51 protein-coding genes and 1 pseudogene (1 of these 52 only partly in view) are annotated in these 55,446 nt (G+C 65.7%); 16 read left to right on the top strand and 36 right to left on the bottom strand.

Annotated features, from left to right (window positions below; genetic code table 11):
* Window positions 1-108: 108 nt before the first annotated feature.
* Together NX784_RS23610 and NX784_RS23605 are read right to left on the bottom strand one after the other, a co-directional pair.
* Window positions 109-510 (bottom strand): hypothetical protein, encoded by a 402-nt coding sequence (locus NX784_RS23610; RefSeq protein ID WP_258819125.1) that lies wholly within the window; start codon window positions 508-510, stop codon window positions 109-111.
* A gap of 1 nt (window position 511) precedes the next feature.
* Window positions 512-1,348 (bottom strand): alpha/beta hydrolase family protein, encoded by an 837-nt coding sequence (locus NX784_RS23605; protein ID WP_258819124.1) that lies wholly within the window; start codon window positions 1,346-1,348, stop codon window positions 512-514.
* Between the two features lie 227 nt (window positions 1,349-1,575).
* On the opposite strand from NX784_RS23605, the gene NX784_RS23600 reads away from it, so the two are divergent.
* Window positions 1,576-1,821, top strand: a complete 246-nt coding sequence (locus NX784_RS23600; protein ID WP_258819123.1) for a hypothetical protein — start codon at window positions 1,576-1,578, stop codon at window positions 1,819-1,821.
* 81 nt (window positions 1,822-1,902) lie between these two features.
* Here the strand turns inward: NX784_RS23600 and NX784_RS23595 are convergent, their stop codons facing one another.
* Window positions 1,903-2,892, bottom strand: coding sequence for a DMT family transporter (locus tag NX784_RS23595; RefSeq protein WP_370662966.1), 990 nt, complete (start codon window positions 2,890-2,892; stop codon window positions 1,903-1,905).
* Window positions 2,893-3,099: 207 nt separating this feature from the next.
* Between NX784_RS23595 and NX784_RS23590 the strand changes: the two genes are divergently transcribed.
* Window positions 3,100-3,417 carry a hypothetical protein gene (locus NX784_RS23590; protein WP_258819121.1) on the top strand — a complete coding sequence of 106 codons (318 nt, stop codon included), beginning with the start codon at window positions 3,100-3,102 and terminating at the stop codon, window positions 3,415-3,417.
* Here NX784_RS23590 and NX784_RS23585 read toward each other — a convergent pair.
* The 4 genes from NX784_RS23585 to ompR all read right to left on the bottom strand — a co-directional run bounded on the left by NX784_RS23585 (window position 3,414) and on the right by ompR (window position 7,091).
* Window positions 3,414-4,172, bottom strand: coding sequence for a helix-turn-helix transcriptional regulator (locus NX784_RS23585; protein ID WP_258819120.1), 759 nt, complete (start codon window positions 4,170-4,172; stop codon window positions 3,414-3,416). The genes NX784_RS23590 and NX784_RS23585 overlap by 4 nt on opposite strands.
* A gap of 309 nt (window positions 4,173-4,481) precedes the next feature.
* Entirely contained in the window at window positions 4,482-4,841 is a 360-nt protein-coding gene (locus NX784_RS23580; RefSeq protein WP_258819119.1) for a YXWGXW repeat-containing protein, read from the bottom strand.
* Window positions 4,842-4,947: 106 nt separating this feature from the next.
* Window positions 4,948-6,273 carry an ATP-binding protein gene (locus NX784_RS23575; protein WP_258819135.1) on the bottom strand — a complete coding sequence of 442 codons (1,326 nt, stop codon included), beginning with the start codon at window positions 6,271-6,273 and terminating at the stop codon, window positions 4,948-4,950.
* A 50-nt stretch (window positions 6,274-6,323) separates the two neighbouring features.
* Window positions 6,324-7,091, bottom strand: a complete 768-nt coding sequence (gene ompR, locus NX784_RS23570) for an osmolarity response regulator transcription factor OmpR (RefSeq protein ID WP_307736113.1) — start codon at window positions 7,089-7,091, stop codon at window positions 6,324-6,326.
* A gap of 206 nt (window positions 7,092-7,297) precedes the next feature.
* On the opposite strand from ompR, the gene NX784_RS23565 reads away from it, so the two are divergent.
* The 3 genes from NX784_RS23565 to NX784_RS23555 all read left to right on the top strand — a co-directional run bounded on the left by NX784_RS23565 (window position 7,298) and on the right by NX784_RS23555 (window position 11,696).
* Window positions 7,298-7,675: a hypothetical protein gene (locus NX784_RS23565; protein ID WP_258819118.1), complete on the top strand. Its 378-nt coding sequence runs from the start codon at window positions 7,298-7,300 to the stop codon at window positions 7,673-7,675.
* A 128-nt stretch (window positions 7,676-7,803) separates the two neighbouring features.
* Window positions 7,804-9,729 carry a flagellar assembly protein A gene (locus NX784_RS23560; RefSeq protein ID WP_258819117.1) on the top strand — a complete coding sequence of 642 codons (1,926 nt, stop codon included), beginning with the start codon at window positions 7,804-7,806 and terminating at the stop codon, window positions 9,727-9,729.
* A gap of 98 nt (window positions 9,730-9,827) precedes the next feature.
* Window positions 9,828-11,696 carry a M2 family metallopeptidase gene (locus NX784_RS23555; RefSeq protein WP_258819133.1) on the top strand — a complete coding sequence of 623 codons (1,869 nt, stop codon included), beginning with the start codon at window positions 9,828-9,830 and terminating at the stop codon, window positions 11,694-11,696.
* A gap of 219 nt (window positions 11,697-11,915) precedes the next feature.
* Here the strand turns inward: NX784_RS23555 and NX784_RS23550 are convergent, their stop codons facing one another.
* Window positions 11,916-13,037, bottom strand: a complete 1,122-nt coding sequence (locus tag NX784_RS23550) for an HDOD domain-containing protein (protein WP_258819116.1) — start codon at window positions 13,035-13,037, stop codon at window positions 11,916-11,918.
* Window positions 13,038-13,175: 138 nt separating this feature from the next.
* Here NX784_RS23550 and NX784_RS23545 point away from each other — a divergent pair, with 138 nt between their 5' ends.
* Window positions 13,176-13,655 (top strand): chemotaxis protein CheW, encoded by a 480-nt coding sequence (locus tag NX784_RS23545; protein WP_258819115.1) that lies wholly within the window; start codon window positions 13,176-13,178, stop codon window positions 13,653-13,655.
* A 3-nt stretch (window positions 13,656-13,658) separates the two neighbouring features.
* Here the strand turns inward: NX784_RS23545 and NX784_RS23540 are convergent, their stop codons facing one another.
* The 4 genes from NX784_RS23540 to NX784_RS23525 all read right to left on the bottom strand — a co-directional run bounded on the left by NX784_RS23540 (window position 13,659) and on the right by NX784_RS23525 (window position 18,141).
* The gene (locus tag NX784_RS23540) at window positions 13,659-15,629 is read right to left on the bottom strand and encodes an ATP-binding cassette domain-containing protein (RefSeq protein ID WP_258819114.1); all 1,971 of its coding nucleotides are present in this window, start codon (window positions 15,627-15,629) and stop codon (window positions 13,659-13,661) included.
* A 98-nt stretch (window positions 15,630-15,727) separates the two neighbouring features.
* Window positions 15,728-16,615: a 50S ribosomal protein L3 N(5)-glutamine methyltransferase gene (gene prmB, locus NX784_RS23535; protein WP_258819113.1), complete on the bottom strand. Its 888-nt coding sequence runs from the start codon at window positions 16,613-16,615 to the stop codon at window positions 15,728-15,730.
* A gap of 15 nt (window positions 16,616-16,630) precedes the next feature.
* A complete protein-coding gene (gene dapE, locus NX784_RS23530; protein ID WP_258819112.1) occupies window positions 16,631-17,782 on the bottom strand; it encodes a succinyl-diaminopimelate desuccinylase in 1,152 nt (383 codons plus the stop codon).
* The gene (locus NX784_RS23525) at window positions 17,779-18,141 is read right to left on the bottom strand and encodes an ArsC family reductase (protein ID WP_258819111.1); all 363 of its coding nucleotides are present in this window, start codon (window positions 18,139-18,141) and stop codon (window positions 17,779-17,781) included. The genes dapE and NX784_RS23525 overlap by 4 nt, the downstream gene beginning before the upstream one ends.
* Before the next feature lie 325 nt (window positions 18,142-18,466).
* Here NX784_RS23525 and NX784_RS23520 point away from each other — a divergent pair, with 325 nt between their 5' ends.
* Window positions 18,467-18,739: a hypothetical protein gene (locus NX784_RS23520; RefSeq protein WP_258819110.1), complete on the top strand. Its 273-nt coding sequence runs from the start codon at window positions 18,467-18,469 to the stop codon at window positions 18,737-18,739.
* Between the two features lie 197 nt (window positions 18,740-18,936).
* Here the strand turns inward: NX784_RS23520 and NX784_RS23515 are convergent, their stop codons facing one another.
* The 3 genes from NX784_RS23515 to dapC form a co-directional block, all read right to left on the bottom strand.
* Window positions 18,937-20,076 (bottom strand): PilT/PilU family type 4a pilus ATPase, encoded by a 1,140-nt coding sequence (locus NX784_RS23515; protein ID WP_258819109.1) that lies wholly within the window; start codon window positions 20,074-20,076, stop codon window positions 18,937-18,939.
* Window positions 20,077-20,366: 290 nt separating this feature from the next.
* Window positions 20,367-21,191 (bottom strand): 2,3,4,5-tetrahydropyridine-2,6-dicarboxylate N-succinyltransferase, encoded by an 825-nt coding sequence (gene dapD / locus NX784_RS23510; RefSeq protein ID WP_258819108.1) that lies wholly within the window; start codon window positions 21,189-21,191, stop codon window positions 20,367-20,369.
* A gap of 23 nt (window positions 21,192-21,214) precedes the next feature.
* Window positions 21,215-22,435 carry a succinyldiaminopimelate transaminase gene (gene dapC, locus NX784_RS23505; protein WP_258819107.1) on the bottom strand — a complete coding sequence of 407 codons (1,221 nt, stop codon included), beginning with the start codon at window positions 22,433-22,435 and terminating at the stop codon, window positions 21,215-21,217.
* 106 nt (window positions 22,436-22,541) lie between these two features.
* Here dapC and NX784_RS23500 point away from each other — a divergent pair, with 106 nt between their 5' ends.
* The gene (locus tag NX784_RS23500) at window positions 22,542-23,303 is read left to right on the top strand and encodes a YoaK family protein (protein ID WP_258819106.1); all 762 of its coding nucleotides are present in this window, start codon (window positions 22,542-22,544) and stop codon (window positions 23,301-23,303) included.
* Between the two features lie 7 nt (window positions 23,304-23,310).
* Here NX784_RS23500 and NX784_RS23495 read toward each other — a convergent pair whose 3' ends face one another.
* Entirely contained in the window at window positions 23,311-25,554 is a 2,244-nt protein-coding gene (locus NX784_RS23495; protein ID WP_258819105.1) for a glycoside hydrolase family 31 protein, read from the bottom strand.
* 137 nt (window positions 25,555-25,691) lie between these two features.
* A complete protein-coding gene (locus NX784_RS23490; RefSeq protein WP_258819104.1) occupies window positions 25,692-26,720 on the bottom strand; it encodes an AraC family transcriptional regulator in 1,029 nt (342 codons plus the stop codon).
* A gap of 104 nt (window positions 26,721-26,824) precedes the next feature.
* Here NX784_RS23490 and NX784_RS23485 point away from each other — a divergent pair, with 104 nt between their 5' ends.
* Genes NX784_RS23485 through NX784_RS23475 form a run of 3 tightly spaced genes read left to right on the top strand, consistent with a single transcriptional unit; the run spans window position 26,825 to window position 31,588 of the window.
* The gene (locus tag NX784_RS23485; RefSeq protein WP_258819103.1) at window positions 26,825-28,417 is read left to right on the top strand and encodes an FAD-binding oxidoreductase; all 1,593 of its coding nucleotides are present in this window, start codon (window positions 26,825-26,827) and stop codon (window positions 28,415-28,417) included.
* Window positions 28,414-30,036 carry a glycerol-3-phosphate dehydrogenase/oxidase gene (locus NX784_RS23480; RefSeq protein ID WP_258819102.1) on the top strand — a complete coding sequence of 541 codons (1,623 nt, stop codon included), beginning with the start codon at window positions 28,414-28,416 and terminating at the stop codon, window positions 30,034-30,036. The genes NX784_RS23485 and NX784_RS23480 overlap by 4 nt, the downstream gene beginning before the upstream one ends.
* Entirely contained in the window at window positions 30,020-31,588 is a 1,569-nt protein-coding gene (locus NX784_RS23475; RefSeq protein ID WP_258819101.1) for an FGGY-family carbohydrate kinase, read from the top strand. Before NX784_RS23480 ends, NX784_RS23475 begins: the two co-directional genes overlap by 17 nt.
* A 5-nt stretch (window positions 31,589-31,593) precedes the next feature.
* On the opposite strand, the gene NX784_RS23470 is transcribed toward NX784_RS23475, so the two are convergent.
* Complete coding sequence (locus tag NX784_RS23470; RefSeq protein ID WP_258819100.1) at window positions 31,594-31,986, bottom strand: RidA family protein; 393 nt, start codon at window positions 31,984-31,986, stop codon at window positions 31,594-31,596.
* 124 nt (window positions 31,987-32,110) lie between these two features.
* Here NX784_RS23470 and NX784_RS23465 point away from each other — a divergent pair, with 124 nt between their 5' ends.
* Window positions 32,111-33,088 carry a LysR family transcriptional regulator gene (locus tag NX784_RS23465; protein ID WP_258819099.1) on the top strand — a complete coding sequence of 326 codons (978 nt, stop codon included), beginning with the start codon at window positions 32,111-32,113 and terminating at the stop codon, window positions 33,086-33,088.
* Here the strand turns inward: NX784_RS23465 and NX784_RS23460 are convergent.
* From NX784_RS23460 to NX784_RS23445, 4 genes are all read right to left on the bottom strand, one after another.
* The gene (locus NX784_RS23460; protein WP_258819098.1) at window positions 33,039-34,370 is read right to left on the bottom strand and encodes a diguanylate cyclase; all 1,332 of its coding nucleotides are present in this window, start codon (window positions 34,368-34,370) and stop codon (window positions 33,039-33,041) included. The two genes, NX784_RS23465 and NX784_RS23460, sit on opposite strands and share 50 nt — an antisense overlap.
* 189 nt (window positions 34,371-34,559) lie before the next feature.
* Entirely contained in the window at window positions 34,560-35,753 is a 1,194-nt protein-coding gene (locus tag NX784_RS23455) for an aminotransferase-like domain-containing protein (protein ID WP_258819097.1), read from the bottom strand.
* A 139-nt stretch (window positions 35,754-35,892) separates the two neighbouring features.
* Window positions 35,893-36,354 (bottom strand): RidA family protein, encoded by a 462-nt coding sequence (locus NX784_RS23450; protein WP_258819096.1) that lies wholly within the window; start codon window positions 36,352-36,354, stop codon window positions 35,893-35,895.
* A gap of 81 nt (window positions 36,355-36,435) precedes the next feature.
* A complete protein-coding gene (locus NX784_RS23445) occupies window positions 36,436-37,356 on the bottom strand; it encodes a DMT family transporter (RefSeq protein ID WP_258819095.1) in 921 nt (306 codons plus the stop codon).
* A gap of 111 nt (window positions 37,357-37,467) precedes the next feature.
* Here NX784_RS23445 and NX784_RS23440 point away from each other — a divergent pair, with 111 nt between their 5' ends.
* The gene (locus NX784_RS23440) at window positions 37,468-38,898 is read left to right on the top strand and encodes an aminotransferase-like domain-containing protein (RefSeq protein WP_258819094.1); all 1,431 of its coding nucleotides are present in this window, start codon (window positions 37,468-37,470) and stop codon (window positions 38,896-38,898) included.
* A gap of 247 nt (window positions 38,899-39,145) precedes the next feature.
* Window positions 39,146-39,694: pseudogene (locus tag NX784_RS23435) on the top strand (DUF1349 domain-containing protein); the annotation flags it as partial.
* Window positions 39,695-39,702: 8 nt separating this feature from the next.
* On the opposite strand, the gene NX784_RS23430 reads toward NX784_RS23435, so the two are convergent.
* On the bottom strand, window positions 39,703-40,035 hold the full coding sequence (locus NX784_RS23430; protein ID WP_258819093.1) for a DMT family transporter: 333 nt from the start codon (window positions 40,033-40,035) through the stop codon (window positions 39,703-39,705).
* Window positions 40,035-40,649: a glutathione S-transferase family protein gene (locus NX784_RS23425; RefSeq protein WP_258819092.1), complete on the bottom strand. Its 615-nt coding sequence runs from the start codon at window positions 40,647-40,649 to the stop codon at window positions 40,035-40,037. Before NX784_RS23425 ends, NX784_RS23430 begins: the two co-directional genes overlap by 1 nt.
* 104 nt (window positions 40,650-40,753) lie before the next feature.
* Between NX784_RS23425 and NX784_RS23420 the strand changes: the two genes are divergently transcribed.
* Window positions 40,754-41,665: a LysR family transcriptional regulator gene (locus NX784_RS23420; RefSeq protein ID WP_258819091.1), complete on the top strand. Its 912-nt coding sequence runs from the start codon at window positions 40,754-40,756 to the stop codon at window positions 41,663-41,665.
* Here the strand turns inward: NX784_RS23420 and NX784_RS23415 are convergent.
* The 6 genes from NX784_RS23415 to NX784_RS23390 form a co-directional block, all read right to left on the bottom strand.
* A complete protein-coding gene (locus NX784_RS23415; RefSeq protein ID WP_258819090.1) occupies window positions 41,643-42,263 on the bottom strand; it encodes a GyrI-like domain-containing protein in 621 nt (206 codons plus the stop codon). The genes NX784_RS23420 and NX784_RS23415 overlap by 23 nt on opposite strands.
* Window positions 42,260-42,628 carry a hypothetical protein gene (locus NX784_RS23410; protein ID WP_258819089.1) on the bottom strand — a complete coding sequence of 123 codons (369 nt, stop codon included), beginning with the start codon at window positions 42,626-42,628 and terminating at the stop codon, window positions 42,260-42,262. Before NX784_RS23410 ends, NX784_RS23415 begins: the two co-directional genes overlap by 4 nt.
* Complete coding sequence (locus NX784_RS23405) at window positions 42,625-43,875, bottom strand: RNA polymerase sigma factor (protein ID WP_258819132.1); 1,251 nt, start codon at window positions 43,873-43,875, stop codon at window positions 42,625-42,627. The genes NX784_RS23410 and NX784_RS23405 overlap by 4 nt, the downstream gene beginning before the upstream one ends.
* A 238-nt stretch (window positions 43,876-44,113) precedes the next feature.
* On the bottom strand, window positions 44,114-45,016 hold the full coding sequence (locus tag NX784_RS23400) for a YciI family protein (RefSeq protein WP_258819088.1): 903 nt from the start codon (window positions 45,014-45,016) through the stop codon (window positions 44,114-44,116).
* Between the two features lie 11 nt (window positions 45,017-45,027).
* Complete coding sequence (locus tag NX784_RS23395; RefSeq protein WP_258819087.1) at window positions 45,028-45,453, bottom strand: YciI family protein; 426 nt, start codon at window positions 45,451-45,453, stop codon at window positions 45,028-45,030.
* Window positions 45,450-45,938, bottom strand: coding sequence for a VOC family protein (locus NX784_RS23390; protein ID WP_258819086.1), 489 nt, complete (start codon window positions 45,936-45,938; stop codon window positions 45,450-45,452). The genes NX784_RS23395 and NX784_RS23390 overlap by 4 nt, the downstream gene beginning before the upstream one ends.
* A gap of 247 nt (window positions 45,939-46,185) precedes the next feature.
* Here NX784_RS23390 and htpG point away from each other — a divergent pair, with 247 nt between their 5' ends.
* Window positions 46,186-48,108, top strand: a complete 1,923-nt coding sequence (gene htpG, locus NX784_RS23385; protein ID WP_258819085.1) for a molecular chaperone HtpG — start codon at window positions 46,186-46,188, stop codon at window positions 48,106-48,108.
* 102 nt (window positions 48,109-48,210) lie between these two features.
* On the opposite strand, the gene NX784_RS23380 is transcribed toward htpG, so the two are convergent.
* The 6 genes from NX784_RS23380 to NX784_RS23355 all read right to left on the bottom strand — a co-directional run.
* Window positions 48,211-48,465: a PAAR domain-containing protein gene (locus NX784_RS23380; protein WP_258819084.1), complete on the bottom strand. Its 255-nt coding sequence runs from the start codon at window positions 48,463-48,465 to the stop codon at window positions 48,211-48,213.
* On the bottom strand, window positions 48,462-49,487 hold the full coding sequence (locus NX784_RS23375; protein WP_258819083.1) for a T6SS immunity protein Tli4 family protein: 1,026 nt from the start codon (window positions 49,485-49,487) through the stop codon (window positions 48,462-48,464). The genes NX784_RS23380 and NX784_RS23375 overlap by 4 nt, the downstream gene beginning before the upstream one ends.
* A gap of 142 nt (window positions 49,488-49,629) precedes the next feature.
* The gene (locus NX784_RS23370) at window positions 49,630-51,453 is read right to left on the bottom strand and encodes an esterase/lipase family protein (RefSeq protein ID WP_258819082.1); all 1,824 of its coding nucleotides are present in this window, start codon (window positions 51,451-51,453) and stop codon (window positions 49,630-49,632) included.
* Window positions 51,450-54,074, bottom strand: a complete 2,625-nt coding sequence (locus NX784_RS23365; RefSeq protein WP_258819081.1) for a type VI secretion system Vgr family protein — start codon at window positions 54,072-54,074, stop codon at window positions 51,450-51,452. Before NX784_RS23365 ends, NX784_RS23370 begins: the two co-directional genes overlap by 4 nt.
* A 175-nt stretch (window positions 54,075-54,249) precedes the next feature.
* Window positions 54,250-55,365: an acyltransferase family protein gene (locus NX784_RS23360; protein ID WP_258819080.1), complete on the bottom strand. Its 1,116-nt coding sequence runs from the start codon at window positions 55,363-55,365 to the stop codon at window positions 54,250-54,252.
* 16 nt (window positions 55,366-55,381) lie between these two features.
* Window positions 55,382-55,446: the 3' portion of an RBBP9/YdeN family alpha/beta hydrolase gene (locus NX784_RS23355; protein WP_258819079.1), read on the bottom strand. The gene runs 481 nt beyond the window's last position; only the last 65 of its 546 coding nucleotides appear in the window; the start codon falls outside the window, past its right edge; it ends in the stop codon at window positions 55,382-55,384.

The raw sequence follows: 55,446 nt of genomic DNA, 5'->3' as shown, positions 1-55,446 counted from the left end.
GGTCGGTTCTTCCATCGTAATTCATTCCAATGACACGGTCATCCGATCTGGACAACCGGAGGTTTGCTGGCGGCCGATTTCAAAGAGGACACGGCATGCAAAAGATGCTCAGGCGACTAAGTAACCAATGGCCGTGACTGAGTACTGTTGCCCCTCAGACTGGATCTTCACCACCACAGTTACTTGGTCGGCGCATCGGTAAGCGAACCTACCACCGAGAGGATAACTTTCAAGCACATTGCTATAAACGAAATTGCGACGGGAAAGACAGGCTAGGTAGTCGAGCAACTCGGTTCTATTTTCTGCCGTGACTCCGCAAATTTTATGTTCAGCCGAAATAACAAGCGGCTGCTTGCCTTTAACGCATTCACGAAAGGTTTTGAGTGCTAGTTGAGTCTGCTCAACAGAAGGTGGGGCGACGCGCGGAAGCTCAGCCTGACTGCCGATAGCAACAGTGAGCAGGAGCACGCTTAGAACGGACCGCTTAACGGTGGAACTGTTGATCAGCATGTCAGTGCGGCAAGCCTGCTAGCCATTGATTGATTTCTCCAAGCACTTTGTCTTCGATTCCAAGAAAGCCGTGTGGTGAGTGCCCGCTGCATTCGGCCTGCCTGTCACCGCCGCCGTCGGTCGATTCGACGGCGATGAAATTGAAACGATTTTTGTCGGCCAACTGCTTCGCACCGTAGAACATGGCTGCCGGGCAAGCGTCATTGCGGTTTGATAAAACAAGTACGCGAAGCTTCGTTCCATCTGCCGTCAGGCCGGAGACACCCGCTCGGTCCTTGCGGGCAATCGACACAGGCGATGTCAGCACAAATGCGTCCGCAAGACCCGGATTGCGTTCAAGCACGTTTCCAACGGAACTCGTTCCACGGCTGGTCCCGACCAGCGCGATTCTTGACGAAGGGAAGCGCTTCCGAAGCGCCTCGACCGCTGCTTCAACGTCGCGCAGCGAATCCTTGGTATGACGAAATCTGTCCTCGATGCCGTTCGCGTAATCGGAAGGCGTGTCGATCATCACGGCGGCGTTACCCTGCTGGACCCAATATGAAGCGGTTCTGATCAGGAAATTCCCGCCAAGGGTGGTCGGCCCGTCGGCTTTCAGATGCAAGGCGCCGTCATCACCGGCGAATAGAACGATGACCCATGGCGGCGTCGCGCCCGGCGCTTGAACGTAGAGACTTTCGGTGACCCCATCACGGGTCGGCACGGTCAACAATTCACCAGCTGGCACCGCCGCATTACCCGTCGGCGCTTGCGGTTCGCCTGCCCATGCTGTGGCCGCGAATAAGATCACCAAGCCAGCGACAATACGCTTCATTTGCTTTGTTCGAATATTCTGCATAGATAATCTCGCCGCTTTAGAGCGCCATAAGGCTCGTTGACCAGCATAACAGGTTGCAAATGGGGAAAACTCACGGACGATCACGATTGGTCATCTTCGCCGCAGGATGACAGTCATATCGGCGGTGACAATCCGCGTATTTTCGACCTGGTCCGATCGTTATGATGTCAGGCGTGGGAGCATTATTCCTAATGCACTCATTCGCTAATACCTGAGTTGGAGAACACATGCACTGGAACGATTGGCCTATTGTCTGCTGGATACTCGCGACGCTCTTGTGCCTTCTGAAACGAAGATGGATCGATGCCTTTTCGTCTGCGTGCTTCGCTGCCTTCACGCTGTTCGACAGAATGTCGCCGACTGCGGTCCCCGCCCAACTGAAGTGGATTTTCTTTCTTGTTGGCGCGATCGTCATCGCCTCCCAGGTCGGGAGAGAGTATCGGAAATACAAGGAATCTTTGGTCGCCAAGTAGAGCTCCGCTTAATCCACGCGCGGCTATTGTCGTCCAGTGCTTGATACTCGTAACGTCACCTCAACCGCAGCAGTGATCGCTTCAGCGCGCCCGTGTTTCAAGAATTTTCTCGCCATTGCGTTTCCTCGTCGGTGGGTTGCGCGAACCTGCGCGCGGGCGCACCTCCCCCCGATGCGCCCGCGCGCACATGATAACGCCGGCGATCAGCAGGGCGAGCGCGGGCCCCTCCAGCGGCGTCGGCCAGCGACCCTCCCACAGGTAGCCGTACAGCGACGCGAAGATCGTCTCGAACACGATCATCTGCCCCGTCAGCGCAAGCGGCAGCGCGCGGCTCGCGATGTTCCACAAGCCATTGCCCAGCACGGAACAGAACAGCGCCATCGCCCCCGCGAGGCCGGCGAAGCGCAGCCAGTCGCCGCCCGCATGGACGAGCGTGTCGCCGTAAAACGCGGGCACGGCCAGCACGATCGCTTCAATCCCCGTGACGACGCCCGTCAGCAGGCTCCAGTCCTGCGCCGACACGTGCGCGAGCCGGTCCAGCCAGCGGCTGTTGCTGACGGCATAGGTCGTCCACGAGACGAGGGCGCCGCCCGCGCAGAGCAAGCCCGTCAGCGAGCCCCAACCGGACGACGCCAGCGTCTGCCAGCTGATGCAGACGAGCCCGGCTGCGCTGCAGGCCAGCGACGGCAGCAGTGCGCGCAGCGACGGCGCGTGCTGCGCGCGGCTGCCGACGAGGGTGACGGCAAGCGGCAGCAGGCCGATCACGAAGGCCGTCATCGCGACGCCGCCCGTCTGCACGGCCTGCGCCAGCAGAATGTAATAGAGGATATTGCCGATGAAGCTGAGCCAGGCGAGGGCGCGCCACTCGGTCCAGCCCAGCGCGCCCTGCAACCGGCGCCAGGACGGCGCCACGAGCACGGCGGCGACGAGGCCATATGCGAGGTAGCGCCCGGCCGCCAATTGCAGCGGCGGGAAATTGGCAGCCAGCTTCGGCGCCAGGAAGACGAGGCCCCAGAACGCGCCGGCGACGATGCCGGCCGCGACGCCTAGGAAGGTGTTGTGGGTGCTCACGGGTGGTGCTCCAATGCGGAAAGCCGCCATTGTCCGCGCGGCGGGGCGGCTCGTCTTGGCATGGGCTGCTGGATTCTTGACCCGGTCTCGCTCACCGTTGTTGTCAAATTGGTCTAGGTAATTTCCTCACGGAAATGTTAAGATTATGCATCGCGCATCGGCGCCATCGTGCGGCGCATACCGCGCGCACAGCATCCCAGAACGATCATGTCAGTCAAAAAAGCCGAGCCCAAACCACCATTCGATTACCTCGTGTGCCTGGACGTCATCGTCGTCGCCTGCATCCTCGTGATCGCGGGGCGGCCCGACGGGCTGGCGATCACGGTCAGTGCGATCGTCGTGGCGGCGTGCGCGCTCGTCTACCGCTGCACGGCCGGTGCGGCGTCGTACGTGGCCGGTAAATCGCGTGTGCCGGCAGCGCCGCCAGAGGTCGATCGGGCGTTCGCGCCAACGACGTACGAGGCGCCGCAGGAGACCATGACGGTCGACGCAAAAAAATCGTCCTGGCTGCGCGAAGACGATTAACGATCGGACGCATCGCCCGGACACATCCCGACGGCGTTCGCGCGGCGGTACACCCCCGGCGTCATCCCCGTCGCGTCGCGCAATGCCCGCGTCAGCGCGGTCTGGTCGGAAAATCCGGCCGCCAGCGCGATCTCCGCGATGGGCCGTGACGTGTCGGCCAGCCACGCGCGGGCGCGCGCGAGGCGCACGTCGCGCAGCCATGCGTGCGGGCTCGTGTCGAGCTCCGCGCGGAACAGCGCGTGCAGCCGGCTGACGGAGAGGCCGGCGCTCCTGGCCATCGCGTCCGTCGTCCATGCGAGGCCGGGCTCCGCCTCGACGCGGGCCAGCAGGGCAGCGAGCCGCGAGGCGGGGCGGGGCGCGTCCAGCGCGAGCGTGTCGAGCAGCAGCGGCACCCAGCCCTGCAGCAGCGCGGGCCGTGGCGCGGCCTGCGCACGCATCACGCCCATGAATTCGACGAGCTTGCGCGCCCCGGGGCCCAGCGTCATGAACGGGCGTTCCAGCAGGCGGTCCCAGGCCGGGTGGGACAGGGCGGCCGCGTCGATGTCGAGAATCAGCGATTCGTTCGGGCCGTGTGCGCACTGCGCGTGCCAGGCGCCCGGCGCGACGCAGGCGCCGCGCAGCGGGTCGAGGCGGTCCTGCCGGCCTTCGACGTCGAGCAGCACGGCGCCGCCGAGAGGCAGCACGAGCTGGGCGTAGGCGTGGCGGTCGGAACCGGTGTCGGCGCCGTAGCTGCGCACGTGCAGGGAAGTTTCCATAACCCGCGAGTCTAGCATCGATGGGTCGGTGCTGATTGTCCGACCAAGCCTACACGTCGACGAGAAAAAATAAAGGCCGCTGCCCCTTGCAGGCCAGGCCATCGTCCCAATTTGCCATCCTGTTACGGCGGTCCGGCGCTCCGGCGCTCTTCCGCCGGTCTCCTCTGTCTCCTCCAAGTGCAAACTTGGATTTACCGCCCGGCGCAGCGATGCGCGGGCGGTTTCTTTTATGTGGACGTGAAAAGGGCGGCATCCTCGCGGACACCGCCCCCGTCGTGGACCCGGTCAGCGTGACCTGGGCTCGTCCGCTCAGCCGCGGTTCGGATTGTTCGGGTGCGCATCCTCGCGGTTCGGGATGCCGTCGCCGTCGCGGTCGCCGCGACGCCAGCCGCCGCGCTCCATCACCCAGTGGCCGTCGCGTTCAGTCCACGTCGGCACATGGTAGACATAGCCGCGGCGCTCGCGCAGCCATTTGCCGGGAACCCAGACGTGGTGGCGGTGGCGCCATTCCCAGTGACCCGGTGCCCAGACGTAACCATGACGCGGCGCAGGTACCGCTTCCTCGCGCGGCGGCGGCGGTGCGGTGCGGATGACGATGTCGGCGCTCGCGGGCAGCGCGACGCCGCCGAACGAGCCGGCGATCAGTGCGGCAATCAACAGTTTTTTCATCTTGGCCTCCTCGAAAGTGGTTGTACGCCGACTGTACTGCCGCGTTGCGGGCCGGACCGTGCGGCGGCGCGCATAACCGTGCAAGTCGAGGTGCCGGGAAGTAAGATCAGGTGGCGAGCGGTAGCGCGAACTGCAGCACGAGGCCGCCGCCGTCGCGGTTGCGTACCGTGAGCTCGGCATTGTGGCGCGTAATGACGCGCTCGACGATCGCCAGGCCCAGGCCCGCGCCGTTGGCCTGGCCGCGGGCGCTGTCCAGGCGGGTGAACGGGCGCAGCAATTGCTCGATCTGGTCGTCCGGCACGCCCGTGCCGTGGTCGTTGATCTCGACGACGGCGCGGCGGCCGTGGCCCGTCATTTTCACGTGCAGGGCGATGTCGATTTCCGTCACATCCGCGCCCGGCGTCTTGCCGTAGCGGCGCGCGTTCTCGATGACGTTGTTGATCACGCGGCGCAGGTCCGTCGCGTTGCCCATCACGTGGACGTCCGGCTCGACGTCCGTCGTCGTGCGCACGTCGGCGATGCGGCCCGCCGCGTGCGCGCAGTCTTCCAGCAACTCCGACAGGTTGACGGCCACGAACGTCGCGCTTTCCGTGGGGCGCGCGAAGTCGAGGAACTGGCCGATGATGGCGTCCATCTGGGCGATGTCCGATTGCATGCCGGTGCGGGCCTCGTCCGACAGCGGCGCCATTTCCACTTCCAGTTGCATGCGCGCGAGCGGCGTGCGCAGGTCGTGCGAGATGCCGGCCAGGATGATCGCACGGTCCTTCTCGAGCTGCTGCAGGTCGTCGACCATCTGGTTGAAGCTGCGGTTCGCCTCGGTGATCTCCTGCGGTCCTTTTTCCGGCAGCGGGGCGGGGCGCTTGCCCTGCGCGATCGCGCGCGCGGCCGCGGTCAGGCGCGCGAGCGGCAGGTTCACGAGGCTCGAGATCAGCGCGGCGCCCAGCAGCGACAGCACGCCGACGACGGTGGCCCAGCCGAGCCATTGCACGCGCGTGAGGCCCGGGAGCTTGTCGCGCTCCAGCATGAGCCAGTACTTGTCGCCGTCGATGTCGAAGCTGACCCAGAAGCCGGGAATGTCGTTGACCATGCGCGAGAAGCGCGTGTCCGGCCCCAGCTTGTCGCGCACGATCGCGGCCACCTCTGGCATGAGCGAATTCGGCGGCGGCGGTTCGACGCTGTCGGTCGGCTTCACGTCGTAGATGCGGATGCCTTCGTTCGACACGAGTTCGAACAGCAGCTCGCGCCGCAGGTCGGGCGCGGAGTGCGTCAGCGCGGCCTTCGTGATGGTGACGACGGAGACGAGCAGCTCGGCCGTCTGCTCCACCTGCGGTCCGCGCTGGAACACGTTGAGCATGCCGATCCACGAGGCCATCGACAGCCCCGTGAGCATGGACAGCAGGAAGAAGGTGCGCCAGAACAGGCCGCTTTTCATCCTGCCGATCAGGCGCGGCACGGGCTGTTCCTTCGGGGTTGATGCGAACACTAGCGCGGCTGGCCTTCAGGGATGAACACGTAGCCCAGGCCCCATACGGTCTGGATGTACAGCGGGCTCGATGGATCGGGCTCGATCAGCTTGCGCAGGCGCGAGATCTGCACGTCCAGCGAGCGGTCGAACACTTCGTATTCGCGGCCGCGCGCCAGTTCCATCAGCTTCTCGCGCGACAGCGGCTGGCGCGCGTGGCGGGCGAAGACCTTCAGCACGGAGAATTCGCCCGTCGTCAAAGGCACGGTTTCGCCGTTCTTCTTCAGCGTGCGCGTGCCGAGGTCGAGCACGAAGTCGCCGAACTCGAACGTCTGCGGCGTCTCGCTCGGTGCGCCGGGGATCTCGTCCGGGCCCTTGCGGCGCAGGACCGCGTTGATGCGCGCCACCAGCTCGCGTGGGTTGAAGGGCTTCGGCAGATAGTCGTCCGCGCCCATTTCCAGGCCGACGATGCGGTCGACGTCCTCGCCTTTTGCCGTCAGCATGATGATCGGCGTCTGGTCGCCGGCACCGCGCAGGCGGCGGCAGATCGACAGGCCGTCCTCGCCGGGCAGCATCAGGTCCAGCACGAGCAGGTCGTAGCGCTCGCGCAGCCACAGCTTGTTCATCGCCGGCGCGCTTTCCGCCGTCACGACCTGAAAGCCCTGTTCGGTCAGGTAGCGGCGCAGCAGGTCGCGCAGGCGCACGTCGTCGTCGACGACCATGATTCGGGCCGAATGGCCGCCGTTTGCGCCGGCCGTGCCCGCGTTCGAGTTCGTTGCATTCATCATTCTGTAATTTGTCAGATTAATGTCGCTATGGTAACGTCTTATGGCTCGACGCCAAGAGGGTATCGCTGAGCCATTACATTGTGTTACAAACTTTACCCAATTCGCCTTATGCCTGGAGCGGAATCCTCATACACTGGCCTCATCGGATCGCAGTATGAGAGTACAGCTTATCTCCTAACAGAGCATCGCGGAAGAGGAACACCACCATGAACAGCGCGTTCACCCACCACCACGCAGAGACGAAAGCAGGCCGGCTGGCCCGCGGCGTGCGTCTCGCCGCGCTGGCGTGCGCCCTGGCATTGGGGGCTGGCAGTGCATGGGCCCAGCAGCACGGCGACCGCCGCGACGACCAGGGCATGCAGCAATCCTCCCGCTTCCGCCTGCCGCCGCAGGACCGCGACCAGCGCGACGACCAGCGCCCGTTCGACGAACCGCGCTTCGAACAGCGTCGCGCGCCGCGGGAACAGCGCGAGCCGCAGCACGATGCGCGCCGCAGCAGTGGTCGCATGACGCCGGACGAGCGGCGCGACCTGCGCCGCCAGATCAACGAAGCGGGCATGGACCTGTACCCGCAGCGCCGCTGATCGGTTCGATCGAGTTACCTCTCATCAACTTTGTTGCTTGTAGTTTATTTTCAAGTGACAACATGATACGCTAGCCGGATTCGCCCCGGCCCAGCCTTCGCCGGGGCACCAACCGCACGGAGCGTATCGTGACCACTGATCTTTCCGCCGCCTCGCAATCTCCAGCGCCGGCGCCGGCGACCCGGATCGCCACGACCGGCCCGGAACATTGCATCGCCAAGCGCGACGATGGGGTGTACGCCGATCCCTCCGTGCTCGGCACGACGCTCGTCGCCGCCGTCGACAACGTCTACCGCGCCGGTAATTACTTCGTCGGCGTCGACTATCCCGTATTGATGAAGGCCTTGTTCGGCCACGGTCCCGAACTGCCGCGCGGGCCGGACGGCGGGACGATGGTGCGCATCGCCGCCGACATCCAGACGTTCGACCCGACCCGGCGCGCGCTGTACCGCGCCGCCAAGATCGGCGGCGGCCGCGCCGAATACTATTTCGAACCCGTGTGGCTGCCGAACCCGGACGACCTCGATGGCGAGGGCTTTCCCACCCGTCTCGACGTCGACGAATTCATCGCCGACATGTGGAGCAAGGGCATCCGCTTCGGTCTCGACCTGCCGGCCATCCGCGCCGCGATCGCCTCGAACAAGGCCGACCGCATCACGGTCGCGCGCCAGTGCGATCCGGTGCAGGGCGAGGATGCGCGCATCGTCGAAGTGTCCGACGACATCCACCGCAACGACGCACCGCTCGAACTGGCCAACGGCCGCCTCGACCTGAACAGCTTCCAGAACCGCTTCCCGCAGATCCAGCCGGGTGTCCGCCTGCTGAAGAAACAACCCGCGACGGCCGGTACGCCGGGCTTCGAGATGTCGGGCATGCCGCTGCCGGCCGCGCCGGGCCGCGATGCCGACCTCCTGCCGTACGCGGGGCCCGGCACGAAGGTCGAGCGCATGGCCGACGGCGAATTCCTCGTGTCGAGTCAGGCCGGCTTCCTGATGGTCGACTCGAAGACGAGCCGGATCTCGATCGGAGACAAGGTCGTCAGCCGCGACGGCGTCAGCGCCAAGACGACGGGCAATCTGTGCCTGACGGGCGACTACGAGGAATTCGGAGAAGTCCAGGAAAAGCGTGTGATCGAGGCCGACAGCATCACCGTGCATGCCGACGTGTTCGGCCTGCTCGTGTCGCGCGGCGGCACCATCGTCATGAATGCGAACCTCGTCGGCGGCAGCGCCCGTAACGCGCGCGGCGACATCCGCGTGCGCGGCGTCGCGTCGGCCGCCGTGCTGAGCGCGGACGAGGGCACGATCTTCATCGAGCGCGCCGAGAGCTGCGTCATCGCCGGCACGCGGGTCGAGGTGGCGCATGCCGTCAATTGCGAGATCGTCGGCGACGAGGTCGTCGTCGGCATCGCCGAGGGCTGCGCACTGGCGGGCCGGCGCGTGGCGGTCGAATGCACGGTGCCGCGCAAGCAGAGCGAGATGCTGGTGGCCGTGCTGCGCCCGGAAGGACGGCAGATCGACGAGGTGATCGCCGCTGTCACGCAGCGCGTCGCACAGTTCGCCGGGCTGGCCGTGCAACTGAAGACCGCGATGGACACGTTGACGTCCAGCCCCGACGTGCGCCGTTACCTGATGCTGGCCACGCGCGTGCGCAAGGGCGAGGTCGTGCTGACGCCCGACCAGACGCGCCAGTTCCAGAAGATGGCGCAGGACGTGGGGCCTGCGCTGAAGACGATCGGCGACGTGTCGGCGAAGCTCAAGGCCGCGGAGGCCGAGCAGCAGGCCGGCACGCAGATGCTCGCGAACCTGGAGGCGCAGCGCAGCGACGCCGCCAGCATCGCCGCCGTGACGATCCAGTCGGTGCAGGGCGACACGCAGGTGCGCATCCTCGCCTACAGCCCGGCGGACGGGCAACCGCACCGCTGGACACCGCGCGACATCCGCACGCGCCTGCGCGGCCCGCAGGCGGGCGAGCAGCTGTTCATGGGCGGCGCCGGCGCGTTCGCGTGGAGCAGCGACGCGGTGCCGGCCCCCGTCGAACCGACCGCCGCATAAACCGCCTCTTCGCGCTCGCGAGCGCATATACTTGTGGGCGGCCGCGAGGCCGCATTCGAACGAATCCACACAAGAGAAGAGGGGAAACCTTGAACAACATGCGTCCCATCCACCAGCGCAGCCCGATCGGCGCGCTGGTCGCCGCGCTGTGCGCCGGCGCGCTGCTCGCCAACCCGGCAAGCGCTGCAACCAAAACCGCGAGCGCCAAAGGCAAGCCGACCGTCGTCGAGGCCGAGCGCTTCGTCGCCGACGCCGAGAAAAAGCTCGACCTGCTGGGCCTCGACGCCGGCCGCGCCGAGTGGGTGGCCGAGAACTTCATCACGCTCGACACCGAAACGATCACCGCGCAAGCCAACGAACAATACCTGACCGCGAGCGGCGACTACGCCCTCAAGGCGCGCCGCTACAACGGCCTGAAGGTCCCGGAAGCGACCGCCCGCAAGCTGATGCTGTTGCAGCAGTCGCTGATGCTGGACAACGCCGACGACCGCGCCGCGTACGCGCGCCTGGCCGCCAGCATGACGGCCGCATACGGCAAGGCCAAGTACTGTCCGGCCGCTGCCGCGGGCGCCGCGAAGCCCGATTGCATGCCGCTGGGCGAACTGGAAAAAGTACTGGCGACGAGCCATGACCCGGCGCGCCTGAAGGACGTCTGGCTCGGCTGGCACGCCCAGTCGCCCGCGTACAAGCAGGACTACGCGAAATACGTCGAGCTGTCGAACAAGGGCGCCCGCGCGATGGGCTATGCCGATACCGGCGCGTTGTGGCGCTCGCGTTACGACATGGCGCCGGATGCGTTCTCCGCGGAGATGGAACGCCTGTGGCAGCAAGTGAAACCGCTGTACGAGTCGCTGCACACCTACACGCGCTACAAGTTGCGCCAGGCGTACGGCCCCGACGCCGTGCCGGCCGACGGTCCGATCCCCGCCCACCTGCTGGGCAATATGTGGGCGCAGAGCTGGGACAACCTGTACCCGATGCTGAAACCGGCCGGCCTGGAGAAGGGCGAGGACCTGACGGCGCTGCTGGAAGAACGCAAGACGAGCGCCGTCGAGATGACGCGCTACGCCGAAGGGTTCTACACGTCGCTGGGCATGCAGAAGCTGCCGGAGACGTTCTGGGAACGCTCGCTGCTGACGAAACCGCGCGACCGCGACGTCGTGTGCCACGCGTCCGCCTGGGACCTGGACGGCAAGGACGACGTGCGCGTGAAGATGTGCATCACGCCGACGTTCGAGGACTTCCGCACGATCCACCACGAGTTGGGCCACCTGTATTACGACCTCGCGTACAGCAACCAGTCGCCGATGTTCAAGAATGGCGCCAACGACGGCTTCCACGAAGCCATCGGCGACACGATCGCGCTGTCGATCACCCCCGCATACCTCAAGCAGATCGGCCTGATGAAGACGGACCCCGACCCGAAGCAGGAGATCGGCCCGCTGCTGTACACGGCGCTGCAGAAGATCGCGTTCATGCCGTTCGCGTACAAGGTCGACAAGTGGCGCTGGCAGGTGTATGCCGGCCAGGTCAAGCCGGCCGACTACGACAAGGCCTGGTGGGCGCTGACGGAGCAGTACCAGGGCGTGGCGCGTCCGGCACCGATGGTCGATGGCGGCTTCGACGCCGGCGCCAAGTACCACGTGGCGAGCGACACGCCGTACGCCCGCTACTTCCTCGCGCACGTGCTGCAGTTCCAGTTCCACCGCGCGCTGTGCAAGGAAGCGGGCGACACGGGGCCGCTGTACCGCTGCTCGATCTACGGCAACCGCAAGGCGGGCGCGAAATTCCAGCAGATGCTGGCGATGGGTACGAGCAAGCCGTGGCCGGAAGCGCTGAAGGTCGTCACCGGGTCGGACAAGATGGATGCGTCGGCGATGCTGGAATACTTCGCGCCGCTCAAGACCTGGCTGGATGAGCAGAACAAGATCCTGGCTGTCGAGGATGCGAAACTGACGAAGCGGTAGGGCGGACGGCGCGCTGGACATGCCGTGCCTGCGCCGGGCCGGTTGAACGCGTGGACGGCGGTTACGTCACGTCGACGGATGCGTTGCCGGTGTAGCCGTCCACCCTACGCTGACGGCGCGGAATCTCCATTCATCGTAGGGTGGACGGCTCTGCCGTCCACGCGTTCAGCCATCAGGCGAGACGCCGCCTCATTTCATGAGTGTGCCGAACGCGCGCGTTCACGCGGCCGGCGCGGCGTCTCCGTTTGTGACGAGCGCCGCGTAACACGGCGCCGCTTCCGGCGGCAGCCCCGCGAACACGGACGCATCCGCCTCGTCGACCAGCCCCTGCTCGACGAGCATCCGCACCTTCCCCAGATAATCCGTCAGCTTGAGCAGGCGCCCCAGCGGCGACACGGCCGTGCCCCGCCGCAGCGTGCCCTGTTCGAGCAGCGCCTGCGCCACCGTGTCGGGGAAATTCCATTCGCGCGCGATGCTCGCGCACAGCCGGCGCGTGTCGCGTGCGAGCTGCGCGAGGAACACGTCGGAGCCGAGGCGTTCGCCTTCCTGCACCGCCTGGTCCATGACGCGCAGGCTGACGATCAGCCCCACGTTCTGCAGCAGCGCCGCGAGGAACGCGTCGAACGGTGCGATGCCGCTGTCCGGGCCGAGCGTGGCCACCACCTGGCGCGCGGCCATCGCGCAGCGTTCCGAATGGGCCCACAGGTGCGGCGCCAGCCGGCGCGTGTAGAAGCCCGAGTTGATGTCGATGATGGGCCGGAACGCGACCGTCGTGATCAGCTGGCGCAAGCCTTCCTGGCCGATCAGGATCACCGCGTGTTCGACGCTCGTGATCGAATTCCCCGTGCCCTGGTAGCAGTTGTTGGCGAGGCGGACGACGGCAGCGACGAGCACCGGGTCGGACGCGATCGTGCGCGACAAGGCGCTACCGGAAAAAGTCTCGCTGCGCAGGCTTTGCAGCAGTTGCGGAATGAGCCCCGGCATGCGTCGCACGAGCGCCGCGCCGGACTGCTGCGACGCGATGATCGCGGCCAGCGCATCCAGCACGCGGGTCTCCGCATCGGACAGTTCCAGGCCGCCGTCCGCGCGGTCGAACAGCCACGCGTTCCACGCGCCGTTGATGCGCTCCAGCTGCTCGAACGACACGACGGGCGCCGATGCCGACGGTGGCGCCGCGGCAGGTGACGCCGCGGGCGCCGGCCCGGGCGCGGCCGGCGGCAGGTCGGGCGTATCGGGCACCTCGGGCACGGGCGCCGCGTCGGCGGCAAAAGCGGTGCCCGGCTGCGTTTGCACGGCGGCCGGGCCGGAAATCAGGCGTTGCAGCCACCGGAACATCGTCATCCCCTTTAGGTCACTCCGAGCATTGTACGGGCGCAGGCGCCGAACGCAAGGTAGGAAATGTCTCATAGATTGTTGACTGTACTCAACAATTTTCAAGCGTCACCGACTTAGCATGTCGATCTTGAGAAAGGAACCGCCATGCACACGACCACGACCGCCGCCACGCCAACGACGCAATTCCTGAGCTTCACCCTCGGCGGGCTCGAATACGGGCTCGACGTCGCCAAGGTGCAGGAATTGCGCGTGCTGAAGGCCCTCGAACGCTTCGCGTCGGACGGCGAGATCATCGGCGGCGTGGCCGTGTCGCGCGGCGTCGTCATGCCGCTCGTCGACATGCGCGCCGCCTGCGGCACCGCGGCGCGCGCGCCCGATCCGATGACGGACGTGATCATCCTGCGTCTGTCGACGTGCGTGATGGGGATGGTGGTCGATGGCGTGACGGGCGTCGTGTCGCTGGCGCCCGAGCAGGTGTCGCCCGTGCCCGGCGCGGACGACGCGCAGGTCGATTACCTGATCGGGCTGGGGCAGACGGGGACGCGACGGCTGATCCTCGTGGACATCGACCGCCTGATGTCCGTGCGCCGCCCCAAGCAGGACGGCGCGCGCCAGGTGGCATGATCGTCAGGCGACGAGGCTTTCCAGCTGCTCCTGCAACTCCAGCCACTCGTTTTCGAGATTGCCCAGGTCGCGCGTGAGGAACGCCTGGTCGGCCACGAGGTTCTTCAGCTCTTCCTTCTTGTCCGCCTCGTAGATGCCCGGCTCCAGCAGCCGGGCGTCGACGTCGGCCTTCTTCGCGTTCAGCTTCGCCATCTGCTCCTCGAGCCGCTTGATGCGGTTCTCGATGGGCTTCTTCAGCGCGGCCAGACGCTGGCGCTCTTCCGCTTCCTGGCGCTTCTGTTCCTTGCGGTCGACGGTGGACACGGGTGCGGGCGCGGCTGCGGACGAGGGCAGCGGGGCGCTCGCGGCGCCGTCGGCCTTCAGCTTGGTCTGGAACAGCCAGTCCTTGTAGTCGTCCAGGTCGCCGTCGAACGGCTGCAGGCGGCCGTCCGCGACGATGATGAACTGGTCGGTCGTCGCGCGCAGCAGGTGGCGGTCGTGCGAGACGACGACGAGCGTGCCTTCGAACTGCGCCAGCGCCAAGGTGAGCGCCTCGCGCGTTTCCAGGTCCAGGTGGTTCGTCGGTTCGTCCAGCAGCAGCAGGTTGGGGCGCTGCCACACGATCAGCGCGAGCGCGAGGCGCGCCTTTTCGCCGCCGGAGAACGGCTTGATCGAACTCGTCACCATATCGCCGGGGAAGTTGAAGCCGCCCAGGAAGTTGCGCAGCTCCTGCTCGCGCGTGGTCGGCGCGATCTTCTGCAGATGCCACAGCGGCGATTCGTCGTGCCGCAGCATCTCGACCTGGTGCTGGGCGAAGTAGCCGATGACGAGGCCCTTGCCCAACGTGGCCGTGCCCGCGAGCGGCGCGAGCTCGCCCGCGACGGTCTTGATCAACGTCGATTTACCGGCGCCGTTCACGCCCAGCAGGCCGATGCGCTGGCCCGTCTGCAGCGAGAAATTCACCTTGTGGACGATGGTCTTGCCGCCGACCTTGTCGCCGTGCGCATCGAGCAGCGGGTAGCCGGCATCGACGTCTTCCATCACGAGCAGCGGATTCGGCGCCGACAGCGGGTCGCGGAACTCGAACGAGAATTCGGCGGCCGCGCGCAGCGGCGCCAGTTCTTCCATCTTCGCCAGCGCCTTCATGCGGCTTTGCGCCTGGCGCGCTTTCGTCGCCTTGGCCTTGAAGCGGTCGACGAACGATTGCAGGTGGGCGCGCGTGCGCTGCTGCTTTTCGTACGCGGCGGCGGCCAGCACGAGGTGCGCCGCGCGCTGGCGCTCGAACGCGGAGTAGTTGCCCGAGTAGCGCTTCAACTTGCGCTCGTCGATGTGCACGATGACGTTCACGATTTCGTCGAGGAAGTCGCGGTCGTGCGAGATGATGATCAGGGTGCCGGCATAGCGCTTGAGCCAGTCCTCGAGCCAGATGATGGCGTCCAGGTCCAGGTGGTTCGTCGGTTCGTCCAGCAGCAGCAGGTCGGAAGGGCACATCAGCGCCTGCGCGAGGTTCAGGCGCATGCGCCAGCCGCCCGAGAAGCTGGCGACGGGCTGGCGCATCTGTTCCAGCGAAAAGCCCAGGCCCAGCAGCAGCTGTTCCGCGCGCGACTGCACCGTGTACGCGTCGGCGTCGGCCAGGCCCGAGTGGACGTGGCCGATGGCGATGCCGTTTTCCGTCGTGTGGGGCAGGGCCTCCAGCCGATCCAGCTCGGCCTGCAGTTCGCGCAGGTGGGCATCGCCGTCGATCGCGTACTCGATGGCGGGACGGTCCAGCGCCGGCGTCTCCTGCGCCACGTACGCCATGCGCCAGCGCGCGGGGAAGTCGATCTCGCCCTGGTCCGGATGGAGTTCGTTGCGCAGCATCGCGAACAGGCTGGATTTGCCGGCGCCGTTCGCGCCGATCAAGCCGATCTTGTCGCCGGGGTTGAGGGTGAGGTCGGCGTCTTCCAGCAGCGGCTTGGTGCCGCGCATGAGACTCACGTTGGAAAATCGGATCATATTTCTAGCTCGGGAGGGGAGGACCGTAGGGTGGGCACCCCGTGCCCACGCGGACGCTGGCTTGACGCAGGCTTCCGCGTGGGCGGAGGCCGCCCACCCTACAGGGATAACTGTTCGGCCGTCAGCAGGAACACGGCGTCGTCGCCCTGGCTGGTCGTCAGCCAGGTGAGACCCAGGTGGCCGAACGCCGCTTCCGCGTACTCGCGCTCGTTGCCGATCTCGACGATCAGCACGCCTTCGGGGCTCAGGCGCTCGGCGGCGCCGTCGATGATCTTGCGCACGAGGTCCATGCCATCTTCGCCGCCCGCGAGGGCGATCTGCGGCTCGCGCAGGTATTCCGGCGGCAGCTTGCCCATCGAATCGCTGTTCACGTACGGCGGGTTCGTCACGATCAGGTCGTACTTCTTGAACGGCACGTGCTGGTACAGGTCGGACTCGATCGGGTTCACGCGGCCTTCCAGCTTGTAGTCGCGGATGTTGCGCTCGGCGACGGCCAGCGCATCCTTCGAGATGTCGACGGCGTCGACGACGGCGTTCTGGAACGCATCCGCCAGCATGATGGCGAGGCAACCGGAGCCCGTGCACAGTTCGAGCACGTTTTCGACACTGTCCGGATCCGCGACCCACGGGCTGAAGAAATTCGGAATCAGCTCGGCGATGAACGAGCGCGGCACGAGCACTCTTTCGTCGACGTAGAAGTTGTAGCTGCCCAGCCACGCCTCATTCGTGATATAGGCCGCCGGCACGCGCTCGTTGACGCGGCGCTCGATGACGGCCATCACCTGCAGGATCTCTTCCGGCAGCAGGCGCGCGTCGAGGAACGGCTCCAGTTTGTCCAGCGGCAGCTTCAGCGTGTGCAGGATCAGGTAGGCCGCTTCGTCGAACGCTTCGGCGCTGCCGTGGCCGAAGAACAGCTTCGCGCCGTTGAAGCGGGTGACGGCGTAGCGCAGCAGGTCGCGCGGCGTGCAGAATTGGGTCGTGGTCATGGCCAGGTTTCGTCGTTATGCCGCGGACGGCGGGATGGTCAGCAAGCGCTCCAGCGTGCGCCGGTAGATGTTCTTGAGCGGATCGATGTACCGCACTTCGATGTGCTCGTCGATCTTGTGGATGCTGTCGTTGGGTGGCCCGAATTCTATCACCTGGGGGCAGATGCGGGCGATGAAGCGGCCGTCCGACGTTCCTCCGGTCGTCGACAATTCCGTCGTCACGCCCAGTTCCTGCTTGATCGCGCCGCAGATCGCGTCCGACAACGTGCCCTTCGGCGTGAGGAACGGGTGGCCGGACAACGTCCATTTCAGGTCGTAGTCGAGGCCGTGGCGGTCGAGGATCGCGTGCACGCGCGCCTGCAGGCTCTCGGCCGTGCTCGCGGTGGAGAAGCGGAAATTGAAGTCGATCTTGATCTCGCCCGGGATCACGTTCGTCGCCCCCGTGCCGGCCGCGACGTTGGACACTTGCCAGCTCGTCGGCGGGAAGTATTCGTTGCCGTCATCCCATTTCTCGGCTGCGAGTTCGGCCAGCGCCGGTGCCGCCAGGTGGATCGGGTTGCGCGCCAGGTGCGGGTAGGCGATATGGCCTTGCACGCCCTTCACGATGAGGCAGCCGGACAGCGAACCGCGGCGGCCGTTCTTGATCATGTCGCCCAGCACGTGGCTGGATGTGGGCTCGCCGACGAGGCAGTAGTCGATCGCCTCGCCCCGTTCTTCCAGCAGCTCGCAGACGATGACGGTGCCGTCCGTGGCCGGGCCCTCCTCGTCGGACGTCAGCAGGAAGGCGATCGAACCCATGTGGTCCGGATGCGCGGCCACGAATTCCTCGACGGCGACGACCATGGCGGCGATCGACGTCTTCATGTCCGACGCGCCGCGGCCGTACAGCTTGCCGTCGCGCCGCGTAGGCTCGAACGGCGCCGATGCCCACTGGTTCGCGGGGCCCGTCGGCACGACGTCCGTGTGGCCGGCGAACACGAATACGGGTGCCGCGTCGCCACGCCGCGCCCACAGGTTCGTCACGCCGTTCGACTCGATCGTCTCGCAGCGGAAGCCGAGCGGCGCGAGCAGCGCCTGCAGCTTCTGCTGGCAGCCTTTATCGTGCGGTGTGACGGAATCGAGCGCGATCAGCTCTTCCGTGAGCAGTTGCGTGCGCGACGGCTTCATGCGGGCCAGTCTCCGAACAGGTGTTCGTACTGCTCGGCCGAGAAGCCGACGGACAATTTATCGGCGCCTTCCAGCACGGGCCGCTTGATGACGGACGGGTTTTCCAGCATCAGGTCGAGGGCGCTGGCCTTGTCGACGACCTGCGCGCGGCGCTCGTCGGACAGCTTGCGCCACGTGGTGCCCTTGCGGTTCACGAGCGTTTCCCAGTCGACCTGATCGAGCCAGTGCGCGGCGGTGGCGCGGTCCAGGCCTTGCTTCTTGAAATCGTGGAACTCGAATTCCTGGCCGTTGTCGGCCAGCCAGGTGCGGGCTTTCTTGACGGTGTCGCAGTTCGGAATACCGTAGAGGGTCTTTTTCATGGCGGGTGGGTATTGCAATTCCGGAAGGCGCGAAGGATAGCACAGGGTGGCTGTCCACCGACTAGTTTAGCAATGTCGAGGCCGGGGAGGAGCCGGCATCGCGGCGCGGCCGTGCCGGCAGCGACGCTTACGCCGGGATCGCGCCTGTTAAGGGAGAGTGGGTAAGTGTAATTTTAACAACAGATTGATGGAGCCCTCACGAATCCTGCATAAATGTTTGATAGACTGTGTCTAGCTGGAAATCGCATCGAGTCGGTGTGTGACAGTGGCGTGATTTCCGTTTTGATAGCAGCGGGAGAGCACCTGACGACAGGAGGGCTGCATTATGCTACGGTGGCTGGCAAACTTAATTTCTCATCACGCTCCTACACCTGAGAAACATGCAAAACGGTCGCTCAACGACCTGCGCATGGAGCTGTATCAATCCGAGCAACATTTGCTGGAAATGCAGTTACGTACGGATTACTACCGGGCTCGTATCGCTTTTCTGGAAGAGGTGACAACGAAGGGCATCGAGCAGGTATCCGATCAGCGCAAACGTCAACAGGAAGCTTCTCAGGCACTGCGGTCCGGACTCAAACTCACGGCAGCGCAATAGCGCCGAGTCCGCAGCAAGAAGACGCCGCGCGGCGGATCGACATCGACGAGTACCTGCTGCCGGTGCCCGGATCTTCTTGTTGCGGCTGATTGGCATCTGAGCGCAACACCTGCCGACAACACTGTTCACGCGCTGGCGTCCCGCGTCAAGGCGCCACGGCCCCTATCTTGTACTGTGGATTCTTGAGTGCAGTCAACTCAACTATCCAGCGTAAATTCCGTAAACGACGGCCCATCCGGCTCCGCCGGCTTCGCCTGTTCCTGCTCGGCCTTGCTGTCCGGCCCGTTGTTGATCAGCCAGAGCAGATTGGTGGCCGAATCGGCGTTGGCAAGCGCCTCTTCCTGCGTGATGAGGTCGGCCTGCACGAGTTCCAGCAATGCCTTTTCGAACGATTGCGAACCGGGTGACAGGCTCTTGTCCATCGCTTCTTTGATCTCGCCGATGTCGCCTTTTTCGATCAGGTCTGCGACGTAGCGCGTGTTGACCATGATCTCGACGGCCGCGTGGCGCTGCCCGCCGGTCTTCGCGCGCACGAGGCGCTGCGACACGATCGCCTTCACTGCGGACGACAAGTCCTGCAGCAGGGCGGGGCGGTTCTCGATCGGGTAGAAGCTGATGATGCGGTTCAGTGCGTTGTAGCTGTTGTTGGCGTGCAAGGTCGCCAGCACGAGGTGGCCGGATTGCGCGTAGGCGAGGGCGGCGGCCATCGTGTCCTTGTCGCGGATCTCGCCGATCAGGATGCAGTCCGGCGCCTGGCGCATCGAGTTGCGCAGGGCGACGTCGAAATCCTTCGCGTCGCTGCCGATCTCGCGCTGGTTGACGATCGACCTCTTGTTCTTGAACAGGTACTCGATCGGGTCTTCCAGCGTGAGGATATGGCCGTGGCGCTGCTCGTTGCGGTGGTCGAGCATCGAGGCGATCGTCGTCGACTTGCCGGAGCCCGTCGCGCCCACGATCAGCATCAGGCCGCGCTTTTCCATGATCAGTTCCGACAGCACGGGCGGCAGGCCCAGGTCGGACAGCGGCGGGATCGTGGCGGGGACGAAACGGAACACGGCGGAGATGCTGCCGCGCTGGCGGAACGCGGACAGGCGGAAGCGGCCCAGGTTCGGTACCGAGATGCCCATATTGAGCTCGTTCTCGCGCTCCAGCTCTTCCATCTGCTCCGGGCTCGCGATTTCCGCCAGAAGCACGCGGATGTTTTCCGGTTCGAGCTTGTTCTGGTTGATCGGGATGAGGTTCCCGTTGATCTTGATGTGGACTGGGGAATTGACCGCGAAGAACATGTCGGACGCGTTCTTTTCCTTCATCAACTGGAACAGACGTTCCATCATCATGGTGTTCTCCCTTGCTTCGCGGTAATTTTCTGCGTTTAAGGGATTCTAACCTGACGGCGCGGACGTGCAAACGAAACGTGGGCACGGGGTGCCCACCCTACGACTGATCGCGTGGTCGTGCAAACGTAGGGTGGACGGCTGTACCGCGCGGTGTGCTCAGACGCGGCGGCGCCGTCCACGCGTTCAGCCGGCGTAAGAAACGTCGCGATACATCACGCGGTGGTTGAACGCGTGGACGGCGAGCCGTCCACCTACGACTTGCGGTTACGTTTGAAACGCCGGATTAAGGATTACACGCCGCGCAGCAACTCGTTGATGCCCGTCTTCGCACGGGTCTTCGCATCGACCTGCTTGACGATCACGGCGCAATACAGGCTGTACTTGCCATCGGCGGACGGCAGGCTGCCCGACACGACGACGGAACCGGCCGGGATGCGGCCATACGTCACTTCGCCCGTCTCGCGGTTGTAGATCTTGGTCGACTGGCCGATGTACACGCCCATCGAGATCACCGAGTTCTCTTCGACGATCACGCCTTCGACGATTTCCGAACGGGCGCCGATGAAGCAGTTGTCTTCGATGATGGTCGGATTGGCCTGCATGGGTTCCAGCACGCCGCCGATGCCAACGCCGCCCGACAGGTGGACGTTCTTGCCGATCTGGGCGCACGAGCCGACGGTGGCCCACGTGTCGACCATCGCGCCTTCGTCGACGTAGGCGCCGATGTTCACGTACGACGGCATCAGCACGACGTTCTTGCCGATGAACGAGCCGCGGCGGGCGACGGCCGGCGGCACGACGCGGAAGCCGCCTTTCGCGAAGTCTTCCGCGGTGTAGTTCGCGAACTTCGTCGGGACCTTGTCGTAGAACTGCATGTCGCCGCCTTCCACGGGCACGTTGTTTTCGAGGCGGAACGACAGCAGCACGGCCTTCTTGATCCACTGGTTCACGACCCAGCTGCCGGTGTCCTTCTGGGCGACGCGCAGGCTGCCGTCGTCAAGGCCGGCCAGGACGTGGGCGACGGCGTCGCGCACTTCGGCGCTGGCGGAGGCCGGGCTGATCTCTGCGCGCTGTTCCCACGCGGTGTCGATGATGGTCTGGAGTTGTTGGGTCATGATTTGTCTATTCAGGTGGTGTGTCAGGAAGACTTGAGGTCGTTGCAGAACTGGACGATGCGGTGCGCCGCTTCCAATCCTTCGTCCACTTCGGCGACGAGCGCCATGCGGATGCGGTTGCGTCCCGGATTGCTGTCGTGCGCGTCGCGCGCGAGATAGCTGCCGGGTAAAACCGTCACATTATATTCGGCGTACAGGCCGCGTGCGAACTCCGTGTCCGACAGGCCCGTGCGGCGCACGTCGGCCCACAGGTAGAAGCCGGCGTCCGGCAGCTCGACGTCCATCACCTGCTTCAGGAGCGGCGTGATGAGCGTGAATTTTTCCTTGTACAGGTTGCGGTTCTCCTGCACGTGCGCTTCGTCGTTCCACGCGGCGATCGACGCCGCCTGCACGGGCGGCGACATCGCGCCGCCGCAGTAGGTGCGGTACAGCAGGAATTTCTTCATCAGTTCCGGATCGCCGGCGACGAAGCCCGAGCGCATGCCCGGCACGTTCGAGCGCTTCGAGAGGCTCGAGAACACGATCAGGTTCGCGTACGGCCGCGCGCCGCCGCTCCGGCCCAGCTGATGCGCGGCTTCCAGCGCGCCCAGCGGCGGCGTGGCGCCGAAATAGATCTCGGAATAGCACTCGTCCGCGGCGATCACGAAGCCGTGGCGGTCGGACAGCGCGAACAGCTCGCGCCAGTCGTCCAGCGACAGCACGGCGCCCGTCGGATTGCCGGGGGAGCACAGGTACAGCAGTTGCACGCGCGCCCACACGTCGTCCGGCACGCTCGTGTAATCGCAGCCGAAGTTGCGGCCGGGCTGCGAGTTCACGAAATAGGGCTCGGCGCCCGCGAGATAGGCCGCGCCTTCGTAGATCTGGTAGAACGGGTTCGGGCTGACGACGAGCGCGCCCGGCTTGCGCGGATCGATGACCGTCTGCGCGATCGCGAACAGCGCCTCGCGCGATCCGTTCACGGGCAACACCATCGTGGCCGCATCGATAGTCGGGATGCCGTAGCGGCGTTCCAGCCAGCCGGCGATCGCGGCGCGCAGCGGCTCGCCGCCGTGCGTCGTCGGATACGAGGCCAGGCCGGCCATGGCGTGCGTCAGCGCTTTCTGGATGAACGCTGGTGTCGCGTGCTTCGGCTCACCGATGCCCAGGCTGATGTGGGCAAGGTCGGGATTCGGCGTGACGCCGGCGAACAGCTGGCGCAGCTTTTCGAACGGATAAGGGTGCAGGCGGTCGAGATGTGGGTTCACGGCGATGAGTTTTTCTTGGCGATGTTCGTGTGAGAAGGACAATTATAGCGAGAACCGGCGTCACGCCGGGCTTTCCGGGGCGGTCGGGCTGGGTTAGTATTGACGCATGCAGCGCTCCGTCGACTACGTCCGCACCCTCACCGCCCAGGCGCGCAGCGCGCGTGCCAACCGTCACCTCGGCTTTGCGCTGGCTGGCGTGGCCGGCGCGATGAACGCCGGCGGCTTCCTCGCCGTGCACCAGTACACGTCGCACATGACGGGCATCGTCTCGTCGGCCGCCGACAACCTCGCGCTGGGCGCCGCCGACCTCGTGCTCGACGCGCTGGGCGCCATCGTGTCGTTCCTGCTGGGCGCGGCCAGCACGGCGCTGCTCGTCAACTACGGGCGCCGCCGCGCCCTCGCGAGCGAATACGCGCTGCCGCTGCTGTTCGAAGCCATGCTGCTGCTGGCGTTCGGCGTGCTCGGCGCGCGCCTGTCCAGCATCGCGGGCCTGTTCGTGCCCGTCACCGTGATGCTGCTGTGTTACACGATGGGCCTGCAGAACGCGCTGGTCACGAAGCTGTCGCACGCCGAGATCCGCACGACGCACATGACGGGCATCGTCACCGACATCGGCATCGAGCTGGGCAAGATGTTGTACTGGAATGCCGACACGGCGGCCCGTCCTTACGTCGCAGCCAACCATGGACGGCTGGCCGTGCTGTGCGGCCTGCTGGGCAGCTTCTTCTTCGGTGGCGTGGCCGGCGCGGTCGGGTTCAAGATGCTCGGCTACGTGGCGACGGTGCCGCTGGCGCTGCTGCTGTCCGGCCTTGCCATCGTGCCGGCACTGGACGACTTGCGCGCACGCGCCCAGAGGCGCGCGCGCTGAAGGCCCGTCAGCCGCCGCACTGCGGCAACGTGACGGACGTGGCCTTGCCGTCGTAGACGACCGTCCGCACGTCGCCCGTCTTCGTACCGCAGCGCACAGAGAAGGACTGGCGTGCCGGCATGCCGTCGTAGCGGCCCTGGCGCGGTGCGAGGTCGAGGCGTTTCGCGCCGTCGGTCCACGTCATGCGCACGAGGGCGTACGCCCCTTTCTGGTAGGCGTAGCCGTCGCCGCCGTCGTCGTACAGCTCATACGAACCGTCCTTGCCCGGATAGACGACGAGGTCCACCGGCGCATCCGACTTCTGGTCCGCGAACTGCTTCACAGGACCCAGCGGCACGATGCTGCCGGCCCGCGCATAGACGGGGATCGTCGCGATGTCGGCCTGCGCCGTCACCACCTGGCCCGGGGCCAGCTTCGCGCCGGTCCAGAAGTCGTACCACGCGTCCTTGCCCGGCAGGTAGACCTCGCGCGCCTGCGACTTCGGCTGCACGACCGGTGCCACGAGCAGGGCCTTGCCGAACATGTACTCGTCGGCGACATGCAGCGCGTGCTCGTCGTCGCGGAAGTCGAAGGCGAGGGCGCGCATCATCGTGCCGTCGTTGTGCGTGACGTCCCACGAGGCCGAATAGATGTATGGCAGGAGGCGGTAGCGCACGTCGATGTAGTCGCGCATGATCTTCTGCGTCGCGTCGTCGAACTGCCAGATCTCCTTGCCGTCGCCCGTGCCGTGCACGCGGAACATCGGGTTGAAGACGCCGAACTGGAACCAGCGCGTGAACAGTTCCGCGTAGGCCGGGTCGGTCGGCTTGCCGCCGAAGAAGCCGCCGATGTCGGCCGACCAGTACGGGATGCCGGACAGCGTGAAGTTCAGCGCGGCAGGGATCTGGCGGCGGAACACGTCCCAGTTGCCCATCGTGTCGCCCGACCACGTGATGGCCGCGTTGCGCTGCTGGCCTGCGTAGGCGGAACGGGTCAGGATGAACGCGCGCTTGCCGGCCTGGTCGCGCACCATGCCGTCATGCACGGCCGTCGTGTGCAGCAGCGGATACGCGTTGTAGACGGCGCTGCCCGGACCGGCGGCCGTCTGGAGTTCACGCATCTGACCCCACCAGCCGCCCAGTTCCGCTTCCGACGCGTCCAGCCACCAGCCGTCGAAGCCGAGCGTGCCGAGGCCGCGCATCACCTGGCGCCAGTACAGGTCGCGGGCGCGCGGGTTGTACGCGTCGTACCAGCGGCCCTTGCCGGCCGGGTAGACGTTCGGGTACGTGGCCGGATACAGGCCGCCGATGGCGTCCAGCGCCTTCGTGTTCGCGGTGTCCGTGTCGAGGCGGGCCCACACGGAGATGATCGCGTGGACGTTCTCGTCATGCAGCTTCTTGACCATGCCGGCCGGGTCGGGGTAGCGCGCCTTATCGAATTCATGGCTGCCCCACTGGCCCGGCAGCCAGTACTGCCAGTCCTGGATGACGGCGTCGAGCGGCACTTTCATCTGGCGGTATTTCGAAGCGATGCCGAGCAGTTCGTCCTGCGTCGCATAGTGTTCCTTCGACTGCCACAGGCCCCACGTCCAGCGCGCCATCAGCGGCGCGGTGCCCGTCAGGCGGCGGTAGCCCTTGATCACGTCGTCGAGTTCGGGGCCGTACATGAAGTGGTAATCGACGCCGCCCGCTTCGGAGCGGATCATGATCGGCGGCCCGGACGGCAGGTCGACGTCGACGTTCGTGACGGCCGCGTTATTCCACAGGATGCCGTAGCCCTGCGGCGAGACGAGCATCGGCACCGCGACGTCACGGTTCGCCTGCTGCAGGCGTACAGTGGTGCCGCCGTAGTCGAGCAGGCCGTTCTGATGCTGGCCGAGGCCATACACGATGTTCCCGTGCTCGCCCGTATAGAAGCGCTGCGAGACGCCGTGCGCGAGGTCACGGCCGCCTTCCTTGATGATCTCCTTGCCGTCCGGCGTCTGGAAGACGACGTTGCCGTCCTCGCGTCCCACGCGGACCTTCAGGTCGGCCGTGGACAAGGTCCATGCGTCGGCTGCTTCGGCGATCTGGAACGCGATCTTTTCCGGTTTGGCGATGACGGCCGGGTTGTAGTTGCCGGCAAAGCCGGCCGGGCCGAAGCGGACGTGGATGACGCGCGGCGCCACCGGTTCGATCGTCAGCACGCCCGCGTCGGTGCGCACCTGCATGCCCGTGTCGACGCGCTGCATCGACGGCGCGGCCGCATGCGCCGTCAGCGTCCAGGCGGACACTCCCCCAATGAATAATGATTTCCACATATTGTATTGACTCGCTGTGTTGTCCGGCGCCGGCGGCCGGGTCGACCTGACGTTATAGCAAAAGGGGAACCGGGCGGTTTAATGAAAACACCCAGTCCGATGTCCAATTTTTACCGGCCGACCGCCAGCGCCCGTTCGCGCCATGCGCCGGGGTTTACGCCCGACCATTCGCGGAACGCGTGCGTAAAGGCGCTCTGTTCCTGGAAACCGAGCAGGAAGGCGATGTCGACGAGCGACAGGCCGTCCTGGCGCAGATAGTCCATCGCCAGCGCGTAGCGCGCGGCGTCCAGCACCTGCTGGAACGTGGCACCGGCATCGGCCAGCTTGCGCTGCAAGGTGCGCGGCGACAGCGCGAGTTCGGCGGCGATGCCGGCCAGCCGCACGGGTTCGCGCGCGAGCGTGCGCACGATCGCCGCGTGCACCTGCGCGACGATGCCGCTCGCCGCCTGCGCCCGTTCGCGCAGCAGGCGTTCGGCATGCTGCTGCAACAGGGGATACATCGCCGTGTCGGCGGCGGGCAGCGGCAGCGCGAGGAGGGCCGCGTCGAAATCGACCGTGTGCGCGGACGCGCCGAACGCGGGCACGCCGCCCAGCACGCGCGCATACTCGGCCGGGTCGGCATCGTCAGGACGCAGGTGTGCGAAGGCGAGGGCGCGCGGCGCCAGCGGCCGGCCCGCGAGCCACGAGCCGAACGTGCGGATGCCGGCGAACACGCTTTCCGCCAGGTGCCGGCTCGCGTGCGGATAATGGCTGACCCACGTGTAGCGCGCGTGTGCGCCATGGGCGTCGAGACGCGAGCGACCCAGGTCGTGCGCCAGCTGTTCGTAGCGCTGCGTCTGTTCCAGCGCCTGGCCGATGTCGCGGCAGGCCAGCAGCACGAGGCCGTACACGCTATACGTCCCGGGCCGCACGCGCTCGCCCACGTGCAGGCCGAAGTGCGGGTCGCGGGCGAGGCGGCTGCCCGCGTCGAGCAGCGCGATATAGTCGGATGCCGCCAGCGCGTCCGGCAGCGGGTCGAGCAGATCGGGTGCGAGGCCGGCCGCCTGCGCCAGCGCGGACGGCGCGATGCCCAGCGCAGCCGCGGTCTCCAGCAGCGGCTGCAGATAGGCTGCGGTGACGCGTGACGGCGTGGCTGGCATGTTCGAACAAGCGCTTGGCATGAATCCGCAATACTCGGGTCGTCGTTTTTCTTAAAGTGGCCGCCAACGAGTATAGCCGCATAACACGACGGGGAGAACGGCAGATGCGACGCTGGAACGGTTGGGGAGACGATACGATCGACGTACCGCTGGGCGAAGGCGCGCTGGCGTTCCTGCGCGGGGCCATCGGCGCGGGCACGGCGCCCCATGACGCCGCATTCGACGCGCTGTGCGCGAGCCTGCCGCCGGGCCGCCTGCCGCCGCATGCGCTCGTCGATGCGGGCGCGCCGGCGCGGCTCGCACACGCGACGGGCCAGAGCCTGCAGGACTGGCTGCGCCTGCGCTACGGCCGCATCGATGCGGCGCCGGACGGCGTCGCGTATCCGGAAAGCGCCGACGACGTGCGCACCTTGCTGCGCTGGGCGGCGGCGCACGACGTGGCCATCGTGCCGTACGGCGGCGGCACGAGCGTCGCGGGCCACCTGGATGCCGTCGGCGCGCGGCCCACGCTTTCCGTCGACATGGCGCGCATGCGGGCGCTCGTGTCGCTCGACGAGGAGGCACAGCTCGCGGTGTTCGAGGCCGGCGTGGCGGGGCCCGACCTGGAAGCGCAGCTGCGCGCGCACGGCTATACGCTGGGCCACTTCCCGCAATCGTTCGATTACTCCACGTTGGGCGGCTGGGTCGTCACGCGCTCGTCCGGCCAGCAGTCGCTGCGCTACGGCCGCATCGAGCAGCTGTTCGCGGGGGGGCGCGTGGAGACGCCATCCGGCACGCTCGCCATGCCCACGTTCCCGGCATCCGCCGCGGGCCCCGACCTGCGCGAACTGGTGCTCGGGTCGGAAGGGCGGCTCGGCATCCTGACGGAAGCGGCCGTGCGCATCAGCCGCCTGCCGCCGTACGAAGCCTTTCACGCCGTGTTCTTCCCCGATTGGCATGCCGCCGAACGGGCCGTGCGCATCATCGTGCAAGCGCGCCTGGGCCTGTCGATGCTGCGCGTATCGAACGCGACGGAGACCGCCACGATGCTCACGCTGGCCGGCCATGGCCGCCAGGTGGCGCTGCTGGAAGCGTGGCTGAAGCTGCGCGGCGCGGGCGCGGATAAATGCATGCTGCTCGTCGGCGCCAGCGGCGAGAAGGCGCAAGCACGCGCGGCACTGAAGGCCGCGCTGGCGCTGGCGCGGCGCGACGGCGGCGTGCACGCGGGCCGCGGGCTGGGCGAGCGGTGGAAGCGCAACCGCTTCCGCAACGTCTACCTGCGCAACAGCGCGTGGGCGCACGGGTATGCGATCGATACGGTGGAGACGGCGCTCGACTGGCCCCGCGTCACGCCCGCCATGCGCGCCATCGAGCGGGCCGCGCACGACGCGCTCGCGCAGGCCGGCGAGCGGGTGCACGCGTACACCCACTTGTCGCACTTGTATCCGCAAGGGGCCAGCGTCTACTCGACGTTCATCTGGCGCCTGGCCGGCGACTACGACGCGGACCTCGCGCGCTGGCGCCGGCTGAAGACGGCCGTGTCGGAGGCGATCGTCGCGAGCGGCGGTACGATCAGCCACCAGCACGGGGTGGGCCGTGACCACGCGCCGTGGCTCGCACACGAAAAGGGAGAACTCGGCATGGCGGCGCTGCGCACACTGTTCCGCGAATTCGATCCGGATGGCCGCATGAATCCGGGCAAGCTGGTGACGCCATGACGGCAGATTACGCCGCGCTGTGGCGGAGGGACGGGCGCGCGGGCCTGGGCGACGTGCTGGCCCACGAGTGGGACGTGCTCGTGATCGGCGGCGGCATCAGCGGCGCCGGCGTGCTGCTGGAAGCGGCGCGGCGCGGCTTGCGTGCGCTGCTCGTCGAGCGCTGCGACTTCGCGTGGGGCACGTCGAGCCGCTCGTCGAAACTCGTGCACGGCGGCCTGCGCTACCTGAAGGGCGGCCATCTGCGGCTGACGGCGGAATCCGTGCGCGAGCGCGAGATGCTGCTGCGCGCCGCGCCCGGCCTCGTCGAGCCGCAGGGTTTCGCGTTCGCGCAGTACATTGGTGCGCGTGGCCGGCGCAGCTTCCTCACGGGCCTTGCGCTGTACGACGCGATGGCGCACCGGCGCGAACCGCACTGGCTCGCCGCCGACGACTTCCTGATGGCGGCGCCGAACGTGAAGCGCGACGGCCTGGCCGGCGGCATCGTCTACACGGACGCCCGCACGGACGATGCCCGCCTGGTGCTGCGCGTGCTGCGCGAAGCGCTGGACCATGGCGCGGCGGCCGTCAACCACGTCGGCGCGCGCGAGCTGCTGCGGATCGATGGCCGCGTGTGCGGCGCGACGCTCGCCTGCACCGACGATGGCGCGACGTACACGGTGCGTGCGCGCGTCGTCGTCGATGCGACGGGGGCGTGGTCCGGCCCGTTGCACGGCCAGGGCCCGCGCCTGCGTCCGCTGCGCGGCAGCCATCTGATCCTGCCCGCGTGGCGGCTGCCGCTGGCGCGCGCCGTCAGCCTGATGCATCCGCACGACGGCCGGCCCGTGTTCGCGTATCCGTGGGAAGGCGCGACGCTGGTCGGCACGACGGACCTCGACCACGAGGAAACCATGGAGCGCGAGCCCCGCATCACGCCCGCGGAAGTCGATTACCTGATGGCGGCGTTGCGGGCGCAGTTCCCGCAGCTGCAACTCACCGACTCGGACATCGTGTCGACGTATGCGGGTGTCCGGCCCGTCATCGCGGGCAAGGAGGGTGGGGCGCCGTCGCAGGAAGGACGCGAGCACGTGACGTGGAGCAGTCCAGGTCTCGTGGCGATTGCGGGCGGCAAGCTGACGACGTTCCGCGCCATCGCGCTCGACGCGCTGCGGCTGGTGAAGCAGCAAAGCCCTGGCTGGGACGATCCGCTGGACGCGCGCCCCGTGTTCGCGCCCGTGCCGCACCCGGACGCGCCGCACGTGGACGCGCCGCACGTGGACGCGCCGCACGTGGACGCGAGCCTCTGGCGCCGGCTGCACGGCCGCTACGGCGCGTGTGCGGCAGCGCTGCTGGACGCGGCGCTGCCGGGCGAACTGGAACGCATCCCCGGCACGGAAACGGCGTGGGCCGAGCTGCGCTGGGCCGCGCGCTGCGAGGCCGTGCGGCACCTGGACGACCTGCTGCTGCGCCGCACGCGGCTGGGCCTCCTGCTGCGTGATGGCGGCGCGGCGCATCTGGCGCGCATCCGCGCCATTTGCCAGCCGGAGCTCGGCTGGGACGACGTACACTGGGAGCAGGAAGAGGCGGCGTACCGCACACACTGGACCACTCACCACGGCGTGCCCGATGAACACCAACACTGAACCGACGATCCTTGCCATCGACAACGGCACGCAGAGCGTGCGCGCGATCCTGTTCGACCTCGCCGGGAACATCGTCGCCAAGTCGCAGGTGATGCTCGACCCGTATTTTTCGCGGCAGCCCGGCTGGGCCGAGCACGACCCGCAGGATTACTGGCAATCGCTGTGTCGTGCATGCCAGGGGCTGTGGACGCAGCCCGGCGTGCGGCGCGACGCAATCGCCGGCGTCGCGGTGACGACGCAGCGCGGCACCGTCGTCAACCTGGACCGCGACGGCCGCCCGCTGCGTCCGGCCATCACGTGGCTCGACCAGCGCCACACGGACACGGTGCCGCCCATGGCCTGGTGGTGGCGCACGGCGTTCAAGCTGGCGCGCGTGGACGGCACCATCGATTATTTTCGCGGCGAGGCCGAGATCAACTGGATCCGCGCGCACGAACCGGAGATCTGGGCCGCGACCGACAAATTCCTGCTGCTGTCCGGCTACCTGAACTGGCGGCTGTGCGGGCGGTTCGCCGATTCGTCCGGGTCGCAGGTGGCGTACGTCCCGTTCGACTACAAGCGCCGGCGCTGGGCCGGGCCGCGCGACTGGAAGTGGCAGGCGCTGGCCGTCGAACCGCGCATGCTCCCGGAACTCGTGGAGCCGGGCGACCGGCTGGGCGAGATCGGCCGGGACGCGGCCGACGCCACCGGCATCCCGGCCGGCACGCCGCTGCTGGCGGCCGCCGCGGACAAGGCGTGCGAAGTGATCGGCGCCGGCTGCCGCGAGCCGCACGTCGGGTGCCTGAGCTACGGCACGACGGCCACCATCAACACGACGGGCACCCGCTACGTCGAGGTGACGCCGTTCCTCCCGCCATATCCCGCCGCCATTCCGGGCGCGTACAGCAGCGAGGTGCAGGTGTTCCGCGGCTACTGGATGGTCAACTGGTTCAAGGAGCAGTTCGGCCACCGCGAGCAGCAGCGCGCGCTGGCGGAAGACGTGGCGCCCGAGCACCTGTTCGACCAGCTGGCGAGCGCCGTCCCGCCGGGCTCCATGGGGCTGATGCTGCAGCCGTACTGGACACCCGGCATCCGCGTGCCGGGGCGCGAGGCGAAAGGCGCCATCATCGGCTTCGGCGACGTGCACACGCGCGCGCACGTGTACCGCGCGATCCTGGAAGGCCTCGCGTACGCGCTGCGCGAAGGGAAGGAGCGCATCGAGCAGCGCAGCGGCGTGCCGATCACGGCGCTGCGCGTATCCGGCGGCGGCTCGCAGAGCGATTGCGCGATGCAGCTGACGGCCGACATCTTCGGCCTGCCGACGGCGCGGCCGCACGTGTACGAGACGTCGGGCCTGGGCGCCGCCATCGACGCCGCCGTCGGGCTGGGGCTGCATCGCGATTTCGCGGCGGCGATGGATGCGATGACGCGGGTGGGCAGGGTGTTCGAACCGGTGCCGGCGCACCGCGACGTGTATGACCGGCTGTACCGGCAGGTCTATCTGAAGATGTACCGGCAGCTGCAGCCGCTGTACCGCGACATCGCGGCGATCACGGGGTATCCGGCAAGCTGACCCGATCAGTCCGGGATGCGCGCGACGACCTTGATCTCGAAGTCGAATCCATACAGCCAGGTCACGCCGACGGCCGTCACGGTCGGGTAGGGCGCTTCGCCCCAGTATTCCTGGGCCACGCGCCAGATGCGCTCGAACTTGGCCTGCGGATCGACGATGAACACGGTCACGTCGACGACGTCCGCGAACGTGCAGTGGGCCGCGTCCAGGATGGCATTCAGGTTGGCAAACGCGCGCCGCACCTGATCGTCGAGTTCGGGTTCGGGCGTGCCGTCCTCGCGGCTCCCCACCTGGCCGGAGACGAACAGGAAGCCGTTGGCGCGCACGGCGGGCGAATAACGGTTTGCTTCATAGAGCGCTTGGCGCCCTGGCGGGAAAACGACGTCACGGACTCGCATGGAAACCTCCTTGTGATGGTTGCCGGAATCGGCACGGTTCTACTGTAGCGCGCTAGACTTTTCGGATAAATGGGCAAGTGCTATCTTCACCATTTGGATATTCCAAACAATCAGGGGAGGGCCGATGGACCGATTCGATGGCATGCGTGCGTTCGTGCGGGTGGTCGAGGCGGGCAGTTTCACGAAGGCTGCGCAGCCACTGGACATGAGCCGGGCGACCGTGACCCAGCTGATCCAGCAGCTGGAGGCGCGGCTGCGTGTCCGGCTGCTGCACCGGACCACGCGCAAGGTCAACGTGACCGAGGACGGCGCGATCTACTACGAGCGCGTGGTGCGCATGCTGGCCGACCTGGAGGAGCTCGAGACGGGGTTGCCGAACACGTCGACGGTGCCGTCGGGGCAGCTGCGCGTCGACGTGCCCGGCCCGTTCGCGACGATGCTGCTCGTACCCGCGCTGCCCGCGTTCTATGCGCGCTATCCGGACATCCAGCTCGACCTGGGCGTCAGCGACCGCATGGTGGATCTGATCGGCGATAACGTCGATTGCGTCGTGCGGGGCGGCGCCATCACGGACCAGTCCCTGGTCGCGCGACACGTCGCCGACCTGCAACTGCGCGTCTATGCCGCGCCGGCGTACCTGGCGCGGGCCGGGGTACCGACGCATCCGGCACAGTTGCGCGAGCCGCCGCACCACGTCGTGCGTTTTCGCGGCGCGCGCGCCGGGCCCGGATTCGCCTACGAGCTGCGACGGGGAGACGACAGCGTCCCGCTCGACACGAGACACATGCTGGCGATCGACGACGGCAACGCGTTCCTCGTGGCCGCACTGGCCGGCCTGGGCATCGTGTGGCTGCCGGACTACATGGCCAGGGCGGCCGTCGCCAACGGTGGCCTCGTGCGTTTGTTCGAAGGCTGGGAGATCGCGCCGATGCCCCTGTACGTGGCCTATCCGTCGAATCGCCGCGTGAGTCGCAAGCTGCGCGCGTTCATCGACTGGGTGGTCGAGTTGATCGCCGCGGATGCGGCTGAACCGGCTCGCCTGTCAGGTTCGCTCAATACAGCGCGGCGTCCTGCACGACATCCCACGCCGTCCCGACGATAGTCGCCTCGACGCGGTTGCGGCCCCCGGCCTTGGCGGCATACATGGCGCGGTCGGCGCAGACGAACAGGTTGTCGATCGCATCCAGCTGCGTCGGCACGATCGTGGCCACGCCGACGGACACGGTGAGCCACGTCGACGTCGGCGAGCGCGGGTTGGGGATTTCCTGCGCCTCCACCGCAGTGCGGATCATCTCGGCGAGGCGCGCCGCGTTTTCCGCAGGGGTCTCGGCGAACAGCAGCACGAATTCCTCGCCACCATAGCGCGCGGCGAGGTCGGTCGGGCGCGCCGCGTGGTCCTGCAGCGTCCGCGCGACCCGCTGCAGGCACACGTCGCCGGCCGCGTGGCCCAGTGTGTCGTTGTACAGCTTGAAGTGGTCGACGTCGAGCACGACGAGCGACAGCGGCTGCGCGTTACGGATCGCGCGCTGCCATTCCTTCTCCAGGAACGCGTCGAAGTGGCGCCGGTTGGCGATCTTCGTGAGCGGATCGAGCAGCGCGGCGCGCTGCAGCGCGTCCTCGGATTGCTTGTGGTGCGTGATGTCGTGCAGCAGCGCGACGAACAGGCCGTCCGTTGCGTGCATCGGCGTCATCGTCAGGTCCATCGCGCGCAGGCCGCCGTCGCGGTGGCGGATCTTGACTTCGCGCGTGCCGTTGCCGATCGCATCGAGGCCCTCGCAGCAGCCGGCTTCCGGGCAGTCCAGCAAGTCCTTCAGCGACAGGCCGACGAGCTCCTCGGGCGCATAGCCGAGGTAGCGGTCGCAGGCCGGGTTCGCGTACTGCACGCGGCCGCAGGCTTCGACGATCAACAGGCCCTGGTCCATGCTGTTGACGATCGTGCGCAGGCGGTCGGCCTGTTCCGACTGCGTGTCCGTGCTGCTGCGCAGGCGCAGCTGGGCGCGCACGCGCGCGCACACTTCTTCCAGTCGCAGCGGCTTCGGGATGTAGTCGGCGGCGCCCGTGTCGAAGCCGGCGACGATGTCCGCCGTGTCGCCGCGCGCGCTCATGAAGATCACGGGAATGCGCGCCGTGGCGGGATGCGCTTTCAGGCGGCGGCACGTCTCCAGCCCGTCGAGGCCGGGCATGACGACGTCGAGCAGGATCACGTCGGGCTTGACGCGCTGGGCGATGTCGAGCGCGCGGTCGCCGGACGTGGCGACGAACGTCTGATAGCCTTGGCGCAGCATCATCGACCGCAGCACGCCGAGGTTGTCGGGCGCGTCGTCGACGATGAGAATGGCGGGCTTGCGCGGGTCGGCAAGCGGCGCGGTCGCAGGGTTGGTCATACGGTGCTTTACGGGGGGATTGCACGGTTAGATTGCGTGCAAAATCATACACCCCGCAGCGCCGCGGCGGCCAATAAGTTCTTTTACTATTGGAAAAATATGTAACTTTTGCGCAACTGACAATTGTTTGGTCAGTTCAACAATTGTCGTAAGCAGGCGGCACCGTGGCGCCGCCTGTCGATGAGGACCTTACATCTGGTCCTTGATGAGTTTGCCGAGGGTGGCGATGCCTTCGCGGATGCGCTCCGGCGGCACCGTCACGAACGAGAGCCGCAGCGTGTTCGTTTCCGGCTTGTTGGCGTAGAACGGGGCGCCCGGGACGAACGCGACGCGCGCGGCGATGGCCTGGTCGAGCAGCTTCATCGCGTCGATGTGCTTCGGCAGCGTGACCCAGATGAACATGCCGCCTTCCGGACGGGTCCACGTCACGCCTTCGGGGAATTGCTCGGCCATCGCGTCCAGCATCACCTGGCACTGGTTGGCGTACAGGTTGCGGATCGTCGGGATGTGCTCGTCCAGGAAGCCGTCCTTCACGACTTCGTGCACGACCATCTGCGTGAGCGTTGCCGTGTGCAGGTCGGCAGCCTGTTTCGCGAGCTCGAGGCGGCGCACGAGCGGCAGCGGGGCGACGACATAGCCCAGGCGGATGCCCGGCGTCAGCACTTTCGAGAAGGAGCCCATGTAGATCACGCCGTCCGGGTTCATCGACAGCATGCGCGGCATCGGCTCGCCCTTGTACGACAGCGCGCCGTAAGGATCGTCCTCGATCAGCGGCAGGCCCAGGCGGGCGCAGGTCTCGACCAGCTCCAGGCGGCGCTCGATCGACAGCGAACGTCCGGTCGGGTTCTGGAAGTTCGGCAGCGAGTACAGCAGGCGCGCGCCCTTGGCCAGCGGCTCGATCGACGACGGCACGAGGCCGTGGTCATCCGTCTCGACCGACTGGAATTCCGGGCGGTAGACGGAGAAGGCCTGCAGCGCGCCGAGGTAGCTGGGGGTTTCCACCAGCACGCGCGAACCTTCGTCGATCAGGACCTTGCCCAGCAGGTCGAGGGCCTGCTGCGAGCCGGACACCATCAGGATCTGTTCCGGCACGATCGTCGTGCCTTCCGTGGACAGGTAGTTCGCCACCCATTCGCGCAGGGGCGCGTAGCCGTCCGTCGGGCCGTACTGCAGCGCTTGCTTGCCGTTTTCCGACAACACCTTGTCGTAGGCGGCTTTCATGCGTTCGACGGGGAACGTGGCGGGCGAGGGCAGGCCGCCGGCGAAGGAAATGATTTCCGGACGCTGCGTGATCTTCAGGATCTCGCGGATCGCCGAGCTTTGCAGCTGCTGTGCGCGTTCCGAGAACTGCCACTGGATGGGATTGGGATTTTCGATTTTCATACTTGTCTCACAGGAAGGGCCACGTTGGTGCGTCGGCCATTATAAAGCACGCCGGATAGGCTGCTCTCTCAAGAGGAGCACGCCTGATAAGCATGCTCCGGTTAAATTACGGCGAAAAATATCGTTGCCGGACAATAGCTTACGCTACTTCCGCAATCAATTCGATCTCGACGCAGGCGCCCAGCGGCAGCGACGCCACGCCAAAGGCCGAGCGCGCGTGCTTGCCGGCGTCGCCGAACACCTCGCCCAGCAGTTCCGAGCAGCCGTTCGTGACGAGGTGCTGTTCCGTGTAGTCCGGCGTCGACGCGACCAGGCTCATCACCTTGACGATGCGCTTCACGCGGTTCAGGTCGCCGCCGACGGCCGCCTGCAAGGTGCCGATCAGGTCGACGGCCACGGCGCGCGCCGCCGCCTTGCCCTGTTCCGTGGTCTTCTCGCGGCCCAGCAGGCCGGCATTCACGGTGCCGTCCGCATTCTTTGAAATATGGCCGGACAGGAAGACCAGGTTGCCGGTCTGCGCATACATGACGTAGGCGGCGGCCGGCGTGGCCGGCGCGGCGAGGGTGATGTTCAGTGCTTTGAGTTTGTCGTAGACGGACATGAATTCCCCAGGGTTGCGTGAAAAGAAAGTGTTTATTGTACGACGCGGCGGCGGGCGCGCCCACTGTACGGTGCGGGCTCATCAGCGCCTCACCTGCATCCGTCGGCCCAGCGCCACGGTCGCGATCACCGCGAGCGCGAAGCCGACGTTGGCCGGCGTCAGCGTCTCGCCGAGAAGAACGGCGGCGCCGGCCAGCGACAGGAACGGCTGCAGCAGCTGCACCTGGCCCACGCGCGCGACGCCACCCAGCGCGAGGCCGCGATACCAGAAAAAGAAGCCGATGAACATCGAGCCGACCGTGATGTAGCCGAACCCGATCCAGCTGGCTGCGCCGACCGATCCCAGCCGGGCGAACTGGCCGCCTTCCAGCGCCACGAGCAGCACGGCGGCCGGGACGGCGGCCAGCACGAGCGCCCAGCAGATCGTTTCCTGGCCGCCCAGCGTGCGCGCGAGGCGGCCGCCTTCCGCATACCCGGCCGCCGCCGCGACGATGGCACCGAACATCAGCAAGTCGGCCGGCTGCAGCGCGCCGCCGCCCTGGCTCAGCGCGAACACGACGACCAGGCCGGACCCCAGCAGCGCCACGAGCCAGAACCCGTTCGACGGCCGCTCGTAGCCGCGCAGCGCCGCGTACAGCGCCGTCGCCAGCGGCAGCACACCGCCGACGATCGCGCCGTGCGACGCGGGTGCGGTGCGCATCGCGATCGAACTCAGCAGGGGAAACCCGAGCACGCACCCGAGCGCCACGATGGCCAGCGGCCATAGCGCTGCGCGTCCCGGAAAGGCGACGCGGCGCACGCGCAGCCAGCCCGCCGCCAGCACGGCGGCGCCCAGCGCGCGGGCCAAAGTGAGGAACAGCGGATCGAGTTCGCGCACGGCGAGCCGCGTGAACGGCAACGTGAGGCTGAAGATGGCGACGCCGGCCAGGCCGAGCAGCATGCCGCGCGTGTCGTCGGATGCCGCTGCGGCGGCGCGGGGCGGGGCGAGGGTGGTGGGGCGCATGGGTTCTCCTGTTGTCGTTGCAGCAAACCTTGGTCAGGGTTATCCTAGACCGGACGAGCAGTACAGTCCCGATACACTTACCCATATCCCTTTGCATACTGTGTTGCAAAAATGACCGATACACTCATGCCTGCGCTGCTGTCGCGCGATTCGGGCGAACCGCTGGCCGACCAGATCTTCCGCGCCGTGTCCGCGCGCATCGACGACAAGCAGCTGCGCGTCGGCAGCCGCATGCCGTCCATTCGCCGGTTCGCGGCCGACCACGGCGTGTCGCCGTTCACCGTCGTGGCCAGCTACGACCGCCTCGTCGCCCAGGGCTATCTGGAGTCGCGCCGCGGCGCCGGCTTCTTCGTGCGCGAGCGCGCCCCGCTGAACACGGCGCTGCGGCGCGCGGGCCAGGGCGCGGCCGCCGTCGAAGAACGCGCGCTGGACGTCGTCTGGCTGATCCGCCACATGTTCCGGCAAATGCCCGGCCAGCCGTCGAGCGCGGCAGGGGTCTTGCCGACCGCATGGCTGGACGGCACCGGCGTCGCCAACGCGCTGCGCGCCGTCAGCCGCCAGAACAGCAGCGTCCTGCTGAACTACGCGGCGCCGCAAGGCTATGCGCCGCTGCGCGAGCAATTGCAGCGCAAGCTGGCGGAGCTGGAAATCGCGGCCGCGCCCGACCAGTTCGTGACGACACTCGGTGTCACGCAAGGCCTCGACCTCGTCGCGCGCGAATTCTGCCGCCCCGGCGACACGGTGTTCGTCGACGACCCGGCGTGGTTCCTGATGTTCGGCTCGTTCGCCGCGATGGGGCTGAAAGTGGTGGGCATCCGGCGCCTGGCCGACGGCCCCGACCTGGCCCAGCTCGAGGCGCTGGCGGCCGTGCACCAGCCGCGCCTGTACATCATCAATTCTGTCCTGCACAACCCCAGTTCCACGTCGCTGTCGGCCGCGAAGGCGTTCCAGATCCTGCGCATCGCGGAACGCCACGACATCACGCTCGTCGAGGACGACATCTATTGCGACCTGCACCCGGGCGGCGCGCAGCCGGCGACGCGCCTCGCCGCTCTGGACCAGCTGCAGCGCGTGATCTATCTGGGCGGCTTCTCGAAATCGCTCGCGGCGAACCTGCGCGTGGGCTTCATCGCCGCGTCGAGCGAGACCGTGCAGCGCCTCGCGGACCGGAAGATGCTGGCCACGTTGAGCACGAGCGACCTGGGCGAGCGCGTCGTCTACAAGATCCTGTCCGAAGGCGTGTATCGCAAGCACCTGGACCGCATCCGCGCCCGCCTGGACGCCGTGCGCCCGCAGGTGCTGCGCCGCGCCGAATCCCTCGGCATGACCCTGGAACCCGCGCCGACGGCCGGCATGTTCGCGTGGGCCGACTGCGGCCGCGACACCAACGTGCTGGCCGCGCGCGCGATGGACGAGGGCCTGCTGCTGGCGCCCGGCAGCCTGTTCTCGCCGGACCAGCTGCCGTCCACGAAGCTGCGGCTGAACGTGGCGGCGCTGGAGGACGACGAGGCGTGGCGCGGGCTGGAGCGGGTGCTGGGGTAGGATGGCTTTCGGCCGCGATCGCGAAAATCGACGACGGGCGCACTATTTCTTGCAAGTGCCATCGTACGCGTGTGGGGCATGCCAGCATCGCGGCGCTCCCATGTTCAGGACAAGGACCATCGATGCGTATCGCCATGTTTGCGCTGGTGCTGTCGGCCTGTACTGCGCCGCTGGCGAGTCGTGCTGAGGCGCCGAAGCCCGCGCCTGTCGTTGCCGGCCTCCCGCGACGCTCGCCTGGCAAAACGCGACGGCCGATTGGTCCGTGGACAAGAATGGCGCTTTCACGCTGGCAGCGGGCAAGAAAACGGATTGGTTCGTGTGGCCGGGCGAAGGCGATTACCGGCCCGATTCGTCGCCGCGCGCGTTGTTCAAAACGGATGAGAACTTCAGCTTCAGCACACGCGTGGACGTAAGCGCGCATGCGATTTACGACGCCGGCTGCATCGCCCTCGTCGGCACCGCTTCCCGCTGGGCGAAATTCTGCCTCGAAGCGCAGGCCGACGGCGGCCTGGCGATCGTGTCCGTCGTGACGCGCGACCTGTCGGACGATACGACGTCGTATCCCGTGACGGGCACGTCCACGTGGCTGAAAGTCGCCAAGGACCAGGGCGGCATCTTTTTCTATGCATCGTCCGATGGCCGCGCGTGGACCATCGTCCGCAAGTTCAGCCTCGACGCGCCCGCGGGTCTCAGCGCCGGCTTCTCCGTGCAGTCGCCGGAAGGCGCTGGCGCACGCGCCGTGTTCAGCGACGTGCACTACACGGCGGGGAAGATCGATCTCTGGAAGTTGCGCTAGCCGGGCGCTTACTCCTGCCCCAGCGCCTTCAGTCCAGCGATGCCGCCGAAGACCAGGACCATGCACAACGCCTTCGCCGGCGACAGCGGTTCGGCGAACACGGCGACGCCGACGAGGCTGACCCCGAGCGCACCGATGCCTGTCCACACGGCGTAGGCGACGCCCAGCGGCAGCGTGCGCACGGCGGCGGCCAGCAGCCAGATGCTGCCCAGCGCGGCGACCACCGCGAGCACGCTGGGCAGAGGCCGGGTGGCGCCCGCCGACGCCTTCAGCGCGAACGCCATGGCCACTTCGAGCGCGCCGGCGGCGGTCAGTTGCAGCCAGGCGGACGGCGTCGCCATCAGACTTTCCTCATCTTCAACTGGGCGCGCCCGACGGCCGGGCGCTCGCGGATACTGTCCAGCCACGCGGCCACGCGCGGATAGGCGTGGAGGTCGACGCCCAGCTCGTCATGGCTGGCGAGCCACGGATAGAACGCGACGTCGGCCACGGTGTACTCGTCGCCGGCGATGTAACCCGACTCCGTGAGGCGGCGTTCGATCACGCCATAGATCCGCTTCGTTTCCCGCGTATAGCGCGCCAGCGCCATCTCGTTCCGTTCCGGCGCGCCATGGCGGAACCACCACAGCTGTCCCAGCATGGGGCCGGCGCTCGCGGCCTGCAGGAACAGCCATTGCAGCACGACGTCGCGCCCGACCGCGTCGCCGGGCATCAGCTTGCCGGTGGTGACGCCCAGGTGGAACAGGATCGCGCACGATTCGAACAAGCTCGTCCCGGTGCGCTCGTCGACGAGCGCGGGGATCTTGTTGTTGGGGCTGATGCGCTGGAACTCCGGCGTGAACTGCTCGCCGGCGCCGAGATCGACGTGGCGGACCTGGTAGTCGACGCCGAGTTCTTCCAGCGCGATGATGAGTTTCTTGCCGTTCGGGGTGTCGGCGACGTAGGCGGTGCGCATGGTGGCTCCTGTTCATGTGATGAATGGTGATGCAAGCGTAACTTGTGCAAGAATGTCTGAACATTCGATTGTTTCGCACAACACTTGTCTGTTTTTGCGCATCCATGGACTGGGACGACTATCAATACTTTCTTGCGGTGGCGGGCAGCGGTTCCGTGTCCGCCGCGGCGCGTCGGCTCGGTCAAAGCCATTCGACGGTGCTGCGGCGACTCGACAAGCTGGAGGCGGCGCTGGACGTGCGCCTGTTCGAGCGTTTCCAGACGGGCTATGTGCTGACGACCAGTGGCGAGGAGCTGCTGGCGCTGCTGGCGCCCGTCGACGAGGGCATGCAGGAGATCGAACGGAAGCTCTCCGGGCAGGACGCCGCCCTGCAGGGCACGATCCGCGTCACGACCACCGACACCTTGACGGACCTGCTGCTGCCCGCGCTGGCCGAGTTCCGCGCGACGTACCCCGGCATCCGCCTGCAGGTGACCGTCAACAATAGCTTCCTGAACCTGTCGCGGCGCGATGCCGACGTCGCGGTCCGGCCGTCGAACACGCCGCCGGACAACCTGGTAGGCCGCAAGCTCGGTGTGCTGCGCACGGCGCCGTATGCGGCGCATGCGTACCTGCGAGGCATCGCGGCTCATCGGCCGACCGGTGGCGACCGGGCTCGCGATGACTGGGCGCACTACAGCTGGGTGGCTCCGGACGAGAGCCTCGCGCACCTGCGCCAGGCCCGCTGGCTGCGCGAGCACGTGCCGGCGCAGCAGCATGTGGTCAGCGTCGATTCCTTGCTGGGGATGGTCGCGGCCGTCGAGGCGGGCCTGGGCGCCGGCATGCTGCTGTGCCTGCTCGCAGACGCGAAGCCGTCACTCGTGCGGCTCGCCGATCCCGATCCGGCACTGGACACGGACGTGTGGATACTCACGCACCCGGACCTGCGGCGTGTCAATCGGATCCGCTTGTTCACGGCATTCCTGTTCGACCGGCTGTCCCGGCACGCGGCGTTCACGCCATCGGCTGGCGGATGATCGTCTTCCAGCGGCCGGGGTCGGCGCGCCGGATGTCGCTCAAATAGATTTCGTGGTGCTTGCCGGCGAGGGCGCCGTGCTGCTCGATGAAGTCGTGGACGCGCCGGATCGTCGGACCTTCTTCCGTGAACGGCCCCACGTGCAGCGTCTGCGCACACGGCCCTTCCGTGAACGTCTCCAGGCGCAGCAGGTCGACGGCGGCCAGGCCCTTCCTGCGCTTCACGTCCGCCATCGCGAGGTGCAGCACGGCGTCGTCCGCGCAGGACGGCTGGTGGATCATCATCGTCCATTGCCACCTGGTCCGGTCGTTGGCGACGAACGACGCCATGTCGTCCGACCACCACAGGCCTTCGAGCGGCATCACGGCGTAGTCGACGCCCGACGGGCCTTTCTTGACCATGAACTTCGCCGCATACGACACGGAGAACAGCGCTTCCACGGCGTGTGCGTAATGCGGCGACGTGTTCGGATCGCCGGCGCCGTCGATCATCAGGAAGCGGAAGGCGGGCACGTCGACCCGGACCACGTCCCGCGCGGACGGCTGGTACAAATGCTTCAACTCTTTCTTGAGATCGATGTTCGGCATGCGTTCCTTCATGTATGTCCAGCGTCCAGCGTTTCGGCAATGAGCGCCTCGGCCAGGCCCAGCGCATGCAGCCGGTTGGCCAGCAGCGTATGCTGGGCGGTGCCTGGCTTCGACGTGGCCGCGGCCCGTTCCGTCCGCGCGATCATCGATGCGAACGCACGCAGCGCGTGCCGCATCGCGTCCGGCGCGATGCCGTCGCGTGCGCCCGCGTCGCCGGACATCAGCTTGGTCGCCATGTACAGCGCGTCGAGGTTGTCGCTCAACATCGCGTGTTGCCACGTGCCCGGCGCGAGCTTGTGCCTGGCCTTTTCCGACTTCGCGATCAGCGACGCGATCGGCGCGGCCGCGTCGCGCAGTGCGCCGTCGTGTGCGCTCACCGCTCCACGGCGGGCGTGCTGGTGCGCGCCCGTTCCAGCAGCAGCGTGCGCTCACGCTCGTTCTGCGTGAGGCTCGCGGCCCGTTCGAATTCGGCTTTCGCTTCCGCATGCCGCCCCAGTTTCGACAGCAGGTCGCCGCGCACGCTGGGCAGCAAGTGGTAGTTGCGCAGCGCGGGCACGCCCTGCAGCGTGTCGGCGAGGGCCAGCCCGGCCGCGGGGCCGTACGCCATGCCCAGCGCCACGGCGCGGTTCAGTTCGACGACGGGTGACGGCAGCAACTGCGCCAACGCGTCGTACAGCGCGGCGATGCGGGCCCAGTCCGTCGCCTCGGGCGTGAGCGCACGCGCGTGGCACGCGGCGATGGCGGCTTGCAGCGCATACGGGCCGAGTGCGCCCAGGCGGCCGGCGCGCTCCAGCGCCGCCAGGCCGCGTCCGATCAGCAGGCGGTCCCAGCGGGAACGGTCCTGGTCCATCAGCAGGATCGGCTCACCGTCCGGCCCCGTGCGGGCGCGCTCGCGCGAGGACTGGATTTCCATCAGCGCGACGAGGCCGTGCGCTTCGCCTTCATCGGGCATCAGGCCGGCCAGCACGCGGCCCAGGCGCAGCGCTTCGCGGCACAGCGTGGGCCGCAGCCATTCGTTGCCGGCGCTGGCCGAATAGCCTTCGTTGTAGATCAGGTAGATCACTTGCAGCACGGAGGCGAGGCGTGGTTTCAGCTCCTCGCCGCGCGGCACTTCGAACGGCACGCGCGCTTCGGCCAGCGTGCGCTTCGCACGCACGATGCGCTGCGCGACCGTCGCTTCCGGCACGAGGAAGGCGCGCGCGATCTCGCCCGTCGCGAGGCCGCCCAGCAGCTTCAGCGCGAGGGCCGCGCGGGCCTCGGCCGACAGCACGGGGTGGCACGTCACGAAGATCAGGCGCAACACGTCGTCGTCGATCTCGCCGGCCGCCTCGCTTGCGAGCGCGGCCGTTTCGGCCGGGTCGCGGAAGCTGTCGCTCGTCCCCAGCAGGTTGTCCATTTCCCAGCTCAGCTCACCTTCCTTGCTGGCGTGCATGGCGTGATGGCGCAAGTGGTCGAGGGCGCGCCGCTTGGCCACCTGCATCAGCCAGGCGCCCGGCCGATCGGGCACGCCGTCCGCCGGCCAGCGCTCCAGCGCTTCCAGCAGCGCGTCCTGCGCGAGTTCCTCGGCCCGGCCGAGGTCGCGCAGCATGCGGGTGAGGGCGCCGACGATGCGCGCCGATTCCATGCGCCACACGGCTTCGACGATGCGGCCCGTGTCGCCCGCGGCTTGCGCGCGGGGGCGCGCGTTGGTCGCGCCGTACCCCGGCGTGCCGTGCGCGTCGCCGCCGTCGACCTCGTCGCTGTCGTCCAGCGTGAGTTCGTCCGGCTCGTCCATCGAACCGGCGTACCCGCTGTCGGACGACGTGTCGGCAGCGGGGCGGCTCCGCCCGGCGTCCTTCATGCGCACGCTCCGGCGGGTGCCATCACGGCCGATCCCATGCCGCTTGTGGTGCCAGCTCGGCGCGCAGCGCAGCATCGAGCTGTTCGGCGCGCACGCTCGCATCCTCGCGCAAGCGGGCCGCCGCGCCGGCCGGCGTCGCGGCCGCGCCCAGCGGCGCGATCAGCGCCACGCGCCGGATCTCGACCTCGACGTCGGGTCCGGTCGGATACGGCAGCGTACGTGCCCACTCGAGCGCCGCTTCGATAGCCGGTGCCCTGATCATCCAGAACCCGGCGATCAATTCCTTGGCTTCCGCGAACGGGCCGTCGAACACGGTGGCCCCCGCGTTCGCCACGCGCACGCGCGCGCCGCGCGCCGTGGACTTCAAGCCGTCGCCGGCCAGCAGCGTGCCGGCCGCCGCGTGGATGGCGTTGAAGGCGTTCAGCCGGTCGAGCTTTTCCTGCAGCGGGATGGCGTCGCGCTCGGTGCCGGCGTCGGAGCGCAGCAGGATCGCGTAGCACGCGTCGTCGCCGGCGGCACCGGGCGGAATGCCGGCGCAACCGCCCGGGCAGCCCGTCTCGCGCAATTCCAGCGTGACGGTGCCGCCCGAGGGCGCGAGGCCCTGGCCTTGCAGCCATGCGAGCGCAGCGGCGCGCGACGGGGCCTCGAACACGGCGAAGCCGGCCGGCAGGCGTTCCGCGGCCGGAAACGGCCCGGACGTCACGGCCTCGCCGCCGGGCCACAGCTTCAGGCGCCCTGCCTCGGCATCGGGAGCGAAGGCCAGGGCCAGCGCGGGGGCGCGCGGGACGCCCTCGACGGCAGAGTCTGCCGGCGCGGCGCCAGGATGTGCGCCCGGCAGCCGGCGCAGCAGGTCGTCCAGGACGGTCTGCGGATCGGCGGCCGCCGTGCGGGTGTCGTTGTCGGTGCGGATGAGCATGAACTGCATGGCTGTCTCCTTCAGCGGTTTGCGAGTTGTTCGCGCATGCGGTCTTCCTGCGCGCGCACCTGGCACGGCAGGTCGGTGCCGAAGTCGTCGGGGCCGAACAGCTGGCGGATCTCGATCTCGCTCACGACGCCCTCGTGCGGATTCGGGCAGCGCTTGAACCACTCGATCGCTTCCTCTTTCGACCCGACTTCGATCATCCAGAATCCGGCGACGAGTTCCTTCGTCTCCGCGAACGGCCCGTCGATGACGGTGCGCTGCGCACCGTCGAACCGGATGCGGGCCCCCTTGCTGCTGGGCTGCAGGCCTTCGGCCGCCAGCAGGATGCCGGCCTTGACGAGTTCCTCGTTGAAGTTGCCCATGTCGACGAACAGCTTTTCGCTCGGCATGACGCCCGCTTCGCTGGCCGGGGTGGCCTTGACGATGACCATGAATTTCATGGCTGTGCTCCTGCGCAGGTCTGGTCCATCGACTTTGCCATTTCTTCGCGCATCTGCTCGGGCGTCATGTCGCGCTTGTGCGTGGCGATCGACCAGCGGTGGCCGAACGGGTCTTCGAGCTGGCCGTAGCGGTCGCCCCAGAACATGTCGGCGACGGGCATGATCGGCTTCGCGCCCGCCTCGACGGCACGCGCGAACGCGGTGTCGACGTCCTCGACGTACAGGTGGATGTAGACGGGCGTGTTCTTCAGCGCGAGCGGGCCCACGCAGCCGTAGTCGGGAAAGTCGTCGGCGAGCATGAACAGCGAATCGCCGATGCGCATCTGCGCATGCATGATCTTGCCGCCGGGACCGGGCATGCGGCTCGTCTCGACGGCGCCGAAGGCCTTCGTGTAGAACGTCAGCGCATCGGCCGCGCCGCTGCAGACGAGGTGCGGGGTGATCGTGTGGAAGCCTTCGGGGATGGGACGCACTTGCTGGGTCATGATGATCTCCTGTTCGGTGAATGGTTCGGTGTTGCTATCCGTACGACGATCGGGCTTCCACGGTTTCGACACGCCCGTATAAAAAAATTTCGGCGGATCGACACGTTATGCCGACTTGATCAAAAAGTCGAGAATCTTAGTATATGCATAAGAAAATGTAGCGAGGAAAAAATTAGCCCTTGAAATCCGTGTTGGCATCCCTATATCGGATCGGTCTCTCCAACCCTGTTAGTAACGAGGATATAAGATGGCTGTCGCCGAAAAAGAAACCCTTGGGTTCCAAGCAGAAGTCAAACAGCTGCTGCAACTGATGATCCACTCCTTGTATTCGAACAAGGAGATTTTCCTTCGAGAACTGATTTCCAATGCGTCCGACGCGGCCGACAAGCTGCGCTTCGAGGCCATCAATAACGACAGCCTGTACGGCAACGACCATGAGCTGAAGATCAAGGTCCTGTTCGACAAGGCCGCGCGCACCGTCACCATTTCCGACAACGGCATCGGCATGAGCCGCGACGAAGTGATCTCGCACCTCGGCACCATCGCCAAGTCGGGCACGAAGGAATTCTTCGGCAAGCTGTCGGGCGACCAGCAGGCCGACGCCGCGCTGATCGGCCAGTTCGGCGTGGGCTTCTACTCGGCGTTCATCGTGGCCGACCGCGTCACGGTCGAGACCCGCCGCGCGGGCGCCGACGCGGCCGACGGTGTTCGCTGGGAGTCGGCGGGCGAGGGCGACTACACGGTCGAGCAGATCGAGAAGACCAACCGCGGCACCGACATCATCCTGCACCTGCGCGAAGGCGAGGACGAGTTGCTGTCGTCGTGGAAGCTGAAATCCATCATCCGCAAGTACTCCGACCACATCTCGCTGCCGATCGTGATGAAGAAGGAAGAGTGGGACGAGGAGCAGAAGGAAACCGTCATCAAGGATGAATTCGAGACCGTGAACCAGGCGTCCGCGCTGTGGGCACGCAGCAAATCCGACATCACGCAGGAACAGTACGAAGAGTTCTACAAGCACGTCTCGCACGACTTCCAGCCGCCGCTCGCGTACACGCACAACCGCGTCGAGGGCCGCAGCGAATACACGCAGCTGCTGTACGTGCCGAGCCACGCCCCGTTCGACCTGTGGGACCGCAACAAGCGCGGCGGCATCAAGCTGTACGTGAAGCGCGTGTTCATCATGGACGACGCCGAGCAGTTGATGCCCGTCTACCTGCGGTTCGTGAAGGGCGTGATCGACTCGAACGACCTGCCGCTGAACGTCTCGCGCGAGATCCTGCAGGAGTCGCGCGACGTGCGTGTGATCCGCGAAGGCTCGACCAAGCGCGTGCTGGGCATGCTCGAGGAAATGGCCAACAGCGACGAGCAGGAAGGCAAGGACAAGTACGCCACGTTCTGGAAGGAATTCGGCCAGGTGCTGAAGGAGGGCATCGGCGAGGACGCCACCAACAAGGACCGCATCGCCAAGCTGCTGCGGTTCGCCTCGACGCACACGGATTCTTCGGACCAGACGGTTTCCTTCGCCGACTACATCGGCCGCATGAAGGAAGGCCAGGACAAGATTTATTACGTCACCGCGGATAACTACAACGCCGCGAAGAACAGCCCGCACCTGGAAATCTTCCGCAAGAAGGGCGTCGAAGTGCTGCTGCTGACGGACCGCGTCGACGAATGGATGCTGTCGTTCCTGAACGATTTCGACGGCAAGGAACTGGTGTCCGTCGCGAAGGGCGGCCTGGACCTGGGCAAGCTCGAGGACGAGGCCGAGAAGAAGGAACACGAAGAGACGGAAACGCAGTACAAGGATCTCGTCGAAAAGATGAAGGGCGCGCTGGCCGACAAGGCCAAGGACGTGCGCGTGACGTTCCGCTTGACCGATTCGCCGGCCTGCCTCGTGGCGGACGAGCATGAACTGTCTGCGAACCTCGTGCGCATGCTGAAGGCGGCCGGCCAGAACGCGCCGGAGAGCAAGCCCATCCTCGAGATCAACCCGAACCACCCGCTCGTCACGCGCCTGAAGTACGAAGACGCGGCGAGCCCGCGCTTCGCCGACTGGTCGCACATCCTGTTCGACCAGGCCATGCTGGCCGAAGGTGGCAGCCTGAGCGATCCGGCCGCGTTCGTGAAGCGGTTGAACGAGATGTTGCTGGCGACTGCCGGCAAGTGATCCAGTCGTCGACAGCGCCGTCGAAAAAGAGAAAGGGCAGGGTCATCCGGCCCTTTTTCATGTTGACGGGCGGGGCACTCGTTTGACGTCGCGTTGCTCGACTTATAGCGACGTCATCAGACGTGCACCGCATTCCGTCATATCGCCGTCGTAGGCATATGGCTTGCCTTCGTGGCGCGCACCGGCGCCGTCCGGCTTGATCGCAAAATTGCCCTTGCACTTGGGACATTGCGTCATGTCGCCCTGAACTGCCGCGGCCACGCCCATCACGGCCGTGCCCGACGAGGCGCTGATGACTTGACCGCCGTGGTCAGTCTTGTCGTTGAGGCGGATGGCGCCGCGTCCTTGGTGTTTCATCGTTTGCCCTCGTCAATGGCTCGCGGCGGCTGCGCCGTTTTGGTTGGCAGGAAATAGTACGATCCTTCCGGCGCGCCGGGTACCTTGACGCGGAATTTCAGGCCGGAGAGCAGCTTGTCCCATAAGGCGACGGCTTCGTCGTCGGTGAGAGAAGCGGCTTTTGCGGCGCCGACCATGTTGTGTTCGACCTTGGTGTACATGTTGACAATAAACTCTGACGGGTTGGCTACGTCTTTTGGCGTGCCGACGAAACCCCATTCGAAATCGTGTACCCCATTCGGGCGTTTGATGAGCGACTCCTCACCGTGCCAATGTTGCACGCTCCGTTTGCCTTCGCGCAAAACGGTTCGGTGCGGATACATAACGCCTTGTTCCTGTTGTGCCTGACGGACGCGCGCCAGCACGGACAATTCTTCTACTTTCTTTTTCTCGAATTCTTCCTTGGGATAATCAGCATATGCGTCCTTGTTGGAACTGATCGAAAAGGTGACGTCGGGCAGGCTTGGGAGGTAGATGCCAACGTTGACCATCTCCTGGTCGCCGTAAAAAGAGCTGGCCATGAAGCCATGCTCGATGCAGTAGCCTTCTTCGGCTGGGATGTCGGCCTCGGTGCGCACGCGTAGACTCTTGGCCCGTCGGACCTCCCGAGCTAAAGCCTGCTCCTCGGACTGACCGGTGATGGGATCAAGACCTCCCGTCAGTAGAAAAATAAAATCCTGTTTATTGATATAGGTTTTGAAGAGATAAAGGTTGAGTTGTTTTGCAGCTTTGTCTTCGTAGTATCTGATTTGCCAGCTGCCTTCAATGGGGCCTCCGTCGTTATATGTGATTTCGACATCGTTATCGTGGCGTCTCATTGTCTCGATATCTTGGGTGATCTTTTTTTTCATGAACACTGTGTTTCCTTTGAGAAAATCTATTTCGGAAGGAAATGAAGTCTTTCCCCATATGATCTGGGCTTCCTTGGGAACAAGGAGCGCATATCGCCCAAAACATACAATTTTGTTCTCCTTGAATAACATGTTTAGTCGTGAGCTGAGCGCAATAGTCACTGGCACGGCAGTCCCCTTGTTAACGTATTGACTTTGATGTGATCGTAAAAAAACGATGAATAATAGCGAAAAGCAGAATCCGCCCAAGACGAGGTTGGTTTTCGTTCGCATATTAATTCCATTTTGCGGTTGTTGCTATTTTTATAATTGAATATAGCATTGAGCCAAGTACGAACGGACTTGTGTAGCTGTCTTGGTGCTCATAACCTGTGCCTTTCACTTTTCCATGCGGGAATAACATGCCGGTGATTTTGTGCGCTGAACGTTCGGCTGGGACGGTTTCGTCACCGGGTGCATCGGGCGGTTGCAATGTAAGCTTGAGCACTCTTGTCCCCGCTTGTACAGTCAATGTCCCCTTTTTGTCGTCACTCAGTAGTTTCCAAGTGTCTGCCGGTGGCAAAGAAACTAGGCTGCTATCCGACACATCCGCATTAGCTATCTTGAACGTCAAGCTGCCGTAGCTTTTGTGCTCGTTCGATACGCAAAAGCTGGCATAGCACTGCGTTGGATGGAAAGTCTTTTCGATGGCATCGAGGAAGGTGTAAGCCATCATTAAACGTTGCTGCACTCTTGTTATGCCGCCTCCATTTTCGAACGAGACCTTCCCGGGATTGACCCAGTCCGGGTTGATGAGGCGCCACCAATTGTTCTGCGGCTTAAGGTAAATGTCTGTAAGGGCATTTTCGGTTGCACTCGGCCAGCTGCGGATCGTTCGACCAGTCCCATCCACGACTTTTAGCCAGTCTTTGCCATATCCGGTCGCCGGTAACAACTCCAAAGGCGCTGGTGCGTTCGCAAGTATCGCGGTCGCATTTTCACCGTCGATACCTACGATGTCGGCGAAAATTTCTGCCTTTATTCCTTGCTTTTCCAAGAATCCGAAACGCATGCGACGATAGGCAGCGGCGGCCCCAAGTGTCGGCATGACATTATGGTAAATTCCTAGCACCCTTACGGTGTGGTCGTTCAAAAGATTTCCGTACTTGGGATGAATCAGCGCTCGAGCCACGAGTCCGCCCATGCTGTGCGTGACAATAATGACTTCGCTACATTTAAATCCACGCTTCTGATAGCCCTGGACCAATCCCCGGATCCGATCTGCGATGACCTTGGCGGAGTCGGCGTTGCTTTTCAAATAGTTGTACCCCATGGCGTGCACTGGATACCAGCAGTTGGCAACCCTTTTTAAGTCGTCGATCTTCAGATCAAGGCCGGAAAGTGGTCCAAACAATGAGTTGGGGGAACTGGTGTTCCATTCGCCATAGGGGTCCAGTTGCCCATTTCTCGATATATTGTTAAGGTAACGCTCGGTGGTTTTTAGCATTTCACCATAAGCGCCAGCGAAGAGCACTTCACTCCATCCGCGCCATCGCGCTATTTGAGCAGCGCTTTCAAACCGTCGCTCTGATCCTCGGGACTCGTTTATTAGAAACTGATCTCTGATTAAAGGAGGAATAGGAGCTAGTTCGTCAGGTACATTTTTGTGACGTTTGTCAGACGCAAGTGTTTCCTTGCCTCCTGGGTCGAATCTGCCGTTGCTTTCTGTATAGTGGTAGTATTCGACTTCGGTTTCGTTGGGGTCGAATGTCAGTTGGCGTTGAGCAGGCGATGCTTTGCGGAATTCGCCACCGTACCCTTTTTTGAATAGAGTTGATAATCCGTCGGATAGCGTGAGCATGTCATCGGGGCGCCAAGCTCGGTTGTCGTCCTTGCGTTGTAACTCATCTTGACGTTTCTTACTCATGCGAAGATTACTGCCCATAACGCCGGGCAAAAAGATGACGGGTATGACCTTGCCCGGGGGAACTTTTATGTCGTGGCGGACGGTGTCGCTGGTGTCGGTCATGTACACGGCATACTCGGCCCATCCGCCAACACCTTGACTGAACTCGGCCTGATGATTGCCGCGTTCGTTCAATCCTTTTTCGTTGCTCATGGAAGTTCACCTTTCCATCGGACTTTATAATTGTCTATCTCCGCACTTTTTTGTAAGCCAGTTGTGCCGCTTGATGATGTTTTCCCCGTTGTAGTTGTTCCGTCACTCCTGATCAGTTCGTAAGAAACGCCGTCGGCTGGCTTGTCGTCGTCCTGGAGAAAATTTACTTCCTGATCGAAGCGGTAACCCGTCGACTTCTCGTTGAATGCTTGCGAGACACTCTTCGGCGCTAACGTCTCCAGATTTCCGTGAAAAAGCACGGGCGACGAAGTGAAGAACTGCGTCTGCTCACTAATCTCGAGCATGTGATTCGCACCCTGGATTCGCACACCTTTTTTGCCTCGGATGGTGACCCAGTCGGATTCACTCAAGAGCGCCAGCACCTTGTTGGCAATGACCTCGACGTCATCCTCCTGCGCCTGCACGGACACCTTCCCGCCAGCGGCAATCAGCTTCATACCCGCCTTGTGCACGAATAGCCGGAACGTTTTTCCGATACTGGCAAACAGACCGTCCACACTGGCGATCGACAGGGTTTTTCCGCTCGTGATGGCCGTATGGCGCGTGCTGGCGATATGCGTGGATTGCGCGGAGCTGAGTTCGATGCCGGCAGGGCTCGCAACGACGAGGTGCGGCGCGGTCAATTCCGGGAACTCCCCTTTGCCCGCACCTCGAATGTCGACGTTCTGCGATTTGAGATCGTCTACCGCATCGCCTTGCTGACTCTGCTTCTCCTGGACGCCGTAGTGCTGTGCCATTCCGACCAATTGTTCCTGCAGATCCGTGGCCGAAGATAATCGTTGAACCGTTTCGCCCATGTCCTTGATGGGAGAGCCAGCGCTCGAGCGGGCTTCCGTGGTGATGAGCATGCCTTCGGCCGCGCGAACAACCCCATGCCCGTCGGTGCGCAGCTCCCATCCTTCGCCCCGAACATCCTTGCGTCCCTTCGTGTCCTCGATGCGCGTGATATGGCCCAGCGACAGCTGACTGCACAGATGGTCGCTCTTGAGCTGCGCCTGAATCTTGCCCGCCGTATCGTCCAGGATCAGATGATTGCCTCGCGTACCGCCTCCGAGTTCCCGACTGCGCAACCCGCTCAGCGCCTGCTGCCCCGGCAACTGCCACGGTGGCATTTGCACGCAGTTGTACAGCGCGCCAAGAATCACCGGGTGATCGATATTCGCGTCGAGAAAAAGCACTGCCACTTCCTCACCCACGCGCGGCAACCGGATTTCGCCAAACCGGTTTCCTGCACCCGGCGACATGACGCGCAGCCACGGCGAGCTGTTCTCGTCGTAGTTGCCCAGCCGGTCCCAATGAAATTGGACCTTCACCCGGCCATAGCCATCGGTGTAAATTTCGGAACCGGCCGGCCCGACGACGATGGCCGTCTGGATGCCGGGATAGGTGCAGGGTTGGCTGTTGTAATTGCGGCCCGGCCGCCATGGGATGATTTTGCGGATGCACCGGAACGTGTTTTCGTAATTCGATGGCGCGCCGGGCCCAGCCTGGTAATTGTTGCTGACCTCGTGGTCGACGGACAGGATTAGGTAATCGCGATTGACGATGCTCGGATGCGGCTCTTCGCCCCACTTGGTCGAGTGCATCTCCGCGCTGAAGTGGTCGCCGAGCTTGAAATACCGGCCCGGCAGGACGGTGCGATCGTTGCCGCGCGCTTCGAAATACTGCGTGTTCGCATCGCGCTCGCCCATGCGTTGGTAGGCGAGCCGTTCGCCGTCGTCATGCGTGCGAAAGCCGTCTGAACCCGTGTATTCGTGGATGTCGTATGGATAAACGTCGCCCTGTTTGTTCAGCGATTCTGCCGTCGAGCGCTGCACGATGGGATTCTTGTAATCGAAGCTCGCCAACGTCGTCTGGCCGGACCCGATGCGGCGCACGGGACTCCATTCGTGGATGCCGTCGTCCTCGAGCGAGCCTGCCTTGTCGCGAAACGGGATGACGCCTGAATCGTCGATCCCGTTCGCGTCGATCTGTTGTGCGAGTGTGCTTTTATCGTAGAGCCAGAGCGTGTGACCATCTGCCCGGTGCTCGTACGAATACATCAGACCCAGTGCTTCCCAGCGGCGGTGCAGATGGTTGTAGTCGGTTTCGTCGTACTGGTTGGCGCAGGTCATGCGCGGGTCGTCGCCGATCAGGTGCACGCGCCAGTCGGCTTGCCGATAGTGCGCGAAGGTGAGCTCCGTCAATTCGATGACGCTCTTGCCGTGGAACGACACGTTGTCCTTGCGCAGCCTGGTGAATGCGAGCCAGGGCTCGAGCACCATGCGATAGAACGCGAAGCCGCCATCTGCGCGCAGCAAGCAAAATTCGGTGACGTAGCCGTTGAAGTGGCGCAGCGAGCCGTCTTCGCGCACGAGCGAGATCGTGACCATGCGCGCCATCATCGTCTTCAATGGAATCCGGGCATCGTCCGACAACAGCTCGACCTCGAAACGAAAGCAGCGCGAGATTGCCTCGTGCGCGGACATCCTGTTCGGCAGCAGGACGGCATGCGGCCCGTCGCCGCGCGGAAACGCCAGGCGCATCAGGCGGTCGTGCTGCGCATCGAAACCGAATGCCGAGAGCAGTGCGCGTGCCGCAATCGCCAAGCTTCCATCCATGTGGCATCTCCGATAGTTGATCAGGTAGCTGATAACCATCGGCTAAGGTACGCAACGGCGCACGATGAGTCTTGATTAAATGCAAGCCGGTATGGCGGGGCGATTCGCGGATGAGCGTGACTCAGAAATTGCAACTAACCGACATAAGCGCCGAGCAAGGCTGAAGCCCCGGCAATCAGGCCTTCTGCCCCAGGCCGCGCGCCCCCAGCGCAAAAGCCGCATCGAACACTCGCCGTAGCACTCGTTGCACCACCTCCGTGAACGGATTTAACGCCAGCGCGACAACGGCAATGGCAACGGCAATGGCGCCGATCTGATGCGCCGCGCCGCGTTCGACCGGCAACACCGCCTCCCACAAGCCAATGACGATGCCATGCGACAGATACAGCGTGAACGTATGCCCGGCAAGGAACCGGATGGGCCGCGCAACACGCAGCAGGCCGTCGAACCCCGCCTGGCGCGCGCACGCGAAATTCAGCAGCACGAGCAGCATGACGGCGTAATCGGCCAGCACGCGGTCCGCGCTGCCCATGCGGATGCCTGCGAACGGCCACAGGCCTTGCGCGACGCCGCGCAGGTAAGGCTCCGGATCGAGCCAGCCCCACAGGCCGATGAGGACGACACTCAGCAGCCAGCCCGCACGCGCGATGGCAGGCCCGAACGTCAGCCGGTTATGCAGGCGATACAGCGCGACCCCGGACAGCCACACGGGGAGCAGGAGCCACAGGCGCGGCCCGACGAAGGCCAGCACGGCGCCCGCGGCGATCCAGCGGCGTGGGCCGCGGAGGTAGTGGAATACGCCGAACAGCACGTAGTACCACGCTTCGTAATCGAGCGACCAGTACGGGATCAGCCAGGGCGGACGCTCGACGAAATGCCAGACGTCCCCCAGGAACGCGAGGTGGAAGGGTATATAAAGCCACGGACGGCGCAGTTCGTAGCCGTCTTCGACCCGCAGCTGCAGCACGTCGCGCACGAACGTCGCCAGCAGGAACGACAGCGCCAGCACGGGCAGCACGACGGAGTACAGGCGCGCCGCGCGCGCCACGACGTAGCTGCGCGCCGTGACGTTCTTGTGTTCCGCGCTGTACGCGATCACGAAGCCGGAGAGCACGAAGAACGCGATCACGGCCTCGCGGCCGAAGTCGGGGATCGCGGCGATCTGCGCGTCGTCGAAGATGTGGAAGAAGCCGAAGTGCGCCACGACGACGGCCAGCGCCGCGCAGCCGCGCGCGCAGTCGAGGTAGAGGGAGAAGCGCGCGTCGAGCGCACCGGCCCGCGCTGGCGTCATGGTGCCGTCCGCAGGGTCAGGGGTTCAGGTCGCGGCAGAAGTCGTCGAGCATCGCGAAGCCCTCCGGCCACGCGCCATAGC

This window comes from Massilia pinisoli, assembly GCF_024753285.1.
In the GTDB taxonomy this organism is placed as follows: Bacteria; Pseudomonadota; Gammaproteobacteria; order Burkholderiales; family Burkholderiaceae_D; genus Telluria; species Telluria pinisoli.
The sequence above is the reverse complement of the archived record's forward strand: the minus strand, read 5'-3'. Positions and strand labels throughout refer to the sequence as shown.

Excerpts from the sequence above, each read along its gene's own strand:
- NX784_RS23395 (WP_258819087.1), bottom strand. The coding sequence starts at position 45,453 with ATGAAATTCATGGTCATCGTCAAGGCCACCCCGGCCAGCGAAGCGGGC.
- NX784_RS23515 (WP_258819109.1), bottom strand. The coding sequence starts at position 20,076 with ATGATGATGGAACGTCTGTTCCAGTTGATGAAGGAAAAGAACGCGTCC.
- NX784_RS23585 (WP_258819120.1), bottom strand. The coding sequence starts at position 4,172 with ATGGAAACTTCCCTGCACGTGCGCAGCTACGGCGCCGACACCGGTTCC.
- dapD (WP_258819108.1), bottom strand. The coding sequence starts at position 21,191 with ATGACCCAACAACTCCAGACCATCATCGACACCGCGTGGGAACAGCGC.
- prmB (WP_258819113.1), bottom strand. The coding sequence starts at position 16,615 with ATGACCACGACCCAATTCTGCACGCCGCGCGACCTGCTGCGCTACGCC.
- NX784_RS23370 (WP_258819082.1), bottom strand. The coding sequence starts at position 51,453 with ATGAGCAACGAAAAAGGATTGAACGAACGCGGCAATCATCAGGCCGAG.
- NX784_RS23485 (WP_258819103.1), top strand. The coding sequence starts at position 26,825 with ATGCGACGCTGGAACGGTTGGGGAGACGATACGATCGACGTACCGCTG.
- NX784_RS23470 (WP_258819100.1), bottom strand. The coding sequence starts at position 31,986 with ATGCGAGTCCGTGACGTCGTTTTCCCGCCAGGGCGCCAAGCGCTCTAT.
- NX784_RS23540 (WP_258819114.1), bottom strand. The coding sequence starts at position 15,629 with ATGATCCGATTTTCCAACGTGAGTCTCATGCGCGGCACCAAGCCGCTG.
- NX784_RS23520 (WP_258819110.1), top strand. The coding sequence starts at position 18,467 with ATGCTACGGTGGCTGGCAAACTTAATTTCTCATCACGCTCCTACACCT.
- NX784_RS23545 (WP_258819115.1), top strand. The coding sequence starts at position 13,176 with ATGCACACGACCACGACCGCCGCCACGCCAACGACGCAATTCCTGAGC.
- NX784_RS23590 (WP_258819121.1), top strand. The coding sequence starts at position 3,100 with ATGTCAGTCAAAAAAGCCGAGCCCAAACCACCATTCGATTACCTCGTG.
- NX784_RS23375 (WP_258819083.1), bottom strand. The coding sequence starts at position 49,487 with ATGTTATTCAAGGAGAACAAAATTGTATGTTTTGGGCGATATGCGCTC.
- NX784_RS23420 (WP_258819091.1), top strand. The coding sequence starts at position 40,754 with ATGGACTGGGACGACTATCAATACTTTCTTGCGGTGGCGGGCAGCGGT.
- NX784_RS23445 (WP_258819095.1), bottom strand. The coding sequence starts at position 37,356 with ATGCGCCCCACCACCCTCGCCCCGCCCCGCGCCGCCGCAGCGGCATCC.
- NX784_RS23555 (WP_258819133.1), top strand. The coding sequence starts at position 9,828 with ATGCGTCCCATCCACCAGCGCAGCCCGATCGGCGCGCTGGTCGCCGCG.
- ompR (WP_307736113.1), bottom strand. The coding sequence starts at position 7,091 with ATGATGAATGCAACGAACTCGAACGCGGGCACGGCCGGCGCAAACGGC.
- NX784_RS23580 (WP_258819119.1), bottom strand. The coding sequence starts at position 4,841 with ATGAAAAAACTGTTGATTGCCGCACTGATCGCCGGCTCGTTCGGCGGC.
- NX784_RS23610 (WP_258819125.1), bottom strand. The coding sequence starts at position 510 with ATGCTGATCAACAGTTCCACCGTTAAGCGGTCCGTTCTAAGCGTGCTC.
- NX784_RS23430 (WP_258819093.1), bottom strand. The coding sequence starts at position 40,035 with ATGGCGACGCCGTCCGCCTGGCTGCAACTGACCGCCGCCGGCGCGCTC.
- NX784_RS23475 (WP_258819101.1), top strand. The coding sequence starts at position 30,020 with ATGAACACCAACACTGAACCGACGATCCTTGCCATCGACAACGGCACG.
- NX784_RS23455 (WP_258819097.1), bottom strand. The coding sequence starts at position 35,753 with ATGAAAATCGAAAATCCCAATCCCATCCAGTGGCAGTTCTCGGAACGC.
- NX784_RS23465 (WP_258819099.1), top strand. The coding sequence starts at position 32,111 with ATGGACCGATTCGATGGCATGCGTGCGTTCGTGCGGGTGGTCGAGGCG.
- NX784_RS23405 (WP_258819132.1), bottom strand. The coding sequence starts at position 43,875 with ATGGAATCGGCGCGCATCGTCGGCGCCCTCACCCGCATGCTGCGCGAC.
- NX784_RS23575 (WP_258819135.1), bottom strand. The coding sequence starts at position 6,273 with ATGAAAAGCGGCCTGTTCTGGCGCACCTTCTTCCTGCTGTCCATGCTC.
- NX784_RS23380 (WP_258819084.1), bottom strand. The coding sequence starts at position 48,465 with ATGAAACACCAAGGACGCGGCGCCATCCGCCTCAACGACAAGACTGAC.
- NX784_RS23490 (WP_258819104.1), bottom strand. The coding sequence starts at position 26,720 with ATGCCAGCCACGCCGTCACGCGTCACCGCAGCCTATCTGCAGCCGCTG.
- NX784_RS23605 (WP_258819124.1), bottom strand. The coding sequence starts at position 1,348 with ATGCAGAATATTCGAACAAAGCAAATGAAGCGTATTGTCGCTGGCTTG.
- NX784_RS23400 (WP_258819088.1), bottom strand. The coding sequence starts at position 45,016 with ATGCAGTTCATGCTCATCCGCACCGACAACGACACCCGCACGGCGGCC.
- htpG (WP_258819085.1), top strand. The coding sequence starts at position 46,186 with ATGGCTGTCGCCGAAAAAGAAACCCTTGGGTTCCAAGCAGAAGTCAAA.
- NX784_RS23450 (WP_258819096.1), bottom strand. The coding sequence starts at position 36,354 with ATGTCCGTCTACGACAAACTCAAAGCACTGAACATCACCCTCGCCGCG.
- NX784_RS23365 (WP_258819081.1), bottom strand. The coding sequence starts at position 54,074 with ATGGATGGAAGCTTGGCGATTGCGGCACGCGCACTGCTCTCGGCATTC.
- NX784_RS23525 (WP_258819111.1), bottom strand. The coding sequence starts at position 18,141 with ATGAAAAAGACCCTCTACGGTATTCCGAACTGCGACACCGTCAAGAAA.
- NX784_RS23565 (WP_258819118.1), top strand. The coding sequence starts at position 7,298 with ATGAACAGCGCGTTCACCCACCACCACGCAGAGACGAAAGCAGGCCGG.
- NX784_RS23425 (WP_258819092.1), bottom strand. The coding sequence starts at position 40,649 with ATGCGCACCGCCTACGTCGCCGACACCCCGAACGGCAAGAAACTCATC.
- NX784_RS23460 (WP_258819098.1), bottom strand. The coding sequence starts at position 34,370 with ATGACCAACCCTGCGACCGCGCCGCTTGCCGACCCGCGCAAGCCCGCC.
- NX784_RS23440 (WP_258819094.1), top strand. The coding sequence starts at position 37,468 with ATGACCGATACACTCATGCCTGCGCTGCTGTCGCGCGATTCGGGCGAA.
- NX784_RS23500 (WP_258819106.1), top strand. The coding sequence starts at position 22,542 with ATGCAGCGCTCCGTCGACTACGTCCGCACCCTCACCGCCCAGGCGCGC.
- NX784_RS23550 (WP_258819116.1), bottom strand. The coding sequence starts at position 13,037 with ATGACGATGTTCCGGTGGCTGCAACGCCTGATTTCCGGCCCGGCCGCC.
- dapE (WP_258819112.1), bottom strand. The coding sequence starts at position 17,782 with ATGAAGCCGTCGCGCACGCAACTGCTCACGGAAGAGCTGATCGCGCTC.
- NX784_RS23600 (WP_258819123.1), top strand. The coding sequence starts at position 1,576 with ATGCACTGGAACGATTGGCCTATTGTCTGCTGGATACTCGCGACGCTC.
- NX784_RS23480 (WP_258819102.1), top strand. The coding sequence starts at position 28,414 with ATGACGGCAGATTACGCCGCGCTGTGGCGGAGGGACGGGCGCGCGGGC.
- NX784_RS23390 (WP_258819086.1), bottom strand. The coding sequence starts at position 45,938 with ATGACCCAGCAAGTGCGTCCCATCCCCGAAGGCTTCCACACGATCACC.
- NX784_RS23415 (WP_258819090.1), bottom strand. The coding sequence starts at position 42,263 with ATGAAGGAACGCATGCCGAACATCGATCTCAAGAAAGAGTTGAAGCAT.
- NX784_RS23360 (WP_258819080.1), bottom strand. The coding sequence starts at position 55,365 with ATGACGCCAGCGCGGGCCGGTGCGCTCGACGCGCGCTTCTCCCTCTAC.